We start from the raw sequence: 47,735 nt of genomic DNA on the forward strand, positions 1-47,735 counted from the left end.
CGGGGCCGGTGCGGGCGCAGCGCCATGTGCCTGATTCGATCCGGTCGCTGCGGCTGATGCTGGTCATTGGCCTGGTCAGTCGCTTGGAACGGTGCCCGTGCTGTCAGCGTAGAAATTTAAATTTATGACGCAGTAGTACTAACAGGCTGTTGAAAAACTACTGCGCGGACCGATCCTGGGGCCTGCGGTGCTCTGCGTACAGGCGTACGCGTGCGCTCCTCGGTCCCAGTCTCGGCCCGCTCGCTACGTTTTTCAACAGCCTGCTAAATTCCCTCTGCAAGGGTTTGATGGACGAACGCCGACAAGATCAGGCGATCATGCATGGATATGTCCAGAAACTCGAAGCCATGTCTGTAACCCTCACCGTTCTCGGCAGGCGTCACAGAACGCAAAACCGTCTTCAGACTGAGATACTCGTCCTGGCCGGCGGCATGCACCTTGAATTTGATCAGCCCCTCATCCCCCTTTGACCCAAGCGATTGCTTGATGATGCCCGAGGTGCCCCCGATACTCATGTCGGTCAGCGTTGCCGCGCCGACGCGCTCAGGCTGACCAAGCGATACCGAGGCGATGATCCTGACCTGCGCTCGCGACCCGCGCCGTACGACAGCGCAGCGTACCTCCTTCGGAAACGACAGATGCAGGTATGGATGAGGTGTATGCACCGACTTCACTGCCGAACACACGAACGCATAAGCCTTTTTGCCGGAGAAGGCGCGCACCACAAAGGTCTGCCCATCGCGCACGTACTCGAACTTGCCGTCGACAGCAGGCTGAGTGACAAAGACGGTCTTGTTCTTGACAAAACCAATCAGGCGCACGGTATAGCGAATCGTCGGGTTATCGATCAGTTGCAGATACAGGGTCTCGCCGACATACCAGCGGACATCGTCCATCGCGACGATGGTCTCCTTGTTGCCGCTATTGGGGTCTTCGCCGGAAACCTCTGGTGGTGGGCTCGTTTTCCTCGACGGGATAGGCACGGTCGGCGCCTTGCGTGGGGCAGGTGCCAAATCCCAGTTTGGATCGTAGATGAAGCCATTGCTGACCAGCCCATCCAATTGGCTCTGGCTCTCGATCACGCAGCCGGACGCGAGCAGCAGGTTCCCGTACCAATCGTATATCGGACGTTGCAAGGGCTTCCCGACCGCCAGTTCAGCGACACGTACCGGAACCAAGGAAATAGCAGAATCAGCCATGCAACCTCTTCAAAGTCCAAACGAAACATCAATGTCTGCAGCTCGTCGCCGGACATTCCGGGCGCAATCAGTATAGCTACTATCCGCTTGCCTGTGCGCCGACATCCTCCTGCTGCTCTCCGCGGAAGAATGCCAGCACTTCTGCGGCATCGCGCGTCCGCTTGAATGGGGGAAGACTTTGCCAGATGCGTCGTCCGTATGGCTTCGAGATCAAACGCGGATCGCAGATCATCAGCACACCACGATCCGTTTCATCACGAATCAGACGCCCCGCACCCTGCTTCAGATTGATGATCGTCTCGGGCAACTGATGATGGACGAATCCATTCAATCCTTTCCGCTCGATCGCGTCGATGCGCGCAGCCAGTACCGGATCGTCCGGCGGTGAGAACGGCAGCTTGTCAATGATGACCAACGACAGCGCCTCGCCACGCACATCGACTCCCTCCCAGAAACTCTGACTGCCGATGAGCACGGCGTTTCCCGCTGCACGAAAGCGATCGAGCAATTCGGTCCGGCCCGCCTCGCCTTGTACGAAAAGGGGAAAAGGCAGTTTGCGTTTTTCAAACTCCTCACGGAAGCGCTCGGCTGCACGATTGACCGCGCGTATCGTGGTGCAGAGAAGGAAAGCCCGTCCACCCGACGCCTCAATCACGGGCAATGCGGCATCGATTACTGCGTCGGTATAGGCTAGCGAATTCGGCTCCGGCAAACTCTCCGGCACATACAGCAGTCCCTGCCGTCCGTAATCGAACGGACTTGGCCAGGATTGCGCCGGTTCATTCCAGAGTCCCATCTGCGACGTGTAATGATTGAAATCATTTTTCACCGCGAGCGTGGCCGACGTGAAAATCCATGTGCGCGGCGATCCTTCGCGCTGCTTGCTGAATATCGGCGCAATCGACAGCGGCGTCTGATGCAGTTGCAAGGATGAGGAAAATGCTTCGACCCACAGCACGCGTTCCTGCCCCGGCTCGGCATTGTCGGCATTAAGGTTTTGCGCTTTTGTCCACGCGCTCAGCTTGTTGCCGAACTCGATCGCCCTGGTCCGACATTGCTCGATGGTTTCGGCCCGCTCCGCCTGTTTTTCCAGCACAGCCGTCATTGCGTCGAGTTCGTCCTGCAATTTCTCCAGCGTCGGAAAGAAAACACTGGACGGCGCGATCTGATTGATTGCGAGCCGTACGACATCCTGCGGAAAAGCAAGCCGCAAATCGCGCGCAGCGCGCTCGACCGGCGAAACTACCTTCGCCCATTCGGCACCGTCGCGCGCGTGTGCCAGGCCTTCGGCCAGAACATCACGGCACAACTCAAGTATCTGCGACGTCGACACGGTCTCGCCGAAAAACAGCGTCGCAGTTTCCGGCAGCTGGTGTGCCTCATCAAAGATGATGGTATTTGCCGAGGGCAGCAGCTCCGCGACGCCGGTGTCCTTCAGCGCGACATCGGCAAAAAATAAATGGTGATTGACGACGACGACATCCGCCTGCTGCGCCTCCTTGCGCGCCTTCATGACGAAACAATCCTGATAATACTGGCACTCGGCACCAAGACAGGTGTCGCGTGTCGAGGTCACGAGATTCCAGACCGGCGCAGATTCGGGAACCTTGGACAATTCAGCCTTGTCCCCCGAACTCGTCGTCTTGATGAAACGTGAAATCTCTCTCAAATATCCCACATCCTCGCGCGACGTCAGCCTGCCATTCTGCAGCGTACGTTCGAGATGAAAATGGCACACATAGTTGGCCCGGCCTTTCAGAAGTGCGACCGACACCGGGGCGTTGAGCGCCTTGCGAACGGTGGGAATGTCGCGCAGATAAAGCTGGTCTTGCAAATTCTTGGTTCCCGTCGACAGGACGACCTTCCCTCCCCAGAGCAGCGCAGGCACCAGGTACGCAAAGGTTTTGCCCGTGCCGGTGCCCGCCTCCGCGATCAGGGTTTTCTGCTCGCTGATGGCCGCAGCAATCGCCTTGGCCATCTCGGTTTGCGACTGTCGAGGGCGAAAGCCGCTCACCGCCTGGCTCAGCGGTCCATTCGCGTCAAACAACTGATCGATGTCGGCGTCGTGATTGCCCTGGACGGGCGATGAAGCGGTGTGTTCTGTCAAAGCGGATGGCAATCAGGGAGATTGAATTCCCATGTCCTGAAAAAATCAGGCGGGAATATCGGGAATTAGTTGCATTTTCAGCAATGTTATATGATCCTTAAGCTGAAGCTTGCGTTTTTTCAAACGCCGCAACTGAAGCTCGTCGTGCAGGACATCGCGGGTCAAAAGATCGATGACCGCATCCAGATCGCGATGTTCTACCTCCAACTCGACGATTTTGCGTTGTATGTCTTCCAGTGGAATCATGATCTGTGAAATGGACGCGACAAACTGTATTTTAAGAGTGAAAGCCTTGGGCGTATAGCACGCTTACAGGATAAGCCCCGGTGACACTGGTTGATGGGCAAAAAAAGAACGTGATGCGTATCAGCAATAATCGGCTGTTGTTAATTACCACGGATAATGACTAAAAAATGTAACAAACGCCTACAAATATCAGGCGCTGCTTTGCCACATGTAATAATTTTTTGCCACTCAGCAGTTTAATCCACCCCACACCCATGAGCCAATACAAGATTGAGGCAGGTACCGGCCAGCATATCGGCGATCGCAAGGAGCAACAGGATCGCACGGCATTGTTTGCTGCGCCCAGAGCTCCCGGTTACATCATGGCGATTGTCGCCGATGGCATGGGAGGATTGAGCGGCGGCGCGCTGGCTGCCGAACAAGTCATTCGCACCGCAAAACTCGCCTTTGACCTGTTCTCCCCCCAGACGGACAAGGTCGAGAAGATGCTGGAATCGATTGCGCATGACGCGCATACCATCATCAAACTGAGCGCTATTTCGTCCGAAAAGAAGCCGCACAGCACAATGGTCGCACTGGTCATCACGCCAGAGAGAAGCGCGATCTGGGCACATGTCGGCGATTCACGCCTCTATCGATTCGACGGCCCGAATTGCGCCGACCGGACCGTCGACCACTCGTATGTGGAAATGCTGGTCAAGGAAGGCAAGCTGCCACGCGAGGAGGCGCAGAACCATCAGCTCTCGAACGTCCTCGTCAATGCATTGGGGTCGCACGAGAACGAGCCGGAAGTAAGCATCGCCCGTCACGATGGCCTGAAAGCAGGAGACTCCTTCCTGCTTTGCACGGATGGCCTTTGGCATTATTTTTCCGATACGGAACTGGGCGCCGCGATTGCGATGAATTCGCCGCGGCAGGCATCTGAAATGCTGATTAACAAGGCGCGGGAACGCGCCCAGGACGGCACCGGCGACAACTGCACGCTCGCCATCGTAAGACTCGTCGAACCTCCCAAGGAAGCCAAGGGCTATACCGTCAGCAAAATGAAGCGCGCCGTGTAAGTTGATCCGGATTCGGCGTCGGAGGATGTCTTCAGCTCGCAATCGCCGCGCGGATCATTGCTGTGCCGGCTGCGACGCCTGCTTGCTCCGACGCTTTTCTTCCTTTTCCGCTTTTTTGGCCTCGACTTGCTTTTGGTGTTCTTTGGCTTCCGCCACTTTTCTCTCGTAAGCCGCTACATTTTCCGCGCGCTTTTTCGCATTCGCAGCTTCTTCCGCACGGATTTCCTTCAGCTTTTCTTCATGGCGAGCCGCACGGTCGGAAAAGATTGTGGTTTGCAATTTACGCCCAGGCTCTACGGCCTTCTCCTCCTGCGCATTCTCGGCAGGACTCTTGCCATTGGTCGGCCGGTCGGCTTTGCGGTGCTCGGCCTGCTCCCGCCTGGAATCTTCCTTGGGCGGCTTGCTCGCCAACGCCTGATCCCGCTCGGTCACGCGTATTTGCCGCTTGAAAGTGTGTGCCTCGATCTCGACGGCACGCAAACGCATCAGCGCCTCGCGACGATGCTCTTTTGCATGCTCGATGCATGATGTCGCAAAAAACTTCGATTGACAGGCTTGTTCCGCCGCAGCGAAACGCGCCTGAATCTCCGACCGCTCCTTGTTCGCATCAGCCAATGCAGCGTCGGCCATTCCGACTGACTTGATCGATCCGGCAGGATACCGAGCGGCGACGCTTGTCGACGAATCAGCTGCGGATTGCTGCGCCGGCGCTGCAGAGGAAAACAGTACGGCAGTCGCAAATGCGAGGCAAACGAAGGCGCTGCGAAAGGCAGCCGATTGGCGTAATTCAGACATGACGAAATTCAGATGGCCTCCGCGATTATCCGGTAATGCTCATGCAATCGAACCGACGACATCGCGGCGCTCGCTGGTCATGTATTCCGACGACTGCATTTCGATGATGCGCGAAACCGTGCGATGAAATTCATTGGCAAGCGCGCCCTGCGTATAGAGCAGCTCGGGCTCCACTTCAGCCGACATCAGCAGCTTCACTTTGTGATCGTACAAAACGTCAATCAACCAGGTAAATCGACGTGCTTCGGAAGACATGGCCGCAGACATGCATGGAACACCCGACAAGATGACGGTATGAAAACAGCTCGCGATTTCGAGATAATCGTTTTGCGAACGCGGTCCGCCGCACAAGGTGGAAAAGTCGAACCAGATGACACCGCCCGCGCGCCGCAGCGACTTGATTTCGCGGGCCTCGATGTGAATGATCGGATCCTCGTCCGACGTTTCGGCGAGATCGGCGAAAGCATTGCGCAGCGCATGATCCGCAGCGGCCCCCAAGGGCGTGTGATACATCTCGACCTGCTCGAGGGTTCTTTTGCGATAATCGCGGCCCGCGTCGACATTCAACACGTCCAGCTTGTCATTCAGCAAAGCAATCGCCGGCAGAATGCGGTCGCGGTGCAAGCCATCCGGATACAGTGAGTCGGGTGCGTAGTTGGAGGTCATCACAAACGACACGCCGTTATCGAACAAGGCTTTCAGCAGGTTATACAAGATCATCGCATCCGCAATATCGGATACGTGAAACTCGTCAAAGCAGATCAGCCGATACTTCTTTGCAATACGGCGTGCGACTTCATCCAATGGATCGGCGACGCCTTTCAGATCATCGAGCTGACGATGCACGCCGCGCATGAATTCATGGAAATGCAATCGCGTCTTGCGAACAACAGGGACAACCGAATAGAAGCTGTCCATGAGGAAGGACTTGCCGCGCCCGACTCCTCCCCACATGTAGACGCCACGCGGCACTTCGGGCCGGCTGATCAGGCGTTTGATCTTGCTGGACCGTTGCGATTTGTAGGCACCCCACTCCTCAAACGCCTGCTGCAAGCGCGCCACTGCCTGCAGTTGCGCCTCGTCGGACGCATAGCCGCGCTGCGCGAGCGCGTGTTCGTAGAACTCCCTGACGTTCATATTTTGTTACTTCACTTGTTCCTGCATTGCATTCGATTCAACCGATTCGCTCGTCTTTGACAGGTCGACATAAAAATGGGCGAGACACGCTCGCCCACTACATCAACTCAGCGATACTTAAGCGCAACTTCTGTAAATTATGCCCTGTCTGCGTCACTTCGGTTGATACACCTTGAAGGACTCATTGCGGGTTCATGTCCACCGTTACCCGCGACGGATATGTTCCACCACCAAGATTGACCGGAAAACTGAGCCCGACACCTACCCCGACATGACCTCCGCCACCACCAGCGCCTACTCCAACGCTGGATCCAACGGGGCTCGACGGCCGGTAGAGCACTTCCGATGCGCGGTAGCCGTCCTTGTTGCACGTTACACGCAAGTCACCATTGGCGCTCCCCACGACAACCGTCGTCGGAGTCGTCACGTTCCAGTTTCCCGCATTGGTACTGACGGCACAATGGGCTCCCGGCAACGGTTGCCCGCCCGAGGCAGTTTCAAAGGTAATGAGGCCGCCGCTCGACCCCGTCGTTGCGCACGCTCCAAGCGCAATAGACAACAACAGAATCGAGTGACGCATAGGGGCTCCTAGAAATTGAGCGAACGCTTGTCCACCGCCAGCGCCGCTTCCTTGGTCGCTTCGGACAAAGACGGATGCGCGTGGCAGATCCGAGCGATGTCTTCCGACGAAGCGCGGAACTCCATCGCAACAACCGCCTCCGAAATCAGCTCGGATGCCATCGGCCCGACGATGTGCACGCCGAGAATTTCGTCGGTCTTGGCATCGGCCAGAAACTTCACCATGCCAGAGGTATCGCCAAGAGCGCGAGCACGGCCGTTGGCCATGAATGGGAAGGTTCCCGCCTTGTACGCAACGCCGTCCGCCTTCAACTGCTGCTCGGTCTTGCCGACCCAGGCAATTTCCGGTGACGTATATATGACCCAGGGAATTGTGTTGAAGTTCACATGCCCGTGCTGACCGGCAATGCGCTCGGCAACTGCAACGCCCTCTTCCTCTGCCTTGTGTGCCAGCATCGGGCCGCGCACGACGTCGCCTACCGCCCAGACGTTTGGCAGGTTGGTCTTGCAGTCGCCATCGACCGCGACAAAACCGCGCTCATCCAGCTTGAGCCCGACACCTTCCGCATTCAAGCCGTTCGTGTTCGGAATGCGACCGATCGATACGATCAGTTTGTCGAATACGGCCTTTTGCGCGGCGCCCTTGTCGTCGGTATATTCAACCGTCACTTCCTTCTTGCCCGCGGTGATCGCGCCAATCTTGACGCCGAGGCTGACTGACAGGCCCTGTTTGGCGAACAATTTTTGCGCTTCCTTGGCAATCTGCTCATCCACAGCGCCGAGGAAAGCCGGCAATGCTTCCAGCACCGTGACTTCTGCCCCCAGGCGGCGCCATACGCTGCCCATTTCGAGACCGATGACGCCGGCGCCGATCACGCCCAGCTTCTTTGGCACGGCATCGATCGCCAGTGCACCGGTATTCGAAAGAATCAGCTTTTCATCAAAAGCGGTATTGGGCAAGGCACGCGGGTTGGAGCCGGTAGCAACCACGATATGCTTGCCGGTGATGGTTTCTTCGGTGCCACCGCTTACCTTGATTTCATAGCCGCCTGCATCCCCTTTTACAAACGAGCCACGTCCATGGAAGAACGTGACCTTGTTCTTCTTGAACAGATACAGGATGCCGTCGTTGTTCTGCTTGACGATCGTTTCCTTGCGCGCCAGCATTTGGCCGACATTCATGGCCAGGCCTTTAACCTCGATGCCGTGATCAGCGAACGCATGCCCTGCATGTTCGTAGTGCTCGGACGATTGCAACAAAGCCTTCGAAGGAATGCAACCGACATTGGTGCAAGTGCCGCCAGGCGCCGGGCCACCCTTTGCATTTTTCCAATCATCGATACAAGCCGTGTTGAAGCCCAGTTGCGCAGCACGAATCGCTGCAATGTATCCGCCAGGGCCGCCGCCGATGACGACCACATCAAAATTTTTTGACATATTATTAACCTTCTTCGTTATCCGTTTCGCCGCAAAACAGGCAACGCACACAGAGCCGGATATTTCCAGGCTCCGTGTGCACCATGCGTGATGCCTTTACAGATCCAGCAACAGGCGCGCCGGATCTTCCAGCGCGTCCTTCATCGCGACCAGACCAAGCACTGCTTCACGGCCGTCGATGATGCGGTGGTCGTACGACATGGCCAGATAGTTCATCGGGCGGATAACGATCTGGCCGTTTTCGACAACGGCGCGATCCTTGGTTGCATGCACGCCGAGAATTGCGGATTGCGGCGGGTTGATGATCGGAGTCGAAAGCATGGAACCGAATACGCCGCCATTCGAAATGGAGAAGGTGCCGCCGGTCAGCTCTTCGAGCGTCAGCTTGCCGTCCTTGGCCTTCACGCCGAACTCGGCGATCTTCTTCTCGATGTCGGCAATCGTCATTTGATCAGCATCGCGCAGAATCGGCACCACCAGACCGCGGGGGGAACCGACTGCGATACCGATGTCGAAATAGCCGTGGTAAACGATGTCGTTGCCATCAACCGAAGCGTTAATGACCGGATACTTCTTGAGCGCCGCAACAGCTGCCTTGACGAAGAAGGACATGAAGCCCAGCTTGACGCCGTGCTCCTTCTCGAACTTGTCCTTGTACTTGTTGCGCAGATCCATGACCGGCTGCATGTTCACTTCGTTGAACGTAGTCAGGATCGCGTTGGTTGCCTGCGACTGCAGCAGGCGCTCGGCGATACGGGCGCGCAGACGGCTCATCGGCACGCGCTCTTCAGGACGATTCGCGAGATCGAGCTTCACCGGGGCGGCGATTTGTTGCAGAGCCGGCTTCAGTGCGGCTGCCGGCGCGGGTGCTGCCGGCTTGCTTTGCAGCGCATTGATGACGTCGCCCTTGGTTACGCGCCCGTCCTTGCCGGTTCCGGCAACTTGCGAGGTGGTCATGCTGTTGTCGGCAAGCATCTTTGCCGCAGCGGGCATGGCAATGCCAGCTGAAGCGCTTGCCGCGGCAGGAGCGGAAGCAGCAGCAACCGGTTCTGCCGCTTTCTGAGGCGCAGCAGCGGCGGCCGGCGCGGCGACAGCACCGGCTTTTGCTTCGGTATCGAGCCTGGCGATCACTTCGCCTGCGACAACGGTGCTTCCGTCACCCTTGAGGACTTCAACAAGCACGCCTGCGTCAGGCGCCGGCAATTCGAGGACGACTTTGTCAGTTTCGATATCAATCAGGTTTTCGTCGCGGGCCACAGCCTCGCCGACTTTTTTGTGCCACTGCAGCAGGGTTGCTTCTGCCACGGACTCCGACAATTGCGGAACTTTCACTTCAATGATAGCCATGTAACTCTCCGTTTCGGTTTGTTCGTGCGGCGCGCCAGCTTCTAGCGCGCCGTCGGGTCTTTATTTCGTCAGGACGAAGCCTTTCAGCTTCGAGAATGCTGTGTCGATCAATGCTTTCTGCTGCGCATAGTGCTTGTCGTAGTAACCGACAGCAGGCGATGCGCTGGCCGGACGACCTGCATAGGCCAGCTTCTGCCCCTCGTCCAGATTCTCGAAAATATTGTGCTGAATCTGGAACCACGGGCCCTGATTCTGCGGCTCGTCCTGGGTCCACACCAGTTCCGTGAAGTTCGGGAACTTCTTCAGTTCCGCGGCAAATGCCTTGTGCGGGAACGGATACAGCTGCTCGACACGAATGATCGCGACGTCGGACGCGCCGCGCTCCTTGCGTGCATTGACCAGGTCGTAATACACCTTGCCGGAGCATGCGAGCACGCGCTTGACCTTCTTCGCATCGATCTTCTCGTCGACCTCGCCGATCACTGTCTGGAACGATCCCTTCGCCAGTTCAGACAACGGAGATCCTGCATCCTTGTTGCGCAGCAGGGACTTCGGCGTGGCAATGACCAGCGGCTTGCGGAACAGGCGAATCACCTGGCGACGCAGCAGATGGAATATCTGCGACGCCGTGGTCGGCTGAACCACTTGCATGTTGTTATCGGCGCACAGCTGCAGGTAGCGCTCGATGCGTGCAGACGAGTGTTCCGGCCCCTGGCCTTCATAACCATGCGGCAACATCATCACGAGACCGGATGCGCGCCCCCACTTCACTTCGCCGGAACTGATGAACTGGTCAATCACCACCTGCGCGCCGTTGGCGAAGTCACCGAATTGCGCTTCCCAGATGGTCAGGGTATTCGGCTCGGCCGTGGAGTACCCGTATTCAAAGCCGAGGACCGCTTCTTCCGACAGCACGGAGTCGATAACGGTGAACGGAGCCTGAGTTTCGGAGACGTTCTGCAGCGGGATGAACGTGCCCGCATCCCAGCGCTCGCGCTTCTGGTCGTGCAACACGGAATGACGATGCGTGAACGTGCCGCGACCAGCGTCCTGGCCAGTCAGACGCACTGCGTAGCCTGACGATACCAGCGATGCATAAGCGAGATGCTCGCCCATACCCCAGTCGAGGTTGATTTCACCGCGACCCATTGCGGCACGATCGGCAAGAACCTTCTCAACCAGCGGGTGTACCTTGAAACCTTCCGGCACTGTCGTAATGCGCTCGGCAAGGCGTTTCAATTCCGCCATCGGAACAGCCGTGTCGGCTGCGTCGGTCCATTTGCGATTGAGGAACGGCATCCAGTCGACCGCGTACTTGCTCTTGAAGTTCGAGATAACCGGGTCGACGGTGTGCTTGCCGGCGTCCATCGCATCGCGATAGGCCTTCACCAATGCGTCGCCTGCATCCGGCGAAATCGTGCCTTGCGTGACGAGCTTGTCCGCATACAGCTTGCGCGTGCCGGGGTGCTGGCCGATCTTCTTGTACATCAGCGGCTGCGTCAATGCAGGTGTGTCTTGTTCGTTGTGGCCGAGTTTGCGGTAACAAATGATGTCGACGACGACGTCTTTCTTGAACTCCAGACGGAAATCAAGCGCGATCTGGGTGGCCAGCACAACTGCTTCCGGATCGTCACCGTTCACATGCAGCACAGGCGCTTCAATCATCTTGACGACGTCCGAGCAATACAGCGTGGAGCGCGTATCACGTGGGTCAGAGGTGGTGAAACCGATCTGATTGTTGATGACGATATGGAGTGTGCCGCCCGTGCCGTAACCGCGGGTTTGCGCGAGGTTCAATGTTTCCATCACGACGCCCTGGCCGGCGAACGCTGCATCGCCATGCACCAGGATCGGCATGACTTGCGAGCCGTCCTTGTCGCCGCGGCGCTCCATGCGCGCCTTGACCGAACCTTCGACAACCGGGTTGACGATCTCGAGATGCGACGGGTTGAATGCCAGCGAGAGATGAATCGGACCACCGGGAGTCGAAATATCGGAGGAGAAACCTTGATGGTATTTGACGTCGCCGGCGGGCAAATCGTCGGCATGCCGGCCTTCGAATTCGGCGAACAGGTCCTGCGGCATTTTGCCGAGTGTGTTGACCAGCACGTTCAGACGCCCGCGGTGCGCCATACCGATCACGATTTCCTGAATGCCCTTCTCGCCAGCACGACGGATCGATTCATCGAGCGAGGCAATGAAGCTCTCGCCGCCTTCAAGCGAAAAGCGTTTCTGACCGACATAGCGAGTGTGCAGATACCGCTCGAGGCCTTCTGCGGCGGTCAGGCGCTCAAGAATATGTTTTTTCTTTTCTGCGGAGAAATTCGGTGTCGAGCGCACCGACTCAAGTCGCTCCTGCATCCAGCGCTTCTGCGCCGGATCGCTCATGTACATGAATTCTGCGCCGATCGAACGGCAGTAGGTGTCGCGCAAGGATTGCAGCAAGTCGCGCAATGATGCGGTTTCCGGGCCGAAGTACGTGTTGCTGATATTGAACACGATGTCCATGTCGGCATCGGTGAAACCGTAGAAGCTCGGCTCGAGCTCGGGAATATTCGGACGTTCTTGGCGTTGGAGCGGGTCAAGATTGGCCCAGCGGTTACCGAGGAAGCGGTGAGCAGCAATCAATTGCGTGGCAGCGACACGCTTGCGGCCCATTTCAGCATCGGCTGTCGCACTGACTGTACGGATCGGGCCCTGCTTGGCGCGCTCCGCAAAGGAGGCGATAACCGGTGCGTGAGCAACGTCAGGTTTATTGGAGCCATCGACCGCAGGCACATGCTGCATCGCATCGAAGTATGCGCGCCAGTTGTCGGGAACGGATCCGGGATTGTTCAGATACGCTTCGTACAATTCCTCTACGTACGGTGCGTTGCCTCCAAACAAATATGAATTGGAGAAATACTGCTGCATCATCTTGCTCACCTTTCTTCGCGTTTCGCGAGATTAGCGGGTTTATATAACCTTCCGCGACACGGCCTGACCGGTTAGCGGATCGCACATCAAGTTGTGGGGGGAAGGGCTACGTGACGACCTGAAGTGGGTTCCAAATTTTTGGAACCGCTAGAATAGCACATTTACTTTGACCAATAAAAAAGCGAGCCGCGCGGGCTCGCTTTTTTGTGCGGATGTTGTATCAGCCGCGCTTTGCCATCGGAGGAACGTCGCGCTTGGTCGCGCCGACGAACAGTTGGCGCGGACGGCCGATCTTCTGCTCCGGATCGGAAATCATCTCGTTCCACTGAGCGATCCAGCCAACCGTGCGAGCCATCGCGAAGATACCGGTGAACAGCGAAACCGGGATGCCGAGGGCACGTTGAACGATGCCGGAGTAGAAGTCGACGTTTGGGTAGAGCTTGCGCTGTACGAAGTAGTCGTCCTCGAGAGCGATCTTCTCCAGGGCCATGGCGAGCTTGAACAGCGGGTCATCGTGCAGGCCGAGTTCCGTCAGCACTTCATGGCAGGTTTCGCGCATCAGCTTGGCACGCGGGTCGTAATTCTTGTAGACGCGGTGACCGAAGCCCATCAGCTTGACGTTCGAGTTCTTGTCCTTGACCTTGGCGATGAATTCGCCGATGCGTTCCACGCCACCATCGCGCTGGATGTCTTCCAGCATGTTGAGCGCTGCCTCGTTTGCACCGCCGTGAGCCGGGCCCCACAGGCAGGCGATACCGGCAGCGATACAGGCGAACGGATTGGCGCCAGAGGAGCCAGCCAGACGCACGGTCGAGGTCGATGCATTCTGTTCGTGATCGGCGTGCAGGATCAGGATGCGATCGAGTGCGCGCACCAGCACGTCGTTAACCTTGTACTCTGCGCACGGCGTTGCGAACATCATGCGCATGAAGTTCGCGCTGTAGGACAGGTCGTTACGCGGATAAACGAAAGGTTGGCCGATCGAATATTTGTATGCCATGGCGACCAGCGTCGGCATCTTCGCAATCAGACGGATTGCGGACACTTCACGGTGCGTCGGCGAGTTGATGTCGAGCGAGTCGTGATAGAAGGAAGCCAGCGCGCCGACGGTACCAACCAGCACCGACATCGGATGCGCGTCGCGACGGAAACCGCGGAAGAAGAACTGCATCTGCTCGTGCACCATCGTATGATTGGTGACGGTATCGACGAACTTCTGCTTCTGTGCAGCGTTCGGCAACTCGCCGTTCAGCAGCAGGTAGCAGGTTTCGAGGAAGTCGCAGTTGACTGCCAACTGTTCGATCGGGTAGCCACGGTACAGCAACTCACCCTTGTCACCGTCGATATACGTGATCGACGAGTTGCAGGCTGCTGTGGACATGAATCCTGGGTCGTAGGTGAATTTGCCTGTCGCACCATACAACTTGCGGATATCGATGACATCCGGGCCAATCGTGCCCTTATAGATGGGAAGGTCCAGCGACGGGGAACCGTCGGAGAACGATAGCGTTGCTTTGGTCTCAGAGTTGTTCATGGCTCTTCCTTCAAATGAGGAGGGGTGAGTCGAAGTAAAAAAACGCGAAAAACAAAAAGCTGATGGAGATGTCTCAGGCAGCGCGCATCCGAGCCAGCAATGCATGGACGTGAGGCAGGTCGACATCGCCCGAAGGATCCTTACGTCCCAGAAGCAGGTCCATCAATTCGTTGTCCGCCAAATCCATCAGGCGCGAAAATGCATCAACCTCTTCATCCGTCAGCGTTTCCTCGTGCGCGTCCAGAAACCGCGTCACCAGGAGATCGTTCTCGAGCAAACCGCGCCGCGCTCTCCAGCGCAAACGCGCACGCTTTACCGGATCGGCTTGATGGGGTGCAGACATAATTCCTCATTCGTTCTATTTCATGAGCCCTCCGGAGAAATTTCCGAAAAGCTCGTGAAATACGGCGGAAGCGAAACTCGCCTTCCGCCATGTGTGATTCTATACAGTACGGCGAACCAGCATTTCCTTGATCTTGCCGATCGCCTTGTTCGGATTCAGGCCCTTCGGACAAACGTCAACACAGTTCATGATCGAGTGACAGCGGAACAAACGATATGGGTCTTCGAGGTTGTCCAGGCGCTCGTTGGTTGCCAGATCGCGGCTGTCTGCGATGAAGCGATAGGCCTGAAGCAATCCGGCAGGGCCGACGAACTTGTCCGGATTCCACCAGAACGACGGGCAGGACGTAGAACAGCATGCGCAGAGAATGCACTCGTACAGACCATCCAGCTCTTCCCGTTCCTCCGGGCTCTGCAGACGCTCCTTTTCCGGCGGAAGCGTTTCGTTGATCAGGTACGGCTTGATCGAGTGGTACTGCTTGAAGAACTGCGTCATGTCCACGATGAGGTCGCGGATCACCGGCAAGCCGGGCAGCGGACGCAACACGATCGGCTCGGTCAGTTCGTTCAGGTTTGTCGTGCAGGCCAGTCCATTCTTGCCATTGATGTTCATGGCGTCGGAGCCGCACACGCCTTCACGGCAGGAACGGCGCAACGCCAGGGAATCGTCGACGTCAGCCTTGATGCGCTGCAAGGCATCCAGCAGCATCTTGTCGGTGTCCTTCAAAGTCACCGTCAGGTCTTGCATGTACGGCTTGGCGTCCTTGTCCGGGTCGTAGCGGTAAATCTGAAATTTGAGGGTACGTGCCATGTTCCTACCTTAGAAAGTACGTGCTTTAGGCTTGAAGGTTTCAACGGTCAGCGGTTTGGTATTGACCGGCTTGTAGTCGAGGCGGTTGCCTTCGGAGAACCACAGCGTGTGCTTCATCCAGTTTTCGTCGTCGCGCTTCTCGTAGTCGCGGTGCGCGTGGGCACCACGCGATTCCTTGCGAGCTGCAGCGGACACGATGGTCGCCTTCGCGGTTTCAATCAGATTGTCCAGTTCGAGCGCTTCAACACGCGCCGTGTTGAACACCTTCGATTTGTCCTTGAACGCGACGTGCTTGCGGCGCTCATCCAGCTCAAGAATCTTCTGCCTGCCAGTTTGCAGCAGATCGTCGGTACGGAATACGCCGCAATATTGTTGCATCGTGGAGCGAATTGCATTTGCCACGTCCTGCACACGTTCGGAACCCGTGCTGGTTTCCAGACGCGCCATACGTTCCAGCGCGGCATCGGCAGCATCTGCAGGCAGCGGCTTGTGATTCTTCTGTTTCAGGTTGGATGCAACGATATGGTTACCCGCGGCACGACCGAATACCACGAGGTCGAGCAGCGAATTGGTACCGAGGCGGTTTGCGCCGTGGACCGATACGCATGCGCATTCACCGATAGCGTACATGCCATTCACGACATCGCTCGGATTACCGTTTTTCGGCGCGACGACCTGGCCATGAATGTTGGTGGGAATACCACCCATCTGGTAGTGAATGGTCGGCACAACCGGAATCGGTTCCTTGGTCGCGTCCACATTCGCGAACTTGTGGCCGATTTCCAGAATTGAAGGCAAACGCTTCTTGATGGTGTCGGCGCCGATGTGACGCAGGTCCAGCAAGACGTGATCCTTGTTCGGACCGCAACCGCGGCCTTCCTTGATTTCCTGGTCCATCGAGCGCGATACGAAGTCACGCGGCGCCAGATCCTTCAGCGTCGGCGCATAGCGCTCCATGAAGCGCTCGCCGTTGGCGTTGATCAGAATGCCGCCCTCGCCACGCACGCCTTCGGTAATCAAGACGCCGGCACCGGACACGCCCGTCGGATGGAATTGCCAGAATTCCATGTCCTGCAACGGCAGGCCGGCGCGAGCTGCCATGCCCATGCCATCGCCCGTGTTGATGAATGCATTGGTGGAGGCCGCAAAGATGCGCCCTGCTCCACCGGTCGCGAACAAGGTCGTCTTGGCCTCGAGAATCATCACGTCGCCGGTTTCCATCTCCAGGGCGACGACGCCGAGGATATCGCCGTCCTGATCACGGATCAGGTCGATCGCCATCCACTCGACGAAGAAATGAGTCTTGGCGCGGACATTGCGCTGGTACAGAGTGTGCAGCAGAGCATGACCGGTACGGTCCGCGGCCGCGCAGGCGCGCTGTACAGGCTTTTCGCCAAAGTTCGCGGTATGGCCGCCGAACGGACGCTGGTAGATCGTGCCATCCGGATTGCGGTCGAACGGCATACCGAAGTGTTCGAGCTCATACACGACCTTCGGAGCCTCACGACACATGAATTCGATGGCATCCTGGTCGCCCAGATAGTCGCCACCCTTGACGGTGTCGAACATGTGCCAGTACCAATTGTCCTCAGCCATGTTGCCGAGCGAGGCGCCAATGCCGCCCTGCGCAGCAACCGTGTGCGAACGAGTCGGAAAAACCTTGGACAGGACCGCGACGTTCAGGCCGGCTTCAGCCAGTTGCAGCGACGCGCGCATACCGGAACCACCGGCTCCGACGATAACCGCATCGAAGCGGCGTGTTGGAATGGATTGTTTGACTGCTACCACGATTACACTCTCCAGATAATCTGCGCCGCCCAACCGGCGCAACCGACCAGCCACAGGACCACGGCAACTTCCAATGCGAGTCGAAGGCCGACAGACTTGGTGCAGTAATCCATCAAGACGTCGCGCACACCAACCCATGCGTGGTAGAACAGCGACAGCATCGCGACGAAAGTCGCCACCTTGAACCATTGATGCGAGAACAAGCCGGCCCAGCCTTCGTAGCTGAAATTCTGGCCGCTTAAAAACGAAATCAGAAGAATGACCGTATACAGCGCCATCACCACCGCGGTCATACGCTGAGCAAGCCAGTCACGGGTGCCGTAATGTGCGCCGACAACCAGGCGCTTCGGTCCAATGTTGTTGTTTGCCATCTTAAAAAGCTCCAAATAATTTCAACGCAACCAGCACGGTCAGCGGCAGACTGACAGCAAGAACTGTAACGGACGACTTGCGCGCACTGTCTTTGTCGAGGCCGATATGAAGATCCATGACCAGATGGCGAATGCCGGCAGAGAGGTGATGCAGATAGGACCAAACCAGCGCAAGAATTGCCAGCTTAACCAGGAAGTGGGAGGTGTATCCCTTGAAATATTCAAAGGAAATTTCGGAAGTCAGGCTCTTGTCGAGCAAATACAGAATGAAGGGCAACAACACAAACATCAACAGGCCGCTGATGCGATGCAAGATGGACACGATTCCCGCCAGCGGCAACCGGTAATGCACCGTTTGCGCAAAAGTCATGACACCAAATTGACGCCGATCCTTTTTCACGGCTTCAGACATAACAACACCTCCCAGACTTGATAATCCCGTAATTTTCGCCGATTTTTGTGCAGCACACCAATAGTAATCTTTAACGCACCCTAAATCTCTGGTTGTCAAGCGAGGAATATCCCTTATTGCAAACCCGGGACTCCCGCATTCAACTCAATTCGTTTTGATAATGATGGCGGTCGGTCAGATAGAGCCCTCGCCGCACCTCGACCGGCTTGTCTCCATACGTAAATGACACACGCTCCACACTCAACAAGGGCGTGGTCTTCGCAATCCCCAACAACTCCGCCGTCTCATCGTCCGCACTCACGGCGCGAATCCGCTCGGTTGCCCGAATCATGCGAGTACCGAATTCGGTCTCGAACAGTCCGTACATCGGCCCCTTGTATTCCACCAGGCGCTCCGCCGTCAGGCCCTTGAAAATCACTCCCGGCAGCCACAGCTCCTCGACGATCGTCGGCGCGCCATCGAAGGCCTGGACGCGCTTGATGAAGATGACGGAGTCGCCGGACTTGATATCAAGCAGGCGAGCGACCTCCGCAGGCGCGCGCAGACGCTTGACTTCGAGGATCTTGTTGTCGGGATTGTGAGGTTCGCCGGTGTCCGGCATCAGCCTCAGAAAGCGGTATTGCGCGCGGGCTTCGTGATGCGTCGCGACAAAGGTTCCCTTTCCTTGGCGACGAACCACCAGATTTTCCGCGGCGAGTTCGTCGATCGCCTTGCGAACGGTACCCTGGCTGACCTTGAAGCGGTTTGCGAGCTCCACCTCGCTGGGAATCAATTCACCCGGCTTCCACTCGCCCGTCTGCAGGCTTTGCGTGATGAGCGCCTTGATTTGCTGGTAAAGGGGACTGAAGGTAGGAGAGCTTCCGGGAGCAGAAACACCGACCCCTGCACCAGGTGCGCCGATATTCGTCAAATTGGCCGGAGCTGAACTCATAACCCATGATTTCACCACAAAAGCGCCATTGCCGTCTAGCAAAAAGTATTCGGTGATATGTCTTATATAAGATATAAGATAGGCGTTGACAGCTTACTCATGTGCGCCTACACTCGCGAGCAACATTCGCAGGATGCGGGCCAGTTGCAGGTACTTGTACCGCATTGCACAAAATACTGTTGGGATCACCAGTCCGGCTATGACCGAAGAGGTTTTCAACGGTATTATTACAGGCTTACAGAATAAATCGTAGAGTTTCGTCCTTTCTTCCCACTTGGAGATTCATCATGGCTAAAGCCCCTATGCGCGTTGCCGTCACCGGCGCCGCCGGCCAAATCGGCTACTCCCTTCTGTTCCGCATCGCTAACGGCGATATGCTGGGCAAAGATCAGCCGGTCATCCTGCAACTGCTCGAAATCCCTGACGAGAAGGCCCAGAAGGCGCTCAAGGGTGTGATGATGGAAATTGACGATTGTGCGTTCCCGCTGCTGGCCGGCATGACCGCTCACAGCGATCCGATGACGGCATTCAAGGACGCCGACGTCGCCCTGCTGGTTGGCGCACGTCCGCGCGGCCCGGGCATGGAGCGCAAGGACCTTCTGGAAGCCAATGCGCAGATCTTCACGGTGCAAGGCAAGGCGCTGGACGCCGTCGCATCGCGCAACGTGAAAGTTCTGGTGGTCGGCAACCCGGCCAACACCAACGCCTACATCGCGATGAAGTCGGCACCGAGCCTGCCCGCCAAGAACTTCACCGCCATGCTGCGCCTGGACCACAACCGCGCCTTGTCGCAAATCGCACAAAAGACCGGCAACCCGGTTACCGCGATCGAGAAGCTGTGCGTCTGGGGTAATCACTCCCCGACCATGTACGCCGATTATCGCTTTGCGACCATCGGCGGCAAGTCGGTCAAGGAAATGATCAACGACGAAGACTGGAACAAGAACACCTTCCTGCCGACCGTCGGCAAGCGCGGCGCTGCGATCATTGAGGCGCGCGGTCTGTCGTCGGCAGCATCTGCGGCCAACGCAGCAATCGACCACGTGCGCGACTGGGTGCTTGGCACCAATGGCAAGTGGACCACGATGGGCATTCCGTCGGACGGATCTTACGGCATTCCTGAAGGCACTGTATTCGGCTTCCCGGTCACGACCGAGAATGGCGAATACAAGATTGTGCAAGGTCTGGCCATTGACGCGTTCTCGCAAGAGCGCATCAATCTGACGCTGAAAGAACTGATGGACGAACGTGAAGGCGTAAAACACCTGGTTGGTTAAGGCTTTACAAGGGACAGGATCGGTGGCAATGTCACCGATCCATCCAGCAATGCATACCACCTGATTTAACGCCGCACATGCACCCTTCCGAGGTCTTATTCCAGGGCAAGCACAAGCCGGTTTCCATTCCGGTCTGCGACCACTATGCCGGGGCTGAAAAGCTGATGCATAAGTCGATTGCCTTGCAGCAAGAGCTTGGGCCAGTATTTGACATCACCCTCGACTGCGAGGATGGCGCGAGCGCCGGCAACGAAGAGGCGCACGCCAGACTTGTGGCTTCCCTGATCGCCGGCGAAGGCAATCGCTACGACCGTATCGGCGCACGGGTTCACGACCTCAATCATTCCAGTTTCGAGCAGGACCTTGCCATCATTTGCGACGAGGCTGCGGCACGGGTCGCCTATCTGGTTGTCCCGAAAGTGGAGAATCTGGCCGCCGCAAAGCGCGCTGTCGCCGCGATCAAGCAGCATGCAAAAAGAAACTGCCGCGAGAAGCTGCCGATCCATATCCTAATTGAAACCCATGGTGCGCTCGCCGACGTGCATGCCATTGCGGCACTTCCGCAAGTCGAATGCCTTTCATTCGGGATCATGGATTTCGTGTCTTCGCATTACGGCGCGATACCGGGCAGCGCGATGCGTTCTCCGGGCCAGTTCACCCATCCGCTGGTAACGCGCGCCAAGCTGGAAATCGCGGCGGCGTGCCATGCCCGCGGTATCGTCGCCTCACATAACGTCACGACCGAAATCAAGGATACTTCCGTTGTTGCCAGCGATGCTCACCGCGCCTCGGCGGAGTTCGGCTATACCCGCATGTGGAGCATCCATCCGGATCAGATCAAGCCAATTTTAAAGGCACTCTCCCCACGCAGCTCCGAAGTGAGTGAAGCGGTGGCGATCCTCAGCGAAGCGCAAGCTGCACAGTGGGGACCAATACAACATCACGGAAAATTGCACGACCGCGCCAGTTATCGCTACTATTGGGCGATATTGCAGCGCGCGAAAGCGAGCGGCATGCCATTGCCAGAATCATCAGGGAGTTTGTTGTAACAATGCGGCGCACACATGAAGTTAATTAAACCGGCGCATATTAGAGGAAACAAAGTAATGAAAAAACTATCTACATTTATTCTTTTGATCGCCGGCATCGCTTGCGGTGCACCGCCGGTGATGGCGGAAACCGCCGCATCCGCCACCGGTCATGCAAACAAGAAATCAGCAAGCAAGAAGGTGGCCGCAGCGCACAAGCACGAGGCTCAGGAAATTGACGAAAAAGAGCCAGACACCTCCGGGCTCCAGCCCATTGCGTTCAATTGCGAACTGGGCAACAAGATCACGATTTACAGCCGTACGAACGACGACCAGCAGATCGCATTGCATTGGAACAAGCACACGCATCTCATGACGCGCGTGGGCACCACCACAGGTGCGCAACGTTTCGAGAACGCACAGTCCGGCCTGGTATGGATCGGCATTCCTGCCAAGGGCATGCTACTCGATTCCAAGCATGGAAGGCAGTTGGCCAACGAATGCAGGAATGCGGACCAAGCTGCGCAGAAGGTTGCCGAGAAAAGCTGACAAGCAGCATACCCAATTCATGACAAACAGGGTGCGCATGCCCCCTGTTTGTGTTGTTTGAAATTCGCTAGTCACCCGTTCAGTTCTAATAATTAAGGAGAGGCTATGTCCCGCAACACTCTGAACACGCTTAAGGAATTCACGATTTCCGGCTCCCGCAAAGGCAAGTTCTACTCCCTCCCGTCGCTGGAAAAAAAGCTTGGCATCAATATTTCGCGTTTGCCGGTATCGATCCGCATCGTGCTGGAGTCGGTGCTGCGCAATTGCGACGGCAAGAAAGTGACCGAAGAGCATGTCAGGCAACTTGCAAACTGGAGTCCGACTGCTGCGCGCGTCGATGAGATTCCGTTCGTCGTTGCGCGTGTTGTGTTGCAGGACTTTACCGGCGTCCCACTCCTCGCCGATCTTGCGGCCATGCGCGGTGTCGCATCCAGGATGGGCAAGAAGCCGAAGAATATCGAACCGCTGGTTCCGGTCGACCTGGTCGTTGACCACTCCGTGCAGATCGATTATTACCGGGACAAGAAAGCGCTCGACCTGAACATGAAGCTGGAATTCCAGCGCAACAACGAGCGTTATCAGTTCATGAAGTGGGGCATGCAGGCATTCGACACCTTTGGCGTCGTGCCTCCGGGCTTCGGCATCGTGCATCAGGTGAATCTGGAATATCTGGCGCGCGGCGTGCACAACAGGGGCGGCGTGTTTTACCCGGATACCCTGGTCGGCACGGACTCCCATACAACCATGATCAATGGTATCGGGGTCGTAGGCTGGGGCGTGGGCGGCATCGAAGCCGAAGCAGGCATGCTCGGTCAACCGGTCTATCTTCTGACACCGGATGTGGTTGGCGTCAATCTGACCGGCATGCTGCGCGAAGGCGTGACTGCAACCGACCTCGTCCTGACTATTACCGAGCTGCTGCGCAAGCACAAGGTGGTCGGCAAATTTGTCGAATTTTTCGGAGAAGGTACCGAATCCCTGTCGACCACCGATCGCGCGACCATCGCCAACATGGCACCGGAATATGGCGCGACGATGGGCTTCTTCCCGGTTGACGATACCACCATCGAATACTTCCGCGGCACCGGCCGCAGCAAGGCCGAAATCGACGCATTCGAGTCCTATTTCAAGGCACAAAAGCTGTTCGGCATTCCGAAAGCCGGCGAGATCGATTACAGCAGTGTCGTGACGCTCGATCTGGGCACCGTCGCTCCGTCGCTCGCGGGTCCGAAGCGTCCCCAGGACCGCATCGAAATCGGCCACGTCAAGGACACCTTCGCCGATTTGTTCTCCAAGCCCGTTTCTGAAAACGGCTTCAACAAGAAGGTCGAGGATCTCGATGCCGTGTACGAAACGTCGGACGGGATCAAGATCAAGAACGGCGATGTACTGATCGCAGCCATCACATCGTGCACCAACACGTCTAACCCAAGCGTGCTACTGGCTGCCGGCCTGTTGGCGAAAAAGGCGGTGGAAGCCGGATTGACGGTCGACCCGCACATCAAGACTTCGCTTGCGCCCGGATCGCGCGTCGTGACCAAGTATCTGGAAGCGGCCGGTTTGCTGCCCTATCTGGAAAAACTCGGCTTCGGCGTAACTGCCTATGGCTGCACCACCTGCATCGGCAATGCGGGCGACCTGACGCCGGAAATCAATGAAGCGATTGTGAAGAACGATATCGTTGCGTCTGCCGTACTGTCGGGCAACCGTAACTTTGAAGCACGCATCCACCCCAATATCCGCTCCAACTTCCTGGCCTCCCCGCCCCTGGTCGTCGCCTATGCGATCGCCGGCAACATGACCAAGGACCTGATGACGGAACCGGTCGGCAAGGGCAAAGGCGGCAAGGATATCTTCCTGGGGGACATCTGGCCGAACTCCGCGGAAATTGCCAAGCTGATGAAGTTCGCGATGAACGCCAAGACCTTCAAGGAAAACTACGCCGAAGTAAAGGAAGCGCCTGGCAAGCTGTGGGAGCAGATCAAGGGCGTGGCGGCAGGTGAAGTGTACAACTGGCCGAAATCGACCTACATTGCCGAGCCGCCGTTCTTCCAGGATTTCGAGATGCAGCCGAAAGCGGCCGCGAGCAGTATCACGGCCGCGCGCGCACTTGGGGTGTTTGGCGACTCGATCACCACCGATCACATCTCGCCGGCAGGATCCATCAAGGAAACCAGTCCGGCCGGCAAGTGGCTGATCGAAAACGGTGTCACGAAGGCCGACTTCAACTCCTACGGTTCACGCCGCGGCAACCATGAAGTCATGATGCGGGGCACCTTTGCCAACGTGCGGATCAAAAACCTGATGATCCCGCCGAAAGAGAACGGTTCCCGTGTCGAAGGCGGACTGACGATTCACCAGCCGAGCGGCGAACAGATGTCGATCTACGATGCCGCGATGAAGTACATCAACAACGGCGTACCAACCATGGTATTCGCCGGCGAAGAGTACGGTACCGGCTCGTCGCGGGACTGGGCTGCGAAGGGAACGCAGTTGCTCGGCGTGAAGGCAGTAATTGCCCGCTCGTTCGAACGCATCCATCGTTCCAATCTGGTAGGCATGGGCGTGCTTCCGCTGCAATTCCTGGGCGACGACAGCGTGCAGTCGCTTGGCATTACGGGCAATGAAAGCTTCGATCTGACGGGCCTCGAAGGTGACATCAAGCCGCAACAGCAGGCAACGCTGATCATCAACCGCGCCAACGGCGAGAAGCGGGAAGTCAAGGTTCTGCTGCGCATCGACACACCGATCGAAGTCGATTATTACAAGCATGGCGGTATTCTGCCGTTTGTTCTACGGCAACTGCTTGCCGCTTGAGGCATCGAACTCGCGGGTGTAGCGGCGCAAGGTTCTGTGCTGCTCCAGCCCGCCTTGTCATGCAAGCGTGCTGTAAGAATGTCTGGGTATTCTTGCGCCAATAGAAACGCCGGTTTCAACCGGCGTTTTCTTTATCGACATTCACTCTGGAGACATATTATGTGGAAGGTTTTTGTGGGCTTCATCGCCTTTGCACTTATCGCACTGTTCGTCATCATGAAAGGTGGCGACAAGGTTGACATGCAAGGTGAAGCCGGTCACGAGTCGTCCTCGGCTTCAGCAGTGGAGGCTCCGGCCGCCGCTGCGCCCGCAGCCGCCGCACCGGCAGCATCGAACTAAGTTTCGATCGCCTCAAGAAGCCGCATGGCCGTCCATGCGGCTTTTTTGTTTTTTACGGATATACTGAATTCGCGGTGTATCTGAAAGCCCGCTTCTTGCATGCCGGGAACACAGCCGAGATCCGCCGAAGAATTTCCGGAGGCGCATATTTTGGTAGCGACTTGTCGAATCCACTACAATACGATTCCCTTGCCTCACTCTTGATCCGTCATGCGCCGTCTCGCCAAAAGTTCTCCCAACAAACTGTCTGCCGACAGCCAACGTCTGGTTTCCCTTGCGCAAGGCATGGCGCAGGCTGCCAGCCGCCTGGAAGAACGTATCTGGGAACATTCCCTGGATACGCTGCTGCACAAGACGCTGAAGAGCGCACATCAGAACATGATCGATGCGGCACTTGAGCATCTGTTCAAAACCGATCTTGATGCATACGACGTCCTGATGGAAGCCGTCGAAGCGGGCAGCGAATCATGCATTCTGGAACACGACGGAATTCACTATCACGCGCTCCTGATCGCCGCGCCGGTCCTGGCCTGGACGCGCTTTTCCATTGCCTCGGGCAACATCAACGATGAGATGCTCGGCGTACTTGGCGCACACCTGCACGGACATCTGCTGGCGGAGGGCACGCAACTGGCAATGATGCCGACCTTGTTCGCCATCGATCAGCTGCCCCGCAATCATGTCGAGACTTTTACCCTGACTCAGCGCATGGCGCAGGCGGCCGTCAAGGGAACGCCTGTTCGCGCGCCCAGCAATGCGCCCGAGACGGCCCCCTTCCTGGCCGACACACGTTTTCTGCTCGCGGTAGTCGTGGCTCCCGCAGGCGCCCCGCTGTTCCGCTGGCAGGCGACATTGCATCCGAACGACCGCGCGCAGGCACTCGAAGCCTGGCGTGCGCAGGCGACGCCCAATGTCACTTCGCTGCTGCCGGGTTGCGGGATCGAATTGCTGTTACCGGAAGCCTATTTCGTCGCGTGCCGCGAAGCCGACAAGCAAATCCGCCCGGCGTCCATCCGCGCGGCCGTCCACTTCCTGACCAATACACTCGGAATTGAAGCGAACGGACTGCGCGCCATCATCGGCAGTTTCAGCGAAGATCCGGTCGGCGGACGGGTCGATGAATATCGCATCGGCTTCACCCTGCGGCAAAACCCCGAAGTCATCTACGGCGTAGTCTGGCCGCTGTACGGGCAGGAAGACGAAGACCAGTCGGCCATCACTACTTTCGAATCGCTGACCACGCCGGAAATCCTGGATACCGAACTGCGTACGCCGCTGGAGGAAATCATTGCCTTGCTGCGGGCTTGCGGGATCACCCATATCAAGCGTCACAACGAACATTTTCCGATGGAGTTTTGCGACGATTGCGGCGCGCCGCTATATCCGGATGCCGAGGCTGAACTGGTGCACGCCGAAATGCCGGAAGATGCTCCGGCCGGCACCGGGCATTTCCACTGACGCGAGCACTACGCCCCTGCCCGTTTGCCCATCACCACTTGCAAAATGGATGGCGTAGCAAGTTTGCATTGAAGTAGCGCGCATCATGCGTCACTTCTTCGCCAACCCAATCCGGCTTGGCGAATTCCTGCTGCTCCGACTGGAGCTCGATTTCCGCCACGACCAGCCCGGCGTTCTCGCCCAGGAATTCGTCCACCTCCCACGTCATGCCTTGAAGCGGGATGCGATAACGTCTCTTTTCGATGAGCGGGCGTTCGCAAAGACTGTCAAGGAGAGCCTGCGCATCCGCAATGGGTATGGCGTATTCCCACTCGGTCCGGGTGGCACCGAGATTGCGTCCCTTGATGGTCAAGGTAGCCGCATCGCCTTCGATGCGCACGCGTACAGTGCGGTCGGCCGCCGATGACAAATAGCCCTGACGCAGCAGTACGCCCTGCCCCAATGTCTTCCAGCGTTCATCGCGTACCAGGAACTTGCGTTCGATCTCTATTCCCATGGCGATTCCTTCTCCAGGCAGCGGAGGATCGGCTGAAGAATCGTCTTTCCCAGCTTTGCGCTGCGTGCGCCATTCCAGCCGACATTGTCGTCCGGCAGATTCGCGTTGTCCTTGAACGGCATCTCCAGGGTGAGCGAAACGCACTTGAAGGTGTGGCCGACATATTTCGAGGCAAGCTGCAGCATGTCCTCCTTGTACTTGCTGGCGGCATAGCCATGCGCTGTCTGGAAGTCCGGACTGGCCTGGGTAAAGCTGTCGATGAACGCCTGCTGCTCCGCTTGCTGCTGCGAACTGAACCCCTCGAGCATTTCGCAACCGGCGACGAAAACATAGGGCAGGCTTTCGTCTCCGTGGATATCGAGAAACAGATCGCAGCCGACTTCGTGCATTTTGTTCTTGACGGCCAACACTTCGGGGCTGCGTTCCAGCGATGGCGAGACCCACTCGCGGTTCAGGTTTGCACCGGTGGCATTGGTCCGCAGATTGCCGCGCACCGCGCCATCTGGATTCATGTTCGGCACGATGTAAAACACGGCATTTGCGAGCAATTTTCTTGCGAGCGGATTGTATTGGTCGAGCAGTGCATCGATCATGCCCTCGACGAACCATTCCGCCATGGTTTCGCCGGGGTGCTGACGCGCAATCACCCAGACCTTCTTGCGCGCCGAGGGATCGCCGATGATGACCAGGTTGATGTCGCGGCCATCGACGGTACTGCCGAGATCGTGCACACGACCAAAGGCGGTACCCTCGACCTTGCCCAACAATTCCAGATGGCGCTCCCACGAGTAAGGCTCGAAGTAGGCGAAGTAGACGCTGTCCCGCTCCGGCGTATGCGTCACGGTCAACACCTGTCCGTCGTAGCTGGTCGGCACGCGGAACCAGTGTTTCCTGTCGTAGCTGGCGACAGCCCGATAATTGGTCCAGCCTTGCGGGAACGCCGCCTTGCCGGCATTCAGGAAGCGCATGGTGCATGCTTGCCCGCGGGCACCCTGCAAGCGGAAATAAAACCACTGGAGGAAGTCCGCGTGCGAATCCTTACGGATATTCAGTTCAATGGCATCCGGCATATTCGCCTTGATGACTTCGATGGCGCCTGCGTCGAATTGATCGCTGATTTTGATGGTCATGCTGTCGGCCTGGCTCCAGCCTGCGCGCTCGAGTCGAGCATAGGCTGAGATGTTGATTGATCAGCCCGCTATTTTGCGGGTTTTATTCTGTGCCGCAAAGCCTGAAGCAAGCGTTCGGGCTTGCAATGGTGAAAAGCTTCCCGGGTCTGCTATAATTACGTCCTTCGTCGGGGCGTAGCGCAGCCTGGTAGCGTACTTGCATGGGGTGCAAGGGGTCGGGAGTTCGAATCTCCCCGCCCCGACCAGAAACACCAAAGGGTTACAGATCAAAAGTCTGTAACCCTTTTTTGTTTTCAGCTTCCCCTTATTGGCTTTCTCGGCTTCCCGTTTTCGGCCTCCGTATCCCGCTCAATGCAACTTGCTTCGATCCGGTTGCGCCGGCGAGGAAATTTCCTCCAGGGTCCGATCAACCTGGGCGGAATGTTTGGTGGCAAGATCGCCAAGCGACACGATGCCGACAAGCTCGCGGGTATCGTGGTCCACTACCGGCACGCGCCGGATCTGCGTATCGCCCATCTTCTGCATGACCTCGTCCACCGTCTGATCGTCGAAACACCACTGCACCTGATCGCTCATCACGTCGGCAACTTTCGTGTTGTCGGGCGTCCCGCCGGCCGAATTCGCGCGAACGGTGATGTCGCGATCGGTAATCATGCCGACCAACCGCTTGCCGTCGCATACCGGCAATGCACCGACGTTCAGCTCATCTCTCCGCAGCACGCCGCACGGATTCACGCGGGGCAATGCTGGTGACGTCGCGCGTCATTACTTCAGAAATTCTTTGCATCAAAGTCTCCTTTCCCAAAGCCTGAACCAGTTCAGTTTTACCGCAATTCACGATTGCTCCTTGCGGTTGATGCAAATCAGTGTAGTACACGCTCCCCACACGAAAAAGGCATTCCGGCCTGCAAAGCGTCGGACATTTCCACCGGGACGTTCCTTTGTGCGTCAACAGGGACATCAAATGCATCAAGCAAAAAAAAAGGGTTACGAAAACGTAACCCTTAAAACTGCTGGGGAAAAAAGACTACCTTTCCAACACACTCAAACAACAACAAAACGGTTGACCGCAGCGCTTATGAAACAGACGCCGCGCTAAATCTTCCCATCCCTTCCGCGCCAATACGCGTCGCGCAATTCGCGCTTGAGCGTCTTGCCCGCCGCATTGCGCGGAAAGGAGTCCATGATGACAACGTCGCTGACCCGTTGATAACGTGCGCCGACCCGAAGATTGGTCCACTCCTTGATTTCTTCCGCCGTCACCTTCCGCGACGGCTTCAGCACAACAGCGGCCAAGGGCGTCTCGCCCCACTTGTCATGTGGCACGCCAAACACCGCCACCTCCTGCACATCCGGATGGCGCACCATGATGTCCTCGATGTCGCGCGGATAAATCTTCACGCCGCCACTGTCGATCATTTCCTTCTTGCGATCGACAAGATACAGATACCCGTCTTCATCCGTATAGCCGAGATCGCCAGTGCGCAGCCAGCCATCCTGCATCGCCTGTGCCGTCAGGTCCGGCCGCTTGAAATAGCCCGGCATCAGCAATGGACTGCGGCCGACGATCTCTCCGATCTGATTCGGGCCCGCAATCTCGCCGTTCTCCAGTTCGATGCGCATGTCGGAAAACGGCGGCGGCACGCCGACCGATCCCTGTTTGCGAATCGCATCCTCACGGTCGAGGATCGTGACGAATCCCTCGGTGAGACCGTAGAGTTCGTAGAAGCGCCCCGGCAGATAAGCGTTCAACGCATTCTTGTGCTCATTATGCAAAGGCGCTCCAAGAGACAGGATCATCTGCAGCGATTGCATTTCTTCCGGATTGAATCGTGGCGATGCCATCATCGCGATGATCTGCGACGGCACCATCATCGTATGCGTGACCTTGTCGCGCTTGATGGTGTCGATCAGCGCCTCGACATCAAACTGCGGATGCAAGATATAAGTCGCACCTTTGTAGAAGCACGGCATCAGGGTCGTGAATGCGCCATTGAAGACGATCGACCCGGTGTGCAATACGACGGACTCAGGCCCGACGCGAAACGCATTGGCCATCAAGGTGCAATAATTGGCGCGGATCTGGTGAGTATGCACGATCCCCTTCGGCAGGCCGGTCGTGCCGCTGGTGTACATGATGTTATAGATGTCATCGGCCGAGAGTTCGGAAATTCGCGGCTCGACCTCGCTTGTGCTGGTAAAGCTCGCATAGTCCGCATATCCCGGCGCAGCACCATCGACCAGCACGATGCGACCTTCACCCAGCCGTTCAAGCCCCGGCCTGACTTCATCAACGACCGGACGCAATGCATTATTCGTGAACAACAGGACCGCATCCGAATCGCCAAGCAAGCTTGCAAGGCCGGCGCCGAGCAGCATCGGCGACAAGGGGACCAGCACTGCGCCCGTCTTCGCCGCGGCCCAGTAGATATCCAGCAGTTCCAGGCAATTCGGCAATAGCGTGGCGACTTTCTGGCCCTTTTCAATGCCGAGTTCTTGCATCGCATTGGCCAGCCGATTGACCCGGCGATTGAAGGCCTCGTAGGTCAGGCGGGTTTCGCCAAACACAATCGCCTCATGCTGCGGGCGATAGCGTGCATGGTGTGTTATCAAATCTCCGATATGCATACGTCTCTTCTGCGTTGATGAATCTGAATTCGTAATCAAATTTTCGGCAAAACTTGCGTCGGGCTAGCGAAGCAGCCTTCCATCCTTGCCGATCACGGTAATCTCGACAAAGCGCGAGCCGATATGGTTGGTCGGCGAGAAGTTCACGGTGAATCCGCCCGTGTCGAAGGCATGCAGCGTCTCGAGCGCGCGGATCACCTTTTCACGTGTCGGATTGGGGCCGGCGCGGCGAAGCCCCTCGACCAGCACCTTGGCGCCGACAAACTCTTCAAAGCTGGTGTACGACAGCTCCGTCTTCGGCGGCGCATACTTCTTCATCGCCTGCTGGTATTCCTTCACGATGGCGACCGTCGCGGAGTAAGGAAACGGCATTACCTGGGCAATGCCGATCCCACGCGCATTATCGTTGCCGATCAGACGAGCGATCTCTTTGGGATTCACGACGGAGATGTTCACCAGCTGGGCCACGGTCGATACGGCACGAATCTGCTTGCTGAAGGCCGCTGTGCTCTTGTTGACCGAGATCATCACGACCGCCTGCGGGTTGGCCTTCGCTATGGCATTAACGGCGTCCGTGACCTTGTCCGTGTTCTTTTCGTAAGCGCCCGTCGCGGCAATTTCCAGATTGCGTTTTTTCAAAGCGGCTTCGACGCCCGCCAGACCGGCCCTTCCGAAGGGATCATCCTGATACATCACGCCAATGCGTTTCATGTTCAGCATGACAAGTTGATTGACGATGCCCTCGGCCTCGTCCGCATAGCCGGCACGAATATGGAAAATGTTCGGATTGAACGGCGTGCGCAGGTTCTCTCCCCCGGTGTAGGGCGCAACCAGCGCGATATTGGCCTTCTCCAGGATCTTCTGATTCAACAGCTCGCCAACATTGCCGGTTCCTGCAAAACCGATCAGCGCCAGCGCCTCATCCTTGTCGATCAATTCCCTGGTGCGGCGCACTGTTTCATCAATCTTGTAGCCGTCATCCTTCACGACATGGCGGATCTTTTTGCCATGGACGCCGCCTTGATCATTGATGTAGTCGAAATAGACCCTGGCGCCGAGGACCATGTCCTTGCCAGTGTCGGCCAGCACACCGCTCAAGGGAGCCACTTGTCCAATAACGATGTCATCCGCACACCATGCCCCAATAGCCAGAGACGTTCCGAGACATGCGACCACCGAGCGCAACCAGACAAGTGACTTGTTCATGCTACCCCTCCATTGTTTTGATCACCGCTGCAGTGACAGGAGCTGGAGCGGATTTGCTTTTCTTCTTGCTCAACTCCACCAATTCGCCTACGATGCCGCGCCGGAAGGCGAGCACGCAGACAATAAAGATGAAACCGGTGACGATCGTGACCGACTCGCCGATGGAGCGGAACCAGTCGATGCTGGTCAGCGTCGCCAGCCATTCACCCAGATCGCCCAATTTGTTTTCCAGCGCAATGATGACAATCGCTCCGACGATGGGGCCGGCAAGCGTGCCGAGGCCGCCGACCAGCGTCATCAGCACGACCAGGCCCGACATGGTCCAGTGCACGTCGGTCAAGGTTTCGAAGCCCAGCACCACGGTCTTGGTGGCTCCGGCAAGGCCGGACAAGGCAGCAGACAAGACAAAGGCGAGCAGCTTGTATTTGTCGACGTCATACCCGAGCGAAATCGCGCGCGGCTCGTTCTCCTTCACCGCCTTCAACACTTGTCCGAACGGTGAATGGACCGTGCGCACGATCAGCGCGAAACCCGCGATAGCGATTGCCAGGACAACGTAATACAAGCTCATGTCATTGGACAGGTCCATCATGCCCAGCAGCTTCCCGCGCGGCACACCCTGCAACCCATCCTCGCCACCAGTAAACGGCGCCTGCAGGCAGACGAAGAACAGCATCTGTGCCAGCGCCAACGTGATCATGGTGAAGTAAATGCCCTGACGGCGTATGGCGAGCATGCCCATGACCAGCCCAATCAATGCAGCGGTCGCCACACCGGCGACCAGCCCGATCTCGAACGGCAAACCGATCGACTTGATCGCGTAGCCGGCCACATAGCCCGCGCCGCCGAAGAAGGCCGCATGACCGAACGACAGCAAACCGGTAAAACCGATCAGCAGATTAAATGCGCACGCAAACAAGGCAAAGCACAGCACCTTCATCAGGAATACCGGGTAAATCACAAAGGGTGCCGCCAGTGCCGCTGCCAGTGCGATTGCATATCCGACTTTCTTGTTCATCCTCACGCTCCTCTTATTTCTCTTTGCCAAACAAGCCTGCAGGACGAATCATCAGGACAATCGCCATGATGATGAAGACCACAGTTGCCGATGCTTCCGGATAGAACACACGGGTCAGGCCTTCAATCACGCCCAGGCCAAGGCCTGTGACGATGGAACCCATGATGGATCCCATGCCGCCGATCACGACCACTGCGAACACCACGATGATCAGGTTGGAGCCCATCAGCGGCGACACCTGGATCACCGGTGCCGCCAGCACGCCGGCGAAGGCGGCGAGCGCGACACCGAAACCATAAGTGAGCGTCACCATCAGCGGGACATTGATGCCGAAGGCTTCCACCAGTTTCGGGTTCTCGGTGCCGGCACGCAGGTAGGCGCCAAGCTTGGTCCGCTCGATAACGTACCAGGTGGCAAGACAAACGACGACCGAAGCAACGACCACCCATGCGCGATAGTTCGGCAGGATCATGAAACCCAGATCAGTCGCTCCCATCAGGGCGTCCGGAACAGAGTAAGGCTGCCCCGACACACCGTAAAACGAGCGGAACAGACCTTCGACCATGAGCGTGATGCCGAAGGTCAGCAGCAGGCCGTACAGATGATCCAGCTTGTACAGCCAGCGCAGCATGGTCTTTTCAATGATGATGCCGAAGATGCCCACCAGGATCGGCGCGGCGATCAGCATCACCCAATAACTGAGGCCGAAATAACTTAGGCCCATCCAGGCCAGAAATGCGCCCATCATGTATAGCGCGCCGTGAGCGAAATTGATCACGTTGAGCAGGCCGAAGATCACGGCAAGACCGAGCGACAGCATCGCGTAGAACGATCCGTTCACCAGGCCCAGCAGCAGCTGGCTCAACATCGCTTGCAGAGGAATACCGAAAATTTCCATAACGACTTTGCAAAAGAACGCCACAGCGCGTGCGGCATGAAATAGAAGAATGAATTGACCGGCGCGCCCCGCTCGGCGCGCCGATTCGGCTCAACTTACTTCCAGAGTGCGCACTTGGATTCGGCCTTGGTGGTAAAGGCCTGGTCGCCCGGAATCGTCTCCGCGACCTTGTAGTAGTCCCACGGATACTTCGATTCCGATGCCTTCTTCACTTCCATCAGGTACATGTCGTGCACCATGCGTCCGTCCGGACGGATCACACCGTTCTTGGTGAACATGTCGCTGATCTTGGTCTTCTTCAACTGCGCCAGCACTTTGTCCGAATCGTCAGTACCGGCAGCCTTCACGGCCTTCAGGTACTGCGAAGCGGACGAGTAGTCGGCGGCTTGCAGCGAGGAAGGCTCACGCTTCACCTTGTCGAAGAAACGCTTGGACCAGGCGCGGGTATCGTTATTCATGTCCCAGTACCAGCTGTCGGTCAGATACATGCCCTGCGTCAGGTTCAAGCCGAGCGAGTGAATGTCGTTGATGAACATCAGCAGGCCGGCCAGCTTCATCGACTTGTTGATGCCGAATTCGTTGGCTGCCTTGATCGCATTGACCGTATCACCGCCCGCATTGGCCAACCCGAGGATTTGCGCCTTGGAGGACTGCGCCTGCAGCAGGAAGGACGAGAAGTCGGATGCCGACAGCGGATGCTTGACGCTGCCCAGCACCTTGCCGCCGTTGGCCTTGACGACCGCGGCCGTGTCGTTCTCCAGCGAAGCGCCGAACGCGTAATCCGCGGTCAGGAAGAACCAGGTCTTGCCGCCCTGCTTCACGACCGCCGAGCCGGTGCCCTTCGCGAGCGCGACCGTATCGTAGGCATAGTGGACGGTGTAAGGCGAGCACTCTTCATTGGTCAGGCGGGCCGTGCCGGCGCCGATGGCGATGAAGGGCTTTTTCTTTTCGGCCGCGATCTTGGCCATGGACAGGCTGGTGGCGGAATTGGTGCCGGCGATCAGCACGTCGACGCCGTCACGGTCGAACCATTCACGCGCCCGGGATGCGGCGATGTCGGCCTTGTTCTGGTGATCGGCGGTGAGGAGTTCGATCTTCTTGCCATTGATCGATCCGCCTGCATCGGCGATGGCCATCTTGATCGCTTCGGCGCCGCCCGGACCGTCGATGTCCGCGTACAGGCCCGACATATCGGTGATGAAGCCGATCTTGATTGTGTCACCGGAAATCTGTGCGGACGCCGATCCTGCCAAGCCCATTGCGAACGTAGCCGATACAGCAACTGCCATAGCTTTCAGTTTCATTACCATCTCCTTGAGTGAATATCCACGCTTGTGTTATACGCCGAGCAGCGAATGCAGCACGGGCATTTTGGAATCCAGTTCTGATGCGGCGAAGGTCTCGACGATCTGACCATGCTCCATCACGAAAAACCGGTCCGCCAGGGGTGCGGCGAAACGGAAGTTCTGCTCCACCATCACGATGGTGTAGCCTTTTGCTTTCAAGGTTGTGATCATGCGCGCGAGGGCCTGCACGATGACAGGTGCCAGGCCCTCGGAAATTTCGTCCAGCAGCAGCAGGCGCGCGCCGGTGCGCAGGATGCGCGCCACGGCCAGCATCTGCTGTTCGCCGCCGGACAGGCGCGTGCCCTGGCTCGATTTGCGTTCCTTCAGATTGGGGAACATCTGGTAGATCTCGTCGATCGACATTCCCTTGTCGGTCTTCGAGACGGAAGGCGGCAGCAGCAGGTTTTCTTCGGTCGACAGGGAGGAAAAGATGCCGCGTTCTTCCGGGCAATAGCCGATGCCGAGGTGTGCGATCTTGTGGGTCGGCAAGCTGATCGCTTCGATGCCGTCGATCTTGATCGAACCCTTGCGCGCGCCAGTCAGTCCCATGATGGCGCGCAAGGTCGTGGTGCGGCCGGCGCCGTTGCGGCCCAGCAGGGTCACGACCTCGCCGTGGTTCACCGAGAAATTGACGTCGTGCAGAATATGCGATTCGCCGTACCAGGCGTGCAGGTTGGTGATTTCCAATGCCGCTGATCCAGCCATTCAATGCGCTCCTTCCAATGCGCCGGAGGTGGTGCCCATATACGCTTCCATCACCTGCGGATTCTTCGAAACTTCCTCGTACGTGCCTTCGGCCAGCATGGCGCCACGCTGCAGCACCGAGATGCGGTCGCTGATGCCGGCGATCACGTTCATGTTGTGCTCCACCATCAGGATAGTGCGTCCCTGCGAAACTTTCTTGATCAGTTCCGTCACACGATACACGTCTTCGTGTCCCATGCCCTGCGTCGGTTCATCGAGCAGCATCAGCTCGGGTTCCATGCCGAGCGTGGTGGCAATTTCGAGCGCGCGCTTGCGGCCGTACGGCAAGTCGACCGTCATGGTATCGGCGAACTGTTCGAGATCGACTTGCGCCAGCAAAGCCATGGCGCGATCGTTCAGCGCGTTGAGCTTCTTTTCGCTTTGCCAGAAAGAGAAAGAATTGCCGAGCGGCCTTTGCAAACCGATGCGTACATTTTCCAGCACGCTCAGGTGCGGAAATACCGCCGAAATCTGGAAAGAACGAATGATGCCTTGACGCGCGATCTGCGCGGGGCGCGCCATCGTGATATCGCGGCCGTTGAACAGAATCTGGCCCGAGGTGGGTACCAGGAATTTGGTAAGCAGGTTGAAGCAGGTCGTCTTGCCCGCGCCGTTAGGCCCGATCAATGCATGGATATGTCCACGCTGAACCTGTAGGCTCACATTATTGACCGCAGTGAATCCCTTGAATTCCTTGGTCAGTTGTCTCGTCTCCAAAACCACGTCCGCCATGGGCTCTCCCTACTGACTATCATCAATGTCCGAATGATTCCGACATCGGAGCGTGTCATGCATAACGATGATGCACAGTACACAGTACGACTGGGGGGGTGGCAATACAAGCGACAACTCATCTGTCGATTGTTTGGCCTGTATCAATCTTGTACATGTCGCTTTATCAGGCAGTGCTGATCTTAGCATGAAGAAAAAATACTTGCTCGTAATCAAGTCAACCAATTCACAATCGAGAGATCACCTGCAAAAAACTATTACATCGCAGGCTCCGCGACGCGCATAACAGGACGGCTTTGCGCGCCCTCTTCCTTGCGCGCCGCACGTATCCACTCGGCCGCCTTCTCGGCAATCATGATGGTGGGCGAATTCGTATTCCCCGAGGTAATCGTCGGCATCACGGAAGCATCGACTACCCGCAAGCCCTTCACGCCGCGCACGCGCAACTGGCTGTCGACCACCGCCATCGGGTCGTCGGCGCGTCCCATCTTGCAAGTGCCGATCGGATGGAAAATCGTCGTACCGATATCGCCGGCGGCTTTCGCGAGTTCTTCTTCGGTGCGGTAATGCACGCCCGGCTTGAATTCTTCCGGCGCATATTTCTTCAGCGCCGGTGCCTGGACGATGGTTCGTGTCAGCTTGAGCGAATCGGCGGCGACCTTGCGGTCTTCCGGCGTGCTCAGGTAATTCGGCGTGATCTTCGGCGCAGCGAAGGGATCGGCCGAGGCGATGCGGATGTGGCCGCGCGAGGTCGGTCGCAGGTTGCACACGCTGGCGGTGAAGGCCGGGAAGGGATGCAGCGGGTCGCCGAATTTTTCCAGCGACAAGGGTTGCACATGGTATTCGAGGTTGGCCGACGGCTGCGAAGGATCCGAGCGGGTGAACGCGCCGAGCTGCGAGGGCGCCATCGACATCGGGCCGCTGCGCGAGATCGCATATTGCATGCCGATCTGCATCTTGCCGAACAGACTGTTGGCCATGGTGTTGAGCGTCTTGACGCCCTGGATCTTGAACGCCATGCGCAGTTGCAGATGGTCTTGCAGGTTCTCGCCCACGCCGGGCAGGTCGTGCACAATCGGCACGCCGTTTTTCTGCAGCAGAGAGGCGGGGCCGATACCCGACAGTTGCAGGATTTGCGGCGATCCCACCGCGCCCGCGGTTGAAATCGTTTCGCGCGCGGCTTCCGCAAACCATTCGGTGCCGCCGCCGGTGAATTCCACACCGGAGCAGACCATGCCTTCCGCCGTTGACTGCAGGCGCAGGCGTTTGACATGACAACCGGTCATGATGTCGAGCTTGCCCTTGCGGCCTGCGGTCGATTTCAGAAAGGCTTGTGCGGTGTTCCAGCGCCAGCCTTTTTTCTGGTTCACTTCGAAGTAACTGCTACCTTCGTTGTCGCCGCGATTGAAATCCTCCACCTTCGGAATGCCGACCTGTTCGGCGGCATCGCGGAAGGCATCGAGGATCTCCCAGGACAAGCGCTGCTTCTCGACGCGCCATTCGCCGCCCGCGCCATGGAATGGATCGGCGCCCTTGTGGTAATCCTCGCTCTTCTTGAACACCGGCAGCACGTTTTCCCAGCGCCAGCTGTCGTCGCCGCACAGTTCCGCCCACCGGTTGTAGTCGCGTGCCTGGCCGCGCATGTAGATCATGCCGTTGATCGAGGAACATCCGCCCATCACTTTGCCGCGCGGATAAATCAGGCTGCGTCCGTTGAGTCCTGCATCGGCCTCGGTGCGGAAGCGCCAGTCGGTGCGCGGGTTGTCGATGCAATAGAGGTAGCCGACCGGGATGTGAATCCAGATGTAGTCGTCCTTGCGGCCGGCTTCCAGCAGCAGCACCGACACATCGGCGTCCTGTGCGAGACGATTAGCGAGCACGCAACCGGCACTGCCGGCGCCGATGATGATGTAGTCGTATTTTCCTGCGGATTCCACGATGGCCTCCCGATGAATGGTGTGCTGCGATCATCAACCCGCGGGCTGACGGTCGGCTTACGCTGGCAAGAATTGTTTCGTCAAAGGGTGTTGTCCGATCGCGCGGGGCGATCGGACATGCGCATCACTTCGCCACAGGCATCGTGAACTCGGCGCCCTTGGCAATCGAATCCGGCCAGCGCTGCATCACCGACTTGTAGCGCGTATAGAAGCGGATGCCTTCTTCGCCGTAGGCGTGCGTGTCGCCGAACAGCGAGCGCTTCCAGCCGCCGAAGGAGTGCCATGCCATCGGCACCGGAATCGGCACGTTGATGCCGACCATGCCCACCTCGATGCGACGCGAAAACTCGCGCGCGGTATTGCCGTCCGAGGTGAACAGCGCAACGCCGTTGCCGAACTCGTGCGCGTTGATCAGTTTGACAGCCGACGCGAAGTCCGGCACGCGCACCACGCACAGCACCGGTCCGAAGATTTCTTCCTTGTAGATCTTCATGTCGGGCGTCACATGGTCGAACAAGGTGCCGCCGATGAAGAAGCCGTTCTCAAGACCCGGCACTTTGAGGCCGCGGCCATCGACCAGCAGCCTGGCGCCAGCCTGCACACCGTCCTCGATGTAGCCCTCGATTTTCGCCTTGTGCTGCGCGGTCACCACCGGACCCATTTCGGCATCGGCTTCCATGCCGTTCTTCACCTTCAGCGCTTTCACGCGCGGGATCAGGGCTTCGATCAGCTTGTCGGCAACACTGCCGACGGCAACCGCCACCGAGATGGCCATGCAGCGCTCGCCAGCCGAGCCATAAGCGGCACCGATCAAGGCATCAACCGCCTGGTCGAGATTTGCATCCGGCATCACCACCATGTGGTTCTTCGCGCCGCCCAGGGCTTGCACGCGCAGCGGATAAGCGCCCTTGCGCCTGGTGCCCTCGGTGTAAATGTATTCCGCGATCGGGGTGGAACCGACGAAAGACACGGCATTCACATCCGGATGATGCAGCAGCGCATCGACCGCGACCTTGTCGCCCTGGACGACGTTGAACACGCCATCGGGCAGGCCCGCGCGCTTGAACAGATCGGCCATCATCAGCGAAGGCGAGGGATCGCGCTCGGAAGGTTTCAGGATGAAGCTGTTGCCGGTGGCGATGGCCATCGGCGCCATCCACATCGGCACCATGAAAGGGAAATTGAAGGGCGTGATGCCGGCGGTCACGCCGAGCGGCTGGCGCAACTGCCAGTTGTCGATGCCGCCGCCGATGTTGTCGGTGAACTGGGTCTTCAGCAATTGCGGAATGCCGCAAGCGAATTCCACGACTTCGAGGCCGCGCGTGACTTCACCCTTGGCATCGGAAAACACCTTGCCGTGCTCGCGTGTAATCGCGGCGGCGAAGTCATCATGATGCTTCTCGATCAGCTCCTTGAATTTCGACAGGACGCGGGCACGCTTCAAGGGCGCGGTGTCGCCCCAGCCGGGCGCGGCTGCGCGTGCCGCATCGACGGCAGCATTGACTTCTTCGACGCTGGCCAGCACCACCTGCGCGCTCGCTTCACCCGTGGCCGGGTTGAAGACATCCTGTTTGCGGCCGCTGGTCGATTCAACCACACGGCCACCGATGTAATGCTGGATCAAAGCTTGCGTCATAAGGATTCCTTTTAGAGATAGGCGAATTTTGACAGCATATCCCGGCCGTCGAGTGGAATCCAATGAGTTGTTATCAAGTCGGATATAAAAGACTCTTATAATGATGATGATACGGGAGAGCATTCATGGACCTGACCCAGCTCCGCGCCTTCGTGACCGTCGCACGAGAAGGCAACCTGACGCGCGCCGCCGAGCGTTTGCATTTGACACAACCTGCGGTCAGCCTGCAGATCAAGGCCCTGCAGGCCAGTCTCGACCTGCAATTGTTTACGCGCACGCCGTCCGGGATGAGCCTGACCGATGACGGCGCCAAATTGTTGCCTTTCGCGGAACGCGTAATGGAGAGCGTGGCCGAACTCCGCCAGGGTGCCGCGTCCCTGCACTCGACGCTGTCCGGCACGCTCTCGATCGGCACCATCCTCGACCCGGAATTCATCCGCCTCGGCGCCTTCCTGAAGCGCCTGGTGGAAACCTATCCCCAGATCTCGACCCGGCTGCAGCATGGCATGTCCGGCTGGGTCATGCAGCAGATCAAGAGCGGTGAACTCGATGTCGGCTACTTCCTCGGCACGCCGGGCAAGGAATTCCATGTCCAGACGCTGACTTCCTTTACCTACAACGTGGTCGCTCCCCAGGGCTGGAAAAACCGTGTCGCCGGGCGCGACTGGCCGGCGCTCGCGAAACTGCCCTGGATCTGGACTCCGCCCGAATCCGCGCACAACCGCCTGCTGAGCAAGACCTTTGCGCAATACAAGGTCACGCCGAACAAGGTGGCGCTGGTCGATCAGGAGCCATCCATGCTCGACCTGGTGAAATCCGGCGTGGGGCTCTCGCTGGTGCGCGAATCGGTGGCGCTGGGCGAGGCCCACGCCCACGGGCTGGTGATTGCGGACGCCGTCAGCCTGTCCACCGAACTGTCCTTCATTACGCTGGCCAAGCGCAAGAGCGAACCGGCGATCGCCGCAGTGTTCTCTTTATTGCAATCCCTCTGGCGGACCTGAGCCGGCCTGTGGGTAATTCGCTGCATATCCGGTGGGTAGTTTGAGGACAAGCGCGGTAAAACTGCCTTCAGTCATTTTTATCCAAGAAGTTTCCTTCGGTCATACAGGCATTGTTCAGCCCTTATCCATTCTGCAGTACCTTGATTTCATTGGGCTTAATGCGCTTATCCCCAGATTTGGCACTGCGTTAACTACTATCACTATTTGTATATATCAATCTTTAAGTTAAAACCCGCTGCGCTTTATTCGCCGGGGAACGCAAAGAAAAAAACGCTTTCGCAAAACAGACGGAACCATGGACTGCTAGACAGAAACACAACATCGGAAACCTGTCTTTTGTGCAAGCAACTCAACAATCGACAATTATTTGCAGAACCCTCTGTGGATAAGTCTTTGGAAAAAAGCTTGAAGAGATGGGGACAAGCCGGGAAATCTGAATACGCGTTTTTTTATTCAGAATCTGTCCTTTTGCGATACACCGATTATTCAGCACTTATGCCGAAGGTAAACAATTGATCCGATTTTGGTTTACCGGGTTATCCACAGTTTTTGAGGCGCGTTAACACTACTACTATTTATATATATCAACTACAAAGTAAAAGAACCGCAAAAACATCAGCCGTCGGCGCTTGCGCAAAAGCAGCCGGAAGCAATACGCTACGTTATTGCCGTTCCGACTCCAGTCTTTCGATTCTTATCAAGAGAAGTTGCCAATGTCATCACAAATTCCCCGCCTTGGATTGATCAGCGCCCTGCACCAGGAACAAGCCGGCCTGATCGAGACCATGCAAGCCACCGAAAAGACCCATCGCGGCATGCGCGATTACACGTTTGGCAAGTTATGGGGGATCGATACGGTCTGCGTTTTGTCGCGCATGGGGAAGGTCGCCGCCGCCGCGACCGCAGCAACCCTCATAGAACGCTTTGCAGTCACGCATATCGTCTTCACTGGTGTGGCGGGTGCCGCGGGTGACGAACTGCGCGTAGGCGACATCGTGGTGGCAGATGCGCTGGTTCAGCATGACATGAACACCACACCGCTGTTTCCGCAATATGAAGTTCCGCTGCTCGGTCAGTCGCATTTCTCTTCTGACAAGAATCTGACCGATCGTCTGGCGCGTGCTGCGTCGGATTTCGCGGCGCTCGATGCGCAAGGGGCGATTTCAGAACAAGATCGGGAAAACTTCCGGCTTGGTCTGCCGCGCGTGCATCGCGGCCTGATTGCCAGCGGGGATGAATTCGTTCATCGGCAGGAAAGGCGCGATGCGCTGAAAGCGGCTTTTCCGTCGCTCCTGGCACTGGAAATGGAAGGCGCCGCCGTGGCCCAGGTCTGTTTCGAGTTCGGCGTGCCCTTCGCCGTGATCCGCACGATCTCCGATAGCGCCAATGAAGAAGCGCCGCACGACTTCATGCAATTCATCGACCGGATTGCTTCGCGTTATGCGTTTGGCATTGTGAAGAGGTTGTGCACACAGGCTTGACAAGTCCTTGTCAGCGCAACTGCGGGCAATAATTTTTTCATTTGCCGCTGGTGCCGCTGGTGCCGCTAGTATTCGCGGCCTTTCTGGCTGCCGTCGGTGCGACCGGTTTTTCGGTTGCCTGCGCCAGCAAGGTTCCGCATTCACTCTTTTCGCCTGGCCCCACATTTACCAGCGGGATCAAGGCCGCGGCGACCGGTGCCAGGGCGCCGAGTGCGAGCGCGCTGCCAGCCTTGAGCGCGACGACGCCCTTGTCGACGCCGACCTTGGGTTTCTTGAACGGGCCGCTCACGTACAGCGGCGAACGCAGGGAAATCATGCGCAGGCCCTTGGTATCCGGATAAATGGTCAGGTCCAGCAACTCTTTCGCGAGATTGATCTTTCCGTCGACATGAATCGTTGCATCGGCGGTATCGACGACAAACGCGCGTGTCTGCATCACGCCTTTGTCGATGATGAAATCGGTTGCCGCGCAATTGAGCTGGATCTGCTTGTCGCCGAACATCTGCGTGACAATGATGCTGCTGATATTCAAACCCATCTTTTCCAGCAATAACTTGCTGATGGTTCCCTGGTTGATCACCGCCTTGATCTCGCCGTTGGATGAACCGAGCAGTTCGGCGACCGAGTTGCCGCTGGCCGTCAGTGCGGCATCGCTGTTGATTTCACCCAGGCTGGCCTGCATTCCCTCAAGCGTCGGAAACAATTGCTTGAGCTTCATGTGACGCGCGGATAATTTCATCTCGGCTTTTACCGGTGTGGTCTTGCCGTTGAGCGTGATATTCGAAACCAGGTTGCCGCCCGCGATGCCGAACTTGAGCGGCGCGAGCGAGATCACGCCGTCGCGCAAGTGAACACGGGTCACCAGATTGTCGATCGGCAGTTCTTCCTTGCGCACGATGCGCCGGCCGGTGAATTGCACATCCGCATCGATGCTGTTCCAGCGCTCTGTACGGAAGTTCTCCACCGGCAGCACCTTGTCGGGCGGCTGCTCGCCCTTGGCACCGCGCCGGGCGCGACTGTCCTCGGAGTCGGCGCCGATCAATGGTGACAAGTCATTGAAATTCAGGAAATCGGATGCGACCGTGCCTTCCAGCGAGGAGCGCGGTTCGCCGCCGCGATAATGCAAGGTGCCGGCCAGGTCGCTCGCGCCCATCTTGCCGCTGAATTTTTCATAGGTCCAGTTGCCGCCATGTTGTCCGGGGCTGCCGTGCAGCCTGCCTTCGGTCACGAAGGGACGCGTCTCCGGAAGCACGACGCCGATCAGCGGATAGAGTTGCGCCATGCTCACGCTGGCGATCTTCAGCTGCAGGTCGAGCGCGGCGAGCCGGCGCGGATCGGTCAGGCTTCCCTTGGCATCGATGCTGGTCTTGCCGACACGCACGCTGGCATCGATCGGATATTCGGTATTTTTTTGCTGCAGCGACAGGATGCCGCCGGCGCGCCCCTGCCCGCTGACTTGTTCGCCGTTGTAAGTGCCGGCGACACGCCAGCCGAGACGCAGGTTTTCCTCCTTGCCATTGCCCAGGGTATCGATTTCGGCTTTCAGATTGGCGTGCTTGACGGCATCCTTCAGCTGAATTTCGCCCTTGGCCAGGATCAGGCGTTGCAGTTCGAATTGCCATTCCGATTTGCCGCCGGATCCGAAGGTCCAGTTGTTGCGTCCGTCCTGCAAACGTTCGAGCGACAATTCGGGTGCACTGAGCGCGAGCGAGGGGATGACGATTTTCTTGCTGAGAAGCGGAAGGGGACGGATGGAAAAGCTGACATCGCGCGCCTTGGCCATGAAGGGCTTGTCCGCCCAGTCAGGATTGCCGAAACTGACGTCGCGCGCGGCCAGGCGCGGCCACGGCACCCATGCGCGCCAACCCTGTTCGCCTTGCGGCGCCTGCCAGGTCAGGCTCAGATTGCCGCCGATATTGAACGCGCGCCCTGTCGCTTCAGCGACGCGCGAACTGATCCACGGCTTGGTGCGGTTCCAGTCAAAGTTGAGCAGTGCTGCGACACAGAGTGCGAGCACGACAATCAGGCCACCGGCACTGTAGAGAGCGATTTTTCCTGCGCGGGACATGCCGGTAAGACTTGACCGACATGCAAGAGTTCATTGCCGGCAGTCTGCTCGGCCTTCAATGCAGTTCGGCCGGTGCTTCCTCCCTGCAAAAATCGCAGGCACGCTGCTTCGTCTGCGGAAACATGCCGGCGCCGCTGATCTTCACCCGGTCCAGCGAAAAGCGGCGCAGATAATTGAAAATGTGCTGGTGAATGCCGACGGTGGCTTGCATCAGCAAGAGTTCCACATCGTTTGTTCCGGGAGCAATCTTCAATTGCGAAGGCTCTGCCTTGTCGCAGGCCGGCGCGTCCGTCAGTACTGCGCGGAACACATCTTCCAGCGTGATCTCCGATGGCGCACCGGCCAGCAGCCAGCGATCCGAGTCGTCCGGGTGCAACAATCCGGCGCGGCACAAGTGACGGCAATTCTTTTCCAGCACTTGCGTCGGATAACCGGTTGCATTTTCCAAGGCGGAAATACCGACCGCACGCGGCGCGCAGCGCACCAGCTCCGCAAGGATACCGGTGCCGACCGCGAGCCGCTGATGCAAGTCCGGATCGCCGAGAAAGTAGTGATCGATATCAGTCATCTTCTTTCCCGGTCGCGCCTACGCACCCATGGTCATCAGGCTTGCATTGCCGCCCGCCGCAGTTGTGTTGACGCACAGTGCGCGCTCGGCAACCAGGCGCCACAAGGGCACCATCTCCGCTTCGCAGGTCTCTATGCAAGGCAACAAGGCGCCGTCGCGTGCAGCAAGTTCTGGCAGAAGACTGTGCATCTTCGGTGCGTCAAGCAGTGCGACGTTGAGCGCTTGTCGGGAAAGTGCATCTTCCTCGACAACCGTTACCGCATTGCGCACCGCCTGCGGCAAGCCGGGCGGCAGGAGCAGCGAGGATGCGGCATCCATGACGACGCGATTGCCTGTCGCAAGCGCAGCGGCAAGCTGATTCAGCAACCCGCTCACGCTTGTTGCCGCACACAATACCGTGCCGCGCGGAGCAAAGCTGAGCGTGTTGCGCTCGCCGGTCGGTCCCGGCAGCACCAGCGAGGTATTCAGCGGCGTTGCATGTGCATAGGATTCACCAAGGCTGGCGACTCGCTCGTGGCCGTGCGTGTCCGCCCATGCGAGCAATTGCTCGAAAGCGGATTGCGCGGATGCCGGCGCCTGTTTCTGATGAATGGTGTGTCCGCCGATGGCAACGACCGGGTTGCGTTGCAGGCGCTTCAGGTACAACGGCCCGCCCGCCTTCGGTCCCGTGCCCGACTTGCCTTCTCCACCGAATGGTTGCACGCCGACCACCGCGCCGACAATGTTGCGATTGACGTAAATGTTGCCGACGTGTGCACGCGCCGTGATGAAGTCAATGGTTTCATCGATGCGCGAGTGGATGCCGAGTGTCAGGCCGTAACCGCTTGCGTTGATGTCCTCGATCAATTGCGGCAACTGGTCGCGCTGATAACGAATGACATGCAGCACCGGCCCGAAGACTTCACGCTGCAATTCCGACAGCGATGAAATTTCGATCACGGTCGGCGGCACGAATGTGCCTTGTGCGCAACCTTCGGGCAACGTCAATTGATAAAAATCGCGGGCATGGGTCTTGATGCGTTCGATGTGCAGCAGCAATCCTTTTTGCGCATCCGCATCGATCACCGGACCGATGTCGGTAGCGAGGCGATCCGGATTCCCGACGCGCAATTCCTGCATCGCGCCCTTCAGCATCTTGATGGTCTTGTCCGCGATATCCGCTTGCAGGCAAAGCACGCGCAAGGCGGAGCAGCGCTGGCCGGCGCTGTCGAAGGCGGAACTGATCACATCCTGCACCACCTGTTCCGGCAATGCGCTGGAGTCGACGATCATGGCATTCTGGCCACCGGTTTCCGCGATCAGCGGAATCTCGTGCCCTTCCTTGACCGCGCGCTGTGCCAGCGTGCGATTGATCAACTGCGCCACTTCGGTCGAACCGGTGAAGATCACGCCGCAGACGCGCGCATCGGCCACCAGCTTCGCGCCGACGGTTTCGCCGCGACCCGGCAGGAGTTGCAGTGCGCCACGCGGCACACCGGCTTCATGCAGCAATTGCACGGCGCGATGGGCGATCAGCGGAGTTTGTTCCGCCGGCTTGGCCAGCACCACATTCCCTGCAGCCAATGCAGCGCTCACCTCGCCGATAAAAATCGCGAGCGGGAAATTCCACGGGCTGATGCATACCACGGGACCGAGCGCAAAGGTATTCGGTCCGGTCTGCACTTGCGCAGCGTAATAGCGCAGGAAGTCGACCGCTTCGCGCACTTCCGCGATGGCGTTCGGCAGCGACTTGCCGGCTTCGCGTATCGCCAGCGCCATCAGTTCGAGCTGGTGTTCTTCCAGCAAATCGGCGGCACGCACCAGAGCTGCCGCGCGCAGCGCAGGCGGCAAGGTTTGCCAGTCCGTTGCATAGGCTTGTGCGGCATTCAGCGCGCTTTCCACTTGTTCGGCGCCGGCTTCGATCACCTGGCCGACGATGTCGCGATGATCGGCGGGATTGATCACGTTCTGCGGCTGATTCCTGCTTTCCGATAGCGCGGCGAGCAAGGGTGCGGCTTGCCATTGCTTGTTCCCGAAATCCGCGAAGACAGCGTCGACATCGCGCAACACGTTTTCATTGCTCAAGTCCACGCCGGCGGAATTCTTGCGTTCCATGCCATACAAGTCGACCGGCAAGGAAATGCCCGGATGCGGTTCACCGCCCAGCGTCTTCGCGACTTCGACGGGATCGGCGATCAGGCTTTCCACGGCAACACTCTCATCGACGATCTGATTGACGAAGGAAGAATTCGAACCGTTTTCCAGCAGGCGGCGCACCAGGTAGGCAAGCAGGGTTTCATGCGAACCGACCGGCGCATAGATGCGGCAGGCCTTGCCCAGCTTGTCGTCGCCGACCACCTGGTCGTACAGCGTTTCGCCCATGCCG

General features: G+C 57.9%; 39 protein-coding genes and 1 tRNA gene. 10 read left to right on the forward strand and 30 right to left on the reverse strand.

The annotated features are described in order from the left end of the window. Positions 1–263: 263 nt before the first annotated feature. The 3 genes from VJ651_RS11855 to VJ651_RS11865 all read right to left on the reverse strand — a co-directional run bounded on the left by VJ651_RS11855 (position 264) and on the right by VJ651_RS11865 (position 3,552). Positions 264–1,199, reverse strand: a complete 936-nt coding sequence (locus tag VJ651_RS11855) for a flagellar brake protein (protein ID WP_324107656.1) — start codon at positions 1,197–1,199, stop codon at positions 264–266. A gap of 79 nt (positions 1,200–1,278) precedes the next feature. Then, positions 1,279–3,306 (reverse strand): ATP-dependent DNA helicase, encoded by a 2,028-nt coding sequence (locus tag VJ651_RS11860; protein WP_324107657.1) that lies wholly within the window; start codon positions 3,304–3,306, stop codon positions 1,279–1,281. Between the two features lie 45 nt (positions 3,307–3,351). After that, a complete protein-coding gene (locus tag VJ651_RS11865) occupies positions 3,352–3,552 on the reverse strand; it encodes a YdcH family protein (RefSeq protein ID WP_324107658.1) in 201 nt (66 codons plus the stop codon). Between the two features lie 254 nt (positions 3,553–3,806). On the opposite strand from VJ651_RS11865, the gene VJ651_RS11870 reads away from it, so the two are divergent. Continuing rightward, on the forward strand, positions 3,807–4,613 hold the full coding sequence (locus VJ651_RS11870; protein WP_324107659.1) for a PP2C family protein-serine/threonine phosphatase: 807 nt from the start codon (positions 3,807–3,809) through the stop codon (positions 4,611–4,613). Positions 4,614–4,667: 54 nt separating this feature from the next. Here VJ651_RS11870 and VJ651_RS11875 read toward each other — a convergent pair whose 3' ends face one another. The 12 genes from VJ651_RS11875 to VJ651_RS11930 all read right to left on the reverse strand — a co-directional run bounded on the left by VJ651_RS11875 (position 4,668) and on the right by VJ651_RS11930 (position 19,013). Beyond that, positions 4,668–5,243 (reverse strand): hypothetical protein, encoded by a 576-nt coding sequence (locus VJ651_RS11875; RefSeq protein ID WP_324107660.1) that lies wholly within the window; start codon positions 5,241–5,243, stop codon positions 4,668–4,670. A 204-nt stretch (positions 5,244–5,447) separates the two neighbouring features. After that, positions 5,448–6,545, reverse strand: coding sequence for a cell division protein ZapE (gene zapE, locus VJ651_RS11880; RefSeq protein WP_324107661.1), 1,098 nt, complete (start codon positions 6,543–6,545; stop codon positions 5,448–5,450). A 588-nt stretch (positions 6,546–7,133) separates the two neighbouring features. Beyond that, a complete protein-coding gene (gene lpdA / locus VJ651_RS11885) occupies positions 7,134–8,561 on the reverse strand; it encodes a dihydrolipoyl dehydrogenase (RefSeq protein WP_324107662.1) in 1,428 nt (475 codons plus the stop codon). A 96-nt stretch (positions 8,562–8,657) separates the two neighbouring features. Next, complete coding sequence (gene odhB / locus VJ651_RS11890; protein WP_324107663.1) at positions 8,658–9,908, reverse strand: 2-oxoglutarate dehydrogenase complex dihydrolipoyllysine-residue succinyltransferase; 1,251 nt, start codon at positions 9,906–9,908, stop codon at positions 8,658–8,660. Between the two features lie 60 nt (positions 9,909–9,968). Beyond that, complete coding sequence (locus VJ651_RS11895) at positions 9,969–12,824, reverse strand: 2-oxoglutarate dehydrogenase E1 component (RefSeq protein WP_324107664.1); 2,856 nt, start codon at positions 12,822–12,824, stop codon at positions 9,969–9,971. A 220-nt stretch (positions 12,825–13,044) separates the two neighbouring features. After that, positions 13,045–14,358, reverse strand: a complete 1,314-nt coding sequence (gene gltA / locus VJ651_RS11900) for a citrate synthase (RefSeq protein WP_292934880.1) — start codon at positions 14,356–14,358, stop codon at positions 13,045–13,047. Between the two features lie 73 nt (positions 14,359–14,431). After that, positions 14,432–14,701, reverse strand: coding sequence for a succinate dehydrogenase assembly factor 2 (locus VJ651_RS11905; protein ID WP_136418208.1), 270 nt, complete (start codon positions 14,699–14,701; stop codon positions 14,432–14,434). 99 nt (positions 14,702–14,800) lie between these two features. After that, the gene (locus VJ651_RS11910) at positions 14,801–15,511 is read right to left on the reverse strand and encodes a succinate dehydrogenase iron-sulfur subunit (protein ID WP_136418207.1); all 711 of its coding nucleotides are present in this window, start codon (positions 15,509–15,511) and stop codon (positions 14,801–14,803) included. Between the two features lie 9 nt (positions 15,512–15,520). Then, complete coding sequence (sdhA, locus tag VJ651_RS11915; protein WP_324107665.1) at positions 15,521–17,299, reverse strand: succinate dehydrogenase flavoprotein subunit; 1,779 nt, start codon at positions 17,297–17,299, stop codon at positions 15,521–15,523. A gap of 2 nt (positions 17,300–17,301) precedes the next feature. After that, positions 17,302–17,670, reverse strand: coding sequence for a succinate dehydrogenase, hydrophobic membrane anchor protein (gene sdhD, locus VJ651_RS11920; protein WP_136418205.1), 369 nt, complete (start codon positions 17,668–17,670; stop codon positions 17,302–17,304). A 1-nt stretch (position 17,671) separates the two neighbouring features. Next, a complete protein-coding gene (sdhC, locus tag VJ651_RS11925; protein WP_324107666.1) occupies positions 17,672–18,082 on the reverse strand; it encodes a succinate dehydrogenase, cytochrome b556 subunit in 411 nt (136 codons plus the stop codon). Between the two features lie 139 nt (positions 18,083–18,221). Continuing rightward, positions 18,222–19,013, reverse strand: coding sequence for a GntR family transcriptional regulator (locus tag VJ651_RS11930; protein ID WP_324107667.1), 792 nt, complete (start codon positions 19,011–19,013; stop codon positions 18,222–18,224). Positions 19,014–19,300: 287 nt separating this feature from the next. Between VJ651_RS11930 and VJ651_RS11935 the strand changes: the two genes are divergently transcribed. The 6 genes from VJ651_RS11935 (at position 19,301) to VJ651_RS11960 (ending at position 26,481) form a co-directional block, all read left to right on the forward strand. Beyond that, complete coding sequence (locus VJ651_RS11935; RefSeq protein ID WP_324107668.1) at positions 19,301–20,290, forward strand: malate dehydrogenase; 990 nt, start codon at positions 19,301–19,303, stop codon at positions 20,288–20,290. Positions 20,291–20,367: 77 nt separating this feature from the next. Continuing rightward, complete coding sequence (locus VJ651_RS11940; RefSeq protein WP_324107669.1) at positions 20,368–21,339, forward strand: HpcH/HpaI aldolase/citrate lyase family protein; 972 nt, start codon at positions 20,368–20,370, stop codon at positions 21,337–21,339. Between the two features lie 15 nt (positions 21,340–21,354). Beyond that, positions 21,355–21,867 (forward strand): hypothetical protein, encoded by a 513-nt coding sequence (locus VJ651_RS11945; protein WP_324107670.1) that lies wholly within the window; start codon positions 21,355–21,357, stop codon positions 21,865–21,867. A 105-nt stretch (positions 21,868–21,972) separates the two neighbouring features. Then, a complete protein-coding gene (gene acnA, locus VJ651_RS11950) occupies positions 21,973–24,684 on the forward strand; it encodes an aconitate hydratase AcnA (RefSeq protein ID WP_324107671.1) in 2,712 nt (903 codons plus the stop codon). Positions 24,685–24,843: 159 nt separating this feature from the next. Further along, complete coding sequence (locus tag VJ651_RS11955) at positions 24,844–25,023, forward strand: hypothetical protein (protein WP_324107672.1); 180 nt, start codon at positions 24,844–24,846, stop codon at positions 25,021–25,023. Positions 25,024–25,233: 210 nt separating this feature from the next. Beyond that, complete coding sequence (locus tag VJ651_RS11960; RefSeq protein ID WP_324107673.1) at positions 25,234–26,481, forward strand: DUF2863 family protein; 1,248 nt, start codon at positions 25,234–25,236, stop codon at positions 26,479–26,481. Positions 26,482–26,512: 31 nt separating this feature from the next. Here the strand turns inward: VJ651_RS11960 and VJ651_RS11965 are convergent, their stop codons facing one another. Then, a complete protein-coding gene (locus VJ651_RS11965) occupies positions 26,513–26,977 on the reverse strand; it encodes a CYTH domain-containing protein (protein WP_324107674.1) in 465 nt (154 codons plus the stop codon). After that, on the reverse strand, positions 26,968–28,107 hold the full coding sequence (locus VJ651_RS11970) for a M14 family metallopeptidase (RefSeq protein ID WP_324107675.1): 1,140 nt from the start codon (positions 28,105–28,107) through the stop codon (positions 26,968–26,970). Before VJ651_RS11970 ends, VJ651_RS11965 begins: the two co-directional genes overlap by 10 nt. Positions 28,108–28,275: 168 nt before the next feature. On the opposite strand from VJ651_RS11970, the gene VJ651_RS11975 reads away from it, so the two are divergent. Then, positions 28,276–28,352, forward strand: a tRNA-Pro gene (locus VJ651_RS11975). Between the two features lie 103 nt (positions 28,353–28,455). Here the strand turns inward: VJ651_RS11975 and VJ651_RS11980 are convergent. The 10 genes from VJ651_RS11980 to VJ651_RS12025 all read right to left on the reverse strand — a co-directional run bounded on the left by VJ651_RS11980 (position 28,456) and on the right by VJ651_RS12025 (position 40,252). Next, positions 28,456–28,842 carry a CBS domain-containing protein gene (locus VJ651_RS11980; RefSeq protein ID WP_324107676.1) on the reverse strand — a complete coding sequence of 129 codons (387 nt, stop codon included), beginning with the start codon at positions 28,840–28,842 and terminating at the stop codon, positions 28,456–28,458. 360 nt (positions 28,843–29,202) lie between these two features. Further along, positions 29,203–30,735 (reverse strand): class I adenylate-forming enzyme family protein, encoded by a 1,533-nt coding sequence (locus tag VJ651_RS11985; protein ID WP_324107677.1) that lies wholly within the window; start codon positions 30,733–30,735, stop codon positions 29,203–29,205. A gap of 63 nt (positions 30,736–30,798) precedes the next feature. Continuing rightward, the gene (locus VJ651_RS11990; protein WP_324107678.1) at positions 30,799–31,941 is read right to left on the reverse strand and encodes an ABC transporter substrate-binding protein; all 1,143 of its coding nucleotides are present in this window, start codon (positions 31,939–31,941) and stop codon (positions 30,799–30,801) included. A 1-nt stretch (position 31,942) separates the two neighbouring features. Further along, positions 31,943–32,959: a branched-chain amino acid ABC transporter permease gene (locus tag VJ651_RS11995; protein ID WP_324107679.1), complete on the reverse strand. Its 1,017-nt coding sequence runs from the start codon at positions 32,957–32,959 to the stop codon at positions 31,943–31,945. Between the two features lie 13 nt (positions 32,960–32,972). Then, positions 32,973–33,857 (reverse strand): branched-chain amino acid ABC transporter permease, encoded by an 885-nt coding sequence (locus tag VJ651_RS12000; protein ID WP_324107680.1) that lies wholly within the window; start codon positions 33,855–33,857, stop codon positions 32,973–32,975. A 95-nt stretch (positions 33,858–33,952) separates the two neighbouring features. Continuing rightward, a complete protein-coding gene (locus tag VJ651_RS12005) occupies positions 33,953–35,161 on the reverse strand; it encodes an ABC transporter substrate-binding protein (protein WP_324107681.1) in 1,209 nt (402 codons plus the stop codon). A 33-nt stretch (positions 35,162–35,194) separates the two neighbouring features. Next, on the reverse strand, positions 35,195–35,908 hold the full coding sequence (locus VJ651_RS12010; protein WP_324107682.1) for an ABC transporter ATP-binding protein: 714 nt from the start codon (positions 35,906–35,908) through the stop codon (positions 35,195–35,197). Further along, positions 35,909–36,679, reverse strand: coding sequence for an ABC transporter ATP-binding protein (locus tag VJ651_RS12015; protein WP_324107683.1), 771 nt, complete (start codon positions 36,677–36,679; stop codon positions 35,909–35,911). It lies immediately after the preceding gene. A 257-nt stretch (positions 36,680–36,936) separates the two neighbouring features. Beyond that, positions 36,937–38,616 carry a GMC family oxidoreductase gene (locus tag VJ651_RS12020; protein ID WP_324107684.1) on the reverse strand — a complete coding sequence of 560 codons (1,680 nt, stop codon included), beginning with the start codon at positions 38,614–38,616 and terminating at the stop codon, positions 36,937–36,939. A gap of 124 nt (positions 38,617–38,740) precedes the next feature. Continuing rightward, positions 38,741–40,252 (reverse strand): CoA-acylating methylmalonate-semialdehyde dehydrogenase, encoded by a 1,512-nt coding sequence (locus tag VJ651_RS12025; RefSeq protein ID WP_324107685.1) that lies wholly within the window; start codon positions 40,250–40,252, stop codon positions 38,741–38,743. 125 nt (positions 40,253–40,377) lie between these two features. Between VJ651_RS12025 and VJ651_RS12030 the strand changes: the two genes are divergently transcribed. Beyond that, positions 40,378–41,253: a LysR family transcriptional regulator gene (locus VJ651_RS12030; protein WP_324107686.1), complete on the forward strand. Its 876-nt coding sequence runs from the start codon at positions 40,378–40,380 to the stop codon at positions 41,251–41,253. Between the two features lie 713 nt (positions 41,254–41,966). Next, entirely contained in the window at positions 41,967–42,734 is a 768-nt protein-coding gene (locus tag VJ651_RS12035; RefSeq protein WP_324107690.1) for a 5'-methylthioadenosine/adenosylhomocysteine nucleosidase, read from the forward strand. Between the two features lie 37 nt (positions 42,735–42,771). Here VJ651_RS12035 and VJ651_RS12040 read toward each other — a convergent pair whose 3' ends face one another. The 3 genes from VJ651_RS12040 to putA form a co-directional block, all read right to left on the reverse strand. Next, entirely contained in the window at positions 42,772–44,802 is a 2,031-nt protein-coding gene (locus tag VJ651_RS12040) for an AsmA family protein (RefSeq protein ID WP_324107687.1), read from the reverse strand. Between the two features lie 55 nt (positions 44,803–44,857). Continuing rightward, the gene (locus VJ651_RS12045; RefSeq protein WP_324107688.1) at positions 44,858–45,370 is read right to left on the reverse strand and encodes a hypothetical protein; all 513 of its coding nucleotides are present in this window, start codon (positions 45,368–45,370) and stop codon (positions 44,858–44,860) included. An 18-nt stretch (positions 45,371–45,388) separates the two neighbouring features. Further along, the coding region (gene putA, locus VJ651_RS12050; protein WP_324107689.1) for a bifunctional proline dehydrogenase/L-glutamate gamma-semialdehyde dehydrogenase PutA at positions 45,389–47,735 on the reverse strand (2,347 nt) is incomplete at its 5' end.

This window comes from Noviherbaspirillum sp., from assembly GCF_035254865.1.
Lineage (GTDB): Bacteria > Pseudomonadota > Gammaproteobacteria > Burkholderiales > Burkholderiaceae_D > Noviherbaspirillum.

Bases quoted from the DNA above. Each gene is read 5' to 3' on its own strand.
- VJ651_RS11855 (WP_324107656.1), bottom strand. From the start codon at position 1,199: ATGGCTGATTCTGCTATTTCCTTGGTTCCGGTACGTGTCGCTGAACTG.
- VJ651_RS11865 (WP_324107658.1), bottom strand. From the start codon at position 3,552: ATGATTCCACTGGAAGACATACAACGCAAAATCGTCGAGTTGGAGGTA.
- VJ651_RS11870 (WP_324107659.1), top strand. From the start codon at position 3,807: ATGAGCCAATACAAGATTGAGGCAGGTACCGGCCAGCATATCGGCGAT.
- VJ651_RS11875 (WP_324107660.1), bottom strand. From the start codon at position 5,243: ATGGCCGACGCTGCATTGGCTGATGCGAACAAGGAGCGGTCGGAGATT.
- zapE (WP_324107661.1), bottom strand. From the start codon at position 6,545: ATGAACGTCAGGGAGTTCTACGAACACGCGCTCGCGCAGCGCGGCTAT.
- lpdA (WP_324107662.1), bottom strand. From the start codon at position 8,561: ATGTCAAAAAATTTTGATGTGGTCGTCATCGGCGGCGGCCCTGGCGGA.
- odhB (WP_324107663.1), bottom strand. From the start codon at position 9,908: ATGGCTATCATTGAAGTGAAAGTTCCGCAATTGTCGGAGTCCGTGGCA.
- VJ651_RS11895 (WP_324107664.1), bottom strand. From the start codon at position 12,824: ATGATGCAGCAGTATTTCTCCAATTCATATTTGTTTGGAGGCAACGCA.
- gltA (WP_292934880.1), bottom strand. From the start codon at position 14,358: ATGAACAACTCTGAGACCAAAGCAACGCTATCGTTCTCCGACGGTTCC.
- VJ651_RS11905 (WP_136418208.1), bottom strand. From the start codon at position 14,701: ATGTCTGCACCCCATCAAGCCGATCCGGTAAAGCGTGCGCGTTTGCGC.
- VJ651_RS11910 (WP_136418207.1), bottom strand. From the start codon at position 15,511: ATGGCACGTACCCTCAAATTTCAGATTTACCGCTACGACCCGGACAAG.
- sdhD (WP_136418205.1), bottom strand. From the start codon at position 17,670: ATGGCAAACAACAACATTGGACCGAAGCGCCTGGTTGTCGGCGCACAT.
- sdhC (WP_324107666.1), bottom strand. From the start codon at position 18,082: ATGTCTGAAGCCGTGAAAAAGGATCGGCGTCAATTTGGTGTCATGACT.
- VJ651_RS11930 (WP_324107667.1), bottom strand. From the start codon at position 19,013: ATGAGTTCAGCTCCGGCCAATTTGACGAATATCGGCGCACCTGGTGCA.
- VJ651_RS11935 (WP_324107668.1), top strand. From the start codon at position 19,301: ATGGCTAAAGCCCCTATGCGCGTTGCCGTCACCGGCGCCGCCGGCCAA.
- VJ651_RS11940 (WP_324107669.1), top strand. From the start codon at position 20,368: ATGCACCCTTCCGAGGTCTTATTCCAGGGCAAGCACAAGCCGGTTTCC.
- VJ651_RS11945 (WP_324107670.1), top strand. From the start codon at position 21,355: ATGAAGTTAATTAAACCGGCGCATATTAGAGGAAACAAAGTAATGAAA.
- acnA (WP_324107671.1), top strand. From the start codon at position 21,973: ATGTCCCGCAACACTCTGAACACGCTTAAGGAATTCACGATTTCCGGC.
- VJ651_RS11955 (WP_324107672.1), top strand. From the start codon at position 24,844: ATGTGGAAGGTTTTTGTGGGCTTCATCGCCTTTGCACTTATCGCACTG.
- VJ651_RS11960 (WP_324107673.1), top strand. From the start codon at position 25,234: ATGCGCCGTCTCGCCAAAAGTTCTCCCAACAAACTGTCTGCCGACAGC.
- VJ651_RS11965 (WP_324107674.1), bottom strand. From the start codon at position 26,977: ATGGGAATAGAGATCGAACGCAAGTTCCTGGTACGCGATGAACGCTGG.
- VJ651_RS11970 (WP_324107675.1), bottom strand. From the start codon at position 28,107: ATGACCATCAAAATCAGCGATCAATTCGACGCAGGCGCCATCGAAGTC.
- VJ651_RS11985 (WP_324107677.1), bottom strand. From the start codon at position 30,735: ATGCATATCGGAGATTTGATAACACACCATGCACGCTATCGCCCGCAG.
- VJ651_RS11990 (WP_324107678.1), bottom strand. From the start codon at position 31,941: ATGAACAAGTCACTTGTCTGGTTGCGCTCGGTGGTCGCATGTCTCGGA.
- VJ651_RS11995 (WP_324107679.1), bottom strand. From the start codon at position 32,959: ATGAACAAGAAAGTCGGATATGCAATCGCACTGGCAGCGGCACTGGCG.
- VJ651_RS12000 (WP_324107680.1), bottom strand. From the start codon at position 33,857: ATGGAAATTTTCGGTATTCCTCTGCAAGCGATGTTGAGCCAGCTGCTG.
- VJ651_RS12005 (WP_324107681.1), bottom strand. From the start codon at position 35,161: ATGAAACTGAAAGCTATGGCAGTTGCTGTATCGGCTACGTTCGCAATG.
- VJ651_RS12010 (WP_324107682.1), bottom strand. From the start codon at position 35,908: ATGGCTGGATCAGCGGCATTGGAAATCACCAACCTGCACGCCTGGTAC.
- VJ651_RS12015 (WP_324107683.1), bottom strand. From the start codon at position 36,679: ATGGCGGACGTGGTTTTGGAGACGAGACAACTGACCAAGGAATTCAAG.
- VJ651_RS12025 (WP_324107685.1), bottom strand. From the start codon at position 40,252: ATGACGCAAGCTTTGATCCAGCATTACATCGGTGGCCGTGTGGTTGAA.
- VJ651_RS12030 (WP_324107686.1), top strand. From the start codon at position 40,378: ATGGACCTGACCCAGCTCCGCGCCTTCGTGACCGTCGCACGAGAAGGC.
- VJ651_RS12035 (WP_324107690.1), top strand. From the start codon at position 41,967: ATGTCATCACAAATTCCCCGCCTTGGATTGATCAGCGCCCTGCACCAG.
- VJ651_RS12040 (WP_324107687.1), bottom strand. From the start codon at position 44,802: ATGTCCCGCGCAGGAAAAATCGCTCTCTACAGTGCCGGTGGCCTGATT.
- VJ651_RS12045 (WP_324107688.1), bottom strand. From the start codon at position 45,370: ATGACTGATATCGATCACTACTTTCTCGGCGATCCGGACTTGCATCAG.